This is a genomic window from Pseudomonas sp. NPDC087346 (genome assembly GCF_044744235.1).
GTDB lineage: Bacteria > Pseudomonadota > Gammaproteobacteria > Pseudomonadales > Pseudomonadaceae > Aquipseudomonas.
In genome coordinates, this window is record NZ_JBIUXX010000018.1 from 26,837 (window position 1) to 82,360 (window position 55,524).

At 59.1% G+C, this 55,524-nt stretch carries 55 protein-coding genes (1 of these 55 running past the window's edge); 28 read left to right on the top strand and 27 right to left on the bottom strand.

The features are described from left to right. Positions 1-509 precede the first annotated feature (509 nt). The 3 genes from ACIOZM_RS13300 to ACIOZM_RS13310 form a co-directional block, all read right to left on the bottom strand. Complete coding sequence (locus tag ACIOZM_RS13300) at positions 510-1,415, bottom strand: hypothetical protein (protein WP_401214304.1); 906 nt, start codon at positions 1,413-1,415, stop codon at positions 510-512. 78 nt (positions 1,416-1,493) lie between these two features. Continuing rightward, positions 1,494-2,573: an endonuclease/exonuclease/phosphatase family protein gene (locus tag ACIOZM_RS13305; RefSeq protein ID WP_401214305.1), complete on the bottom strand. Its 1,080-nt coding sequence runs from the start codon at positions 2,571-2,573 to the stop codon at positions 1,494-1,496. 75 nt (positions 2,574-2,648) lie between these two features. After that, positions 2,649-3,323 carry a YciC family protein gene (locus ACIOZM_RS13310; RefSeq protein ID WP_401214308.1) on the bottom strand — a complete coding sequence of 225 codons (675 nt, stop codon included), beginning with the start codon at positions 3,321-3,323 and terminating at the stop codon, positions 2,649-2,651. A 178-nt stretch (positions 3,324-3,501) separates the two neighbouring features. Between ACIOZM_RS13310 and ACIOZM_RS13315 the strand changes: the two genes are divergently transcribed. The 5 genes from ACIOZM_RS13315 to ACIOZM_RS13335 all read left to right on the top strand — a co-directional run bounded on the left by ACIOZM_RS13315 (position 3,502) and on the right by ACIOZM_RS13335 (position 8,217). Beyond that, positions 3,502-4,272, top strand: coding sequence for a DUF2076 domain-containing protein (locus ACIOZM_RS13315; RefSeq protein ID WP_401214311.1), 771 nt, complete (start codon positions 3,502-3,504; stop codon positions 4,270-4,272). Positions 4,273-4,531: 259 nt separating this feature from the next. Then, entirely contained in the window at positions 4,532-5,011 is a 480-nt protein-coding gene (locus ACIOZM_RS13320; protein ID WP_042561201.1) for an NYN domain-containing protein, read from the top strand. A gap of 41 nt (positions 5,012-5,052) precedes the next feature. Next, complete coding sequence (locus ACIOZM_RS13325; RefSeq protein WP_401214314.1) at positions 5,053-5,658, top strand: PolC-type DNA polymerase III; 606 nt, start codon at positions 5,053-5,055, stop codon at positions 5,656-5,658. A gap of 229 nt (positions 5,659-5,887) precedes the next feature. Then, complete coding sequence (gene yedA, locus ACIOZM_RS13330; protein WP_401214316.1) at positions 5,888-6,814, top strand: drug/metabolite exporter YedA; 927 nt, start codon at positions 5,888-5,890, stop codon at positions 6,812-6,814. A gap of 65 nt (positions 6,815-6,879) precedes the next feature. Further along, on the top strand, positions 6,880-8,217 hold the full coding sequence (locus ACIOZM_RS13335) for a DEAD/DEAH box helicase (protein ID WP_401214319.1): 1,338 nt from the start codon (positions 6,880-6,882) through the stop codon (positions 8,215-8,217). A 90-nt stretch (positions 8,218-8,307) separates the two neighbouring features. Here the strand turns inward: ACIOZM_RS13335 and ACIOZM_RS13340 are convergent, their stop codons facing one another. Then, positions 8,308-9,549 carry a TIGR03862 family flavoprotein gene (locus ACIOZM_RS13340; protein WP_401214321.1) on the bottom strand — a complete coding sequence of 414 codons (1,242 nt, stop codon included), beginning with the start codon at positions 9,547-9,549 and terminating at the stop codon, positions 8,308-8,310. A 283-nt stretch (positions 9,550-9,832) separates the two neighbouring features. Continuing rightward, entirely contained in the window at positions 9,833-10,753 is a 921-nt protein-coding gene (locus ACIOZM_RS13345; protein ID WP_401214324.1) for a histone deacetylase, read from the bottom strand. A 96-nt stretch (positions 10,754-10,849) separates the two neighbouring features. On the opposite strand from ACIOZM_RS13345, the gene ACIOZM_RS13350 reads away from it, so the two are divergent. From ACIOZM_RS13350 to ACIOZM_RS13360, 3 genes are all read left to right on the top strand, one after another. After that, the gene (locus ACIOZM_RS13350) at positions 10,850-11,419 is read left to right on the top strand and encodes a GNAT family N-acetyltransferase (RefSeq protein WP_401214326.1); all 570 of its coding nucleotides are present in this window, start codon (positions 10,850-10,852) and stop codon (positions 11,417-11,419) included. 105 nt (positions 11,420-11,524) lie between these two features. Then, positions 11,525-12,394 carry an acyl-CoA thioesterase II gene (gene tesB / locus ACIOZM_RS13355; protein ID WP_401214328.1) on the top strand — a complete coding sequence of 290 codons (870 nt, stop codon included), beginning with the start codon at positions 11,525-11,527 and terminating at the stop codon, positions 12,392-12,394. Next, complete coding sequence (locus tag ACIOZM_RS13360; RefSeq protein WP_401214331.1) at positions 12,391-12,984, top strand: HAD family hydrolase; 594 nt, start codon at positions 12,391-12,393, stop codon at positions 12,982-12,984. The genes tesB and ACIOZM_RS13360 overlap by 4 nt, the downstream gene beginning before the upstream one ends. Before the next feature lie 138 nt (positions 12,985-13,122). On the opposite strand, the gene ACIOZM_RS13365 is transcribed toward ACIOZM_RS13360, so the two are convergent. The 5 genes from ACIOZM_RS13365 to ACIOZM_RS13385 all read right to left on the bottom strand — a co-directional run bounded on the left by ACIOZM_RS13365 (position 13,123) and on the right by ACIOZM_RS13385 (position 18,599). Continuing rightward, positions 13,123-14,076, bottom strand: a complete 954-nt coding sequence (locus ACIOZM_RS13365) for an alpha/beta fold hydrolase (protein ID WP_401214333.1) — start codon at positions 14,074-14,076, stop codon at positions 13,123-13,125. Then, a complete protein-coding gene (locus tag ACIOZM_RS13370; protein ID WP_401214336.1) occupies positions 14,077-14,967 on the bottom strand; it encodes a neutral zinc metallopeptidase in 891 nt (296 codons plus the stop codon). 126 nt (positions 14,968-15,093) lie between these two features. Beyond that, entirely contained in the window at positions 15,094-15,936 is an 843-nt protein-coding gene (locus ACIOZM_RS13375) for a neutral zinc metallopeptidase (protein ID WP_401214339.1), read from the bottom strand. Between the two features lie 100 nt (positions 15,937-16,036). Then, positions 16,037-16,870: an aldo/keto reductase gene (locus ACIOZM_RS13380; protein WP_401214341.1), complete on the bottom strand. Its 834-nt coding sequence runs from the start codon at positions 16,868-16,870 to the stop codon at positions 16,037-16,039. Further along, the gene (locus ACIOZM_RS13385) at positions 16,854-18,599 is read right to left on the bottom strand and encodes an FAD-dependent oxidoreductase (protein WP_401214344.1); all 1,746 of its coding nucleotides are present in this window, start codon (positions 18,597-18,599) and stop codon (positions 16,854-16,856) included. The genes ACIOZM_RS13380 and ACIOZM_RS13385 overlap by 17 nt, the downstream gene beginning before the upstream one ends. 176 nt (positions 18,600-18,775) lie before the next feature. Between ACIOZM_RS13385 and ACIOZM_RS13390 the strand changes: the two genes are divergently transcribed. The 4 genes from ACIOZM_RS13390 to ACIOZM_RS13405 all read left to right on the top strand — a co-directional run bounded on the left by ACIOZM_RS13390 (position 18,776) and on the right by ACIOZM_RS13405 (position 22,679). Further along, complete coding sequence (locus tag ACIOZM_RS13390) at positions 18,776-19,552, top strand: IclR family transcriptional regulator (protein ID WP_401214347.1); 777 nt, start codon at positions 18,776-18,778, stop codon at positions 19,550-19,552. Between the two features lie 238 nt (positions 19,553-19,790). Continuing rightward, positions 19,791-20,852 (top strand): Gfo/Idh/MocA family protein, encoded by a 1,062-nt coding sequence (locus tag ACIOZM_RS13395; protein WP_401214350.1) that lies wholly within the window; start codon positions 19,791-19,793, stop codon positions 20,850-20,852. Positions 20,853-20,854: 2 nt separating this feature from the next. After that, entirely contained in the window at positions 20,855-21,670 is an 816-nt protein-coding gene (locus ACIOZM_RS13400) for a sugar phosphate isomerase/epimerase family protein (protein WP_401214353.1), read from the top strand. Between the two features lie 130 nt (positions 21,671-21,800). Continuing rightward, entirely contained in the window at positions 21,801-22,679 is an 879-nt protein-coding gene (locus tag ACIOZM_RS13405) for a DMT family transporter (RefSeq protein ID WP_401214356.1), read from the top strand. Positions 22,680-22,789: 110 nt separating this feature from the next. Here the strand turns inward: ACIOZM_RS13405 and ACIOZM_RS13410 are convergent, their stop codons facing one another. Next, positions 22,790-24,127: an MFS transporter gene (locus tag ACIOZM_RS13410; protein ID WP_401214358.1), complete on the bottom strand. Its 1,338-nt coding sequence runs from the start codon at positions 24,125-24,127 to the stop codon at positions 22,790-22,792. 270 nt (positions 24,128-24,397) lie between these two features. Here ACIOZM_RS13410 and quiC point away from each other — a divergent pair, with 270 nt between their 5' ends. Both quiC and ACIOZM_RS13420 read left to right on the top strand, forming a co-directional pair. Next, positions 24,398-26,299: a 3-dehydroshikimate dehydratase QuiC gene (gene quiC / locus ACIOZM_RS13415; protein WP_401214361.1), complete on the top strand. Its 1,902-nt coding sequence runs from the start codon at positions 24,398-24,400 to the stop codon at positions 26,297-26,299. Positions 26,300-26,401: 102 nt separating this feature from the next. After that, a complete protein-coding gene (locus ACIOZM_RS13420) occupies positions 26,402-27,079 on the top strand; it encodes a TetR family transcriptional regulator (RefSeq protein WP_401214364.1) in 678 nt (225 codons plus the stop codon). A 61-nt stretch (positions 27,080-27,140) separates the two neighbouring features. Here ACIOZM_RS13420 and ACIOZM_RS13425 read toward each other — a convergent pair whose 3' ends face one another. From ACIOZM_RS13425 to ACIOZM_RS13435, 3 genes are all read right to left on the bottom strand, one after another. Next, on the bottom strand, positions 27,141-27,995 hold the full coding sequence (locus ACIOZM_RS13425; protein ID WP_401214367.1) for a shikimate dehydrogenase: 855 nt from the start codon (positions 27,993-27,995) through the stop codon (positions 27,141-27,143). Further along, on the bottom strand, positions 27,992-28,441 hold the full coding sequence (aroQ, locus tag ACIOZM_RS13430) for a type II 3-dehydroquinate dehydratase (RefSeq protein WP_401214369.1): 450 nt from the start codon (positions 28,439-28,441) through the stop codon (positions 27,992-27,994). Before aroQ ends, ACIOZM_RS13425 begins: the two co-directional genes overlap by 4 nt. 131 nt (positions 28,442-28,572) lie before the next feature. Continuing rightward, positions 28,573-29,484, bottom strand: a complete 912-nt coding sequence (locus ACIOZM_RS13435) for a LysR substrate-binding domain-containing protein (RefSeq protein WP_401214371.1) — start codon at positions 29,482-29,484, stop codon at positions 28,573-28,575. A 284-nt stretch (positions 29,485-29,768) separates the two neighbouring features. Here ACIOZM_RS13435 and ACIOZM_RS13440 point away from each other — a divergent pair, with 284 nt between their 5' ends. Then, positions 29,769-30,215 (top strand): DUF2442 domain-containing protein, encoded by a 447-nt coding sequence (locus ACIOZM_RS13440; RefSeq protein ID WP_401214468.1) that lies wholly within the window; start codon positions 29,769-29,771, stop codon positions 30,213-30,215. A 55-nt stretch (positions 30,216-30,270) separates the two neighbouring features. Here the strand turns inward: ACIOZM_RS13440 and trmA are convergent, their stop codons facing one another. Continuing rightward, a complete protein-coding gene (gene trmA, locus ACIOZM_RS13445) occupies positions 30,271-31,350 on the bottom strand; it encodes a tRNA (uridine(54)-C5)-methyltransferase TrmA (RefSeq protein ID WP_401214374.1) in 1,080 nt (359 codons plus the stop codon). Continuing rightward, the gene (locus ACIOZM_RS13450) at positions 31,347-32,642 is read right to left on the bottom strand and encodes an NCS2 family permease (RefSeq protein ID WP_401214377.1); all 1,296 of its coding nucleotides are present in this window, start codon (positions 32,640-32,642) and stop codon (positions 31,347-31,349) included. Before ACIOZM_RS13450 ends, trmA begins: the two co-directional genes overlap by 4 nt. Before the next feature lie 224 nt (positions 32,643-32,866). Between ACIOZM_RS13450 and ACIOZM_RS13455 the strand changes: the two genes are divergently transcribed. Both ACIOZM_RS13455 and ACIOZM_RS13460 read left to right on the top strand, forming a co-directional pair. Beyond that, positions 32,867-33,316, top strand: coding sequence for a DUF4879 domain-containing protein (locus ACIOZM_RS13455; RefSeq protein WP_401214380.1), 450 nt, complete (start codon positions 32,867-32,869; stop codon positions 33,314-33,316). Positions 33,317-33,383: 67 nt separating this feature from the next. Further along, the gene (locus tag ACIOZM_RS13460) at positions 33,384-33,935 is read left to right on the top strand and encodes a DJ-1 family glyoxalase III (protein WP_401214382.1); all 552 of its coding nucleotides are present in this window, start codon (positions 33,384-33,386) and stop codon (positions 33,933-33,935) included. 6 nt (positions 33,936-33,941) lie between these two features. Here ACIOZM_RS13460 and ACIOZM_RS13465 read toward each other — a convergent pair whose 3' ends face one another. Beyond that, a complete protein-coding gene (locus ACIOZM_RS13465; RefSeq protein WP_401214383.1) occupies positions 33,942-35,180 on the bottom strand; it encodes an MFS transporter in 1,239 nt (412 codons plus the stop codon). A gap of 64 nt (positions 35,181-35,244) precedes the next feature. On the opposite strand from ACIOZM_RS13465, the gene ACIOZM_RS13470 reads away from it, so the two are divergent. The 4 genes from ACIOZM_RS13470 (at position 35,245) to ACIOZM_RS13485 (ending at position 38,409) form a co-directional block, all read left to right on the top strand. Further along, entirely contained in the window at positions 35,245-35,487 is a 243-nt protein-coding gene (locus ACIOZM_RS13470; RefSeq protein ID WP_401214386.1) for a hypothetical protein, read from the top strand. 245 nt (positions 35,488-35,732) lie between these two features. Beyond that, positions 35,733-37,166 (top strand): cytochrome ubiquinol oxidase subunit I, encoded by a 1,434-nt coding sequence (locus ACIOZM_RS13475; protein WP_401214387.1) that lies wholly within the window; start codon positions 35,733-35,735, stop codon positions 37,164-37,166. Positions 37,167-37,169: 3 nt separating this feature from the next. Then, entirely contained in the window at positions 37,170-38,177 is a 1,008-nt protein-coding gene (gene cydB, locus ACIOZM_RS13480) for a cytochrome d ubiquinol oxidase subunit II (protein WP_401214390.1), read from the top strand. A 64-nt stretch (positions 38,178-38,241) separates the two neighbouring features. Then, positions 38,242-38,409, top strand: a complete 168-nt coding sequence (locus ACIOZM_RS13485) for a DUF2474 domain-containing protein (RefSeq protein ID WP_401214393.1) — start codon at positions 38,242-38,244, stop codon at positions 38,407-38,409. Between the two features lie 71 nt (positions 38,410-38,480). On the opposite strand, the gene ACIOZM_RS13490 is transcribed toward ACIOZM_RS13485, so the two are convergent. Beyond that, positions 38,481-39,605 (bottom strand): methyltransferase, encoded by a 1,125-nt coding sequence (locus ACIOZM_RS13490; RefSeq protein ID WP_401214395.1) that lies wholly within the window; start codon positions 39,603-39,605, stop codon positions 38,481-38,483. Between the two features lie 174 nt (positions 39,606-39,779). Further along, a complete protein-coding gene (locus tag ACIOZM_RS13495) occupies positions 39,780-40,493 on the bottom strand; it encodes an autoinducer binding domain-containing protein (protein WP_401214398.1) in 714 nt (237 codons plus the stop codon). A 322-nt stretch (positions 40,494-40,815) separates the two neighbouring features. Here ACIOZM_RS13495 and ACIOZM_RS13500 point away from each other — a divergent pair, with 322 nt between their 5' ends. Next, positions 40,816-41,592, top strand: a complete 777-nt coding sequence (locus tag ACIOZM_RS13500) for a ferredoxin--NADP reductase (protein ID WP_401214400.1) — start codon at positions 40,816-40,818, stop codon at positions 41,590-41,592. Positions 41,593-41,633: 41 nt separating this feature from the next. Here ACIOZM_RS13500 and mscL read toward each other — a convergent pair whose 3' ends face one another. Further along, a complete protein-coding gene (mscL, locus tag ACIOZM_RS13505) occupies positions 41,634-42,047 on the bottom strand; it encodes a large-conductance mechanosensitive channel protein MscL (RefSeq protein WP_401214402.1) in 414 nt (137 codons plus the stop codon). Positions 42,048-42,333: 286 nt separating this feature from the next. Here mscL and ACIOZM_RS13510 point away from each other — a divergent pair, with 286 nt between their 5' ends. Genes ACIOZM_RS13510 through radA form a run of 3 tightly spaced genes read left to right on the top strand, consistent with a single transcriptional unit; the run spans position 42,334 to position 45,892 of the window. Then, the gene (locus tag ACIOZM_RS13510) at positions 42,334-43,875 is read left to right on the top strand and encodes a catalase (RefSeq protein WP_401214404.1); all 1,542 of its coding nucleotides are present in this window, start codon (positions 42,334-42,336) and stop codon (positions 43,873-43,875) included. Positions 43,876-43,935: 60 nt separating this feature from the next. Continuing rightward, positions 43,936-44,478 (top strand): ankyrin repeat domain-containing protein, encoded by a 543-nt coding sequence (locus ACIOZM_RS13515; protein ID WP_401214406.1) that lies wholly within the window; start codon positions 43,936-43,938, stop codon positions 44,476-44,478. A gap of 46 nt (positions 44,479-44,524) precedes the next feature. After that, complete coding sequence (radA, locus tag ACIOZM_RS13520) at positions 44,525-45,892, top strand: DNA repair protein RadA (protein WP_401214409.1); 1,368 nt, start codon at positions 44,525-44,527, stop codon at positions 45,890-45,892. Between the two features lie 97 nt (positions 45,893-45,989). Here radA and ACIOZM_RS13525 read toward each other — a convergent pair whose 3' ends face one another. Continuing rightward, the gene (locus tag ACIOZM_RS13525; RefSeq protein WP_401214412.1) at positions 45,990-46,358 is read right to left on the bottom strand and encodes a PilZ domain-containing protein; all 369 of its coding nucleotides are present in this window, start codon (positions 46,356-46,358) and stop codon (positions 45,990-45,992) included. Between the two features lie 159 nt (positions 46,359-46,517). On the opposite strand from ACIOZM_RS13525, the gene ACIOZM_RS13530 reads away from it, so the two are divergent. The 3 genes from ACIOZM_RS13530 (at position 46,518) to yjiA (ending at position 49,921) form a co-directional block, all read left to right on the top strand. Continuing rightward, positions 46,518-48,584: a carbon starvation CstA family protein gene (locus tag ACIOZM_RS13530; RefSeq protein ID WP_401214415.1), complete on the top strand. Its 2,067-nt coding sequence runs from the start codon at positions 46,518-46,520 to the stop codon at positions 48,582-48,584. Between the two features lie 15 nt (positions 48,585-48,599). Continuing rightward, a complete protein-coding gene (locus ACIOZM_RS13535; RefSeq protein ID WP_003228401.1) occupies positions 48,600-48,797 on the top strand; it encodes a YbdD/YjiX family protein in 198 nt (65 codons plus the stop codon). A 152-nt stretch (positions 48,798-48,949) separates the two neighbouring features. Continuing rightward, positions 48,950-49,921: a GTPase gene (yjiA, locus tag ACIOZM_RS13540; protein ID WP_401214418.1), complete on the top strand. Its 972-nt coding sequence runs from the start codon at positions 48,950-48,952 to the stop codon at positions 49,919-49,921. A gap of 65 nt (positions 49,922-49,986) precedes the next feature. Here yjiA and ACIOZM_RS13545 read toward each other — a convergent pair whose 3' ends face one another. From ACIOZM_RS13545 to glyA, 6 genes are all read right to left on the bottom strand, one after another. Continuing rightward, positions 49,987-50,541, bottom strand: a complete 555-nt coding sequence (locus ACIOZM_RS13545; protein WP_401214421.1) for a hypothetical protein — start codon at positions 50,539-50,541, stop codon at positions 49,987-49,989. A gap of 43 nt (positions 50,542-50,584) precedes the next feature. Beyond that, complete coding sequence (locus tag ACIOZM_RS13550; RefSeq protein WP_401214423.1) at positions 50,585-51,157, bottom strand: hypothetical protein; 573 nt, start codon at positions 51,155-51,157, stop codon at positions 50,585-50,587. A gap of 165 nt (positions 51,158-51,322) precedes the next feature. Further along, complete coding sequence (locus tag ACIOZM_RS13555) at positions 51,323-52,015, bottom strand: GntR family transcriptional regulator (protein ID WP_401214426.1); 693 nt, start codon at positions 52,013-52,015, stop codon at positions 51,323-51,325. Positions 52,016-52,039: 24 nt separating this feature from the next. Next, positions 52,040-52,744, bottom strand: a complete 705-nt coding sequence (locus ACIOZM_RS13560; protein WP_401214428.1) for a FadR/GntR family transcriptional regulator — start codon at positions 52,742-52,744, stop codon at positions 52,040-52,042. Positions 52,745-52,793: 49 nt separating this feature from the next. After that, positions 52,794-54,107: a C4-dicarboxylate transporter DctA gene (locus ACIOZM_RS13565; RefSeq protein WP_401214431.1), complete on the bottom strand. Its 1,314-nt coding sequence runs from the start codon at positions 54,105-54,107 to the stop codon at positions 52,794-52,796. A 275-nt stretch (positions 54,108-54,382) separates the two neighbouring features. Next, positions 54,383-55,524 carry the 3' portion of a serine hydroxymethyltransferase gene (glyA, locus tag ACIOZM_RS13570; protein ID WP_401214434.1) on the bottom strand. Its footprint extends 112 nt past the window's final position, so the window shows 1,142 of its 1,254 coding nt (coding positions 113-1,254); its start codon lies beyond the right edge, outside the window; the stop codon is at positions 54,383-54,385.

Sequence of the window (55,524 nt, forward strand, 5' to 3'; positions counted from 1 at the left end):
TGCTCGCTATAGCGTCGTGTCAGTCGATACATCCGGTGCTGACACACCGCTTTCGCTGGCAGGCCAGCTCCCACAGAGATTTGTGTTGTGCAGATGATTTGAGGCAACTCGCAAAACCTGTGGGAGCGAGCCTGCTCGCGATAGCGTCGTGTCAGTCAATACATCCGGGGCCTGACACACCGCTTTCGCTGGCAAGCCAGCTCCCACAGGGATTGCGCTGTGCAGATGATTTGAGGCTGCTCACAAAACCTGTGGGAGCGAGCCTGCTCGCGATAGCGTCGTGTCAGTCAACACATCTGGAACCTGACACACCGCTTTCGCTGGCAAGCCAGCTCCCACACGGATTTGTGTTGTGCAGATGATTTGAGGCAACTCGCAAAACCTGTGGGAGCGAGCCTGCTCGCGATAGCGTCGTGTCAGTCAACACATCTGGAGCCTGACACACCGCTTTCGCTGGCAGGCCAGCTCCCACAGGGATTGGTGTTGGGCAGGTGAAACTGGGGAGTGTTTCAGTGCAGTGAAAGGACAGTCCTGGTCCATCCCTGCAACGTGTATTTCTGATAGATCTGCTCAGGAACGTCCACATACGGTTCGGTTATGAACTGCTCGGGAATCAGCGGGCTGGCTTCATCGATGACCAGAATGTTCGCCGGGTTGTAGAAGTCATAGTCGACAACGCTTCTGTTGGTGGTGATGACTTTTTTGCGCGAGGCCATGGCCTCAAAAAAACGGAAGCTCAATCCGGCCTGGCCGGGCTTGGAAATGTCCAGAATGATCCGCGAGCGTTTTACCAGTTCGCCTACGGACTCCAGCGACATTCTTTGTGCGAAGAAGGTGATGCCCGGATGAGCGCCGGGGATCGGTTTGCACTGAACCATAAACTTGTAATCACTGATCCCGAGTCGATCAAACTCCTGCGCCAGTTTTTCCAGTGCTGGAACCCGATCCTTGCCGGCCATCACCACAAAAGCCGAGTACTCACCAGGTTTTGCGTCTGCGACATAATCTTCATAAATGAAGTTGTGCAGTTTTTTCAGGCCATGGCTTTTGGCATTCTCCGGATCGAAGGAAAACACCTCATCGTATTCGGCAAGTTGTTCACGGCTCATCGGCCATCGACTGAAGCTGTCGTAAAGATAGGCAATCTTGCGGTCGCTGGACTTGAAAGCTACCGCCAATTGCGTCGGATCAATTTGCGCCGGGTTGATCAACAGGGCGACATCAAATCTTCCGGATGCCTGAATGGCTGACTTGACCCGTCGCAACTGAGCCCAACGTTTAAGCGGGCGGCGAAGGATTTTCGGGGCTTTATCAAACTGCTCGGACATTGACGCGGTATCGATGAAGCACACGTCGTTATCGGTCATTAGATGGTCCGCCAATTTTCGGGCATAACCCCCGATGTCCTTGCACATCAGTAAAATTTTCATGCGTCTTCCGTGTCGTAAATTCGAATGCTGGAGCGTTGCTCGTGGCGCTTGTCAGTCTCGGCCCTATGGCGCCACCGGCAGCAGGAACCGCGCAATCACCGGCAAATGATCGGAGATGCGCAACGTATCGTCCTGCCGCACCATCGCTTCCACCCGTTTGATCTTCGGGCTGTAGAACAGATAGTCGACCGTACGATCCGGGCCGTTGAGGCCGGGGTCGTTGGGATAGTGGGTCAGCCATTGCGCGCGGTCGATGCCACTGGCTTCGTTGTTGGTGGGGATCATCGGGTACTTGTCCCACAACAGATGCAGTGCGCTGTCGGCGGAGTAGGGCGTGCGCTGCTCGGCGGCTAAACGTCGGTACTGGCCCAGCGGCAGCAGGTTGAAGTCGCCGCCGATCAACCACGGCATGCCTTGGCTTTCATATTTATCCAGCACTTTGGCCACGGCGGTCACCTGCGCCTGCAAGGTGTCGTCGGGTTGGCTGGCGCGATCCAGATGAGTGTTGAACACCGTCAGTTGCCCGCCGTCGCTGAGCGGCAATTTAACCGCGAGCAGAGCATCTTTCGGCTGGAACTGGCGTCTGATGAGGTTGGCTGGCGCCACCGGCAATTGCAGGCGCTCGGCGTGTTCGATGCGGTAGCGGCTCAACGTCGCCAGTTGTCGGCCCACGCTGCCGAAGACGTGCGGATCGGGGACGAAATCAGCCTTCCAGTCGAACGCATGCGCGCTGCACGGATAGAGGTCGGCGACGCGCTCCTGCAACAGCTTGAGCTGATCCTGATAGTCACTGGCCTTGGCGCCGTCATCCAGCTCCTGAATCAACACCAGATCGGGCTGCTCGTCGCGGATCACCCGCGCCACTTCATCGAGGCTGAAGGCCATGTCTTCCAGAGTCGGCGCTTCGTCGGTGCCCTGCGCCAGATCATTCCAGAACACGTAACGCTTGCCAGCCAGATACTGGACGTTCCAGGTCATGACTTTCAGCGCTTGCCCGGGCACCAGCGTCGGCGGCTGACCGGTGCAACTGACTGGCAGGGTTTCGCGGGCGTCGGGGCGCCAGGTGACGGTGAGAATCAGCCCGCCGATCAGGACGATGGCGAACAGTACGATCAGCAGGGTGTAGCGCAGTAGACGGGGCATGGCTCGACTTATAGCGTTACAAAAGTGGCCCTGAGCATACCGGACTGCGAGGCCGGCGCCCAAGGCCAATAGCAGTCAGGCCGTTCCTTCGCGGTTGTCGGGCGATTCACTGATCAGCATGAACAGGCGGAACAGCACCACACTGGTGAACAGTTGCAGGAAACTGTGCCCACTGTCGATCAGCACCGCGATCAACGGGTTCTGCGGCTCGGGATACACCGCCAGCGTTGCGCCCTTGAGTAGCCACAGCGGCCCCATCACGCAGAGGATGCACAACAGAATCTTCCAGAAATGCCCACGGGTCAGGCGCAGGCTTTGCTTCATCGCCTGCAACGGGCCGAGGCCGCGCAGCACCAGCAGGTATTCGCCGAACGCCAACGTGACCATCAGCCACAGCCCCGGCAGGAAATACAGCGACAGGCCGAGCAGGATCAGCAAAGTATTCAGCGCGGTGAGCACGGCGAAGCGCGGCCACAGTCTGACTGACAGCGCCAGCAGATCGCGGTTGCGCGGGGTTTCGCCGTTGGTGCGGGCGTCCAGCAACAGGATCAGCGCAGCGGTATACAGCGGATAAACCAGCAGGCCGACGACCACGCTGATCGCCGAGAAATTCTCCGGCCCGGTGGCGTGGTCGACCACCTGTTGCAGGAACGCTTCGAAAATCACCAGCGGCAGGCACAGCCGGACGATCTGGCCCAGATTGCGTTTGAAGAAATAGAGAGAGTCGCGCAGTACATCCAAGGCATTCATCGGTCGGTATCGCAGGTCGAAAACAGTGGCTCACTTTAACCGATGATGCGTGGCGGGGCGCAAACGTAAACGTTCGGTAAAGGTCATTGAAACATTCTGTCACTGCCTCCATTACAGACAGGTACCGTGTCCAGCGTGGACAAGGGCAACGTTATCCCCGGCAATCTACGAGGTCGCCATGAACAGCGAAGAGCAAACCCTGATCGATGGACTGTTTTCCCGCCTGCAACAGGCCGAAACGGAAGCAGCCCCGCGCGACGCCCTGGCGGAGGCGCGGATCAAGGAACACCTGACGCGCCAGCCGGCGGCAGGTTATTTCATGACCCAGGCGATTCTGGTGCAAGAGGCGGCCATCAAAAGCCTCGATGAACAGAACAAACAACTGACTCAGCAAGTCCAGCAATTGCAGGCCGACCTGCAAGCGGCCAAGGCTCAGGGCGCAGCATCTGCACCGAGCGGCGGTGGTTTCCTGTCCAGCATCTTTGGCAGCAATCCGCGTCCGGCGCCAACCCAGCCTGCACCGGCCCAGAGCGCACCGGCATCCACCGGAGGCTGGCGCGAACCGGCACCGCAGCAGAACTACGCGGCGCCCGCCCCACAACAGAACTTCGGCGCACCGCCGCCCAACTATGCACCGCAACAAGCAGCCCCGGCGGCCGGCAGCAGCTTCCTCGGTGGCGCGTTGAAAACCGCAGCCGGTGTGGCCGGTGGCGTGATGCTGGCGCAAGGCATCAGCAGTTTGTTCAGCCATAACCAGCAGCCGCAGGAAGTCGTTGAGGTAATCAAGGAAGAGCCGGCGCAAGTTGCAGATCAGGGCAACAACGGCTGGAATGATGATCAGCGCGTGGCGGGCAACGACACTTACAACAATGATCAGGGCGGGCTCAGCGACGCGGACTACAGCGATGACAACTCATCGTTCTTCGATGATGACGATTCCTTCGTCTGACCCACATCTCTGAAGTTCACGCTAACAACGTGGCGAGGGGATTTATCCCCGTTGGGCAGCGAAGCGGACCCGGGGTTTGGGACTGCTGCGCAGTCCAACGGGGATAAATCCCCTCGCCACATTCACCGCTTGTCAGGGATACCTTGGCGCCTGCCGGTGATTATTCGCGTCACCTTCCTCCTCACTGGCATACTGAGCGCCTTTTTCGGGCCTGGCGCCCGATCCCGCTACGTGCGCTTGCGCGCCCACAGGAACTCCGGTGAAAAAAATCGCAGTGTTCGCCGACGTGCAGAACCTCTACTACACCGTGCGTCAGGCTTATGGTTGCCATTTCAACTATGCGGCGCTGTGGGCGGACATCAGCAAGGACGGGCAGATCGTCGAGGCCTACGCCTACGCGATTGATCGTGGCGACAGCAAACAGCAGCAGTTTCAACAGATCCTGCGCAATCTCGGTTTCATCGTGAAGCTCAAGCCTTACATCCAGCGCAGCGATGGCTCGGCCAAAGGTGACTGGGACGTGGGCATCACCCTCGACATCATGGACGCCGCCGATCACGTCGACGAAGTGGTGCTGGCCTCCGGTGACGGTGATTTCGACATGCTGCTGGAACGCATCATCAGCAAACACGGGGTGCAAGCCGTGGCTTACGGCGTCCCCGGCCTGACCGCCAACTCACTGATCCGCGCCGCCAGTCGCTACGTGCCGATCGAAGGCGCACTGTTGCTGAAGAATTGAGCAGCTACTGAAAAATTGATTTGGACGGAGTACCACCCGGTTTGGAACGCATTGCAGTCATCGACTTTGAAACCACCGGCATCTCGCCGAGCAGCAGTTGCCGGGCCACGGAAATCGCCGTGGTCATGCTGGAAAACGGCCGCATCGTCGAGCGTTACCAGAGCCTGATGAACGCCGGCGTACGCGTCCCGGCCTTCATCGAGCAACTGACCGGCATCAGCAACGCCATGCTGCGCACCGCGCCATCGGCCGAACAAGTGATGAACGAGGTCAACGAATTCGTCGGCTGCACGCCATTACTGGCGCACAACGCCGCGTTCGACCAGAAGTTCTGGGATTTCGAGCTGGGCCGGATCAAGCGCACTCGTTTGCAGAACTTTGCCTGCTCACTGCTGCTGGCCCGCAGGCTAATGCCGGCAGCGCCGAACCACAAACTCGGCACCCTCACTACTTTTGCCCGTCTGCCGCACACCGGCCAGGCTCACCGGGCGATGGCCGATGCCGAGATGGCGGCCAACCTGATGGCGCATCTGGCTGAGCAACTTCGCCAGAAGCACGGGGTGCAAGAGCTGTCCCATGACCTGCTGTGCAAATTGCAGAAAGTCCCAGCCGCAAAAGTCGTCGAACACCTCCAGCGCTACCGTTGATCCCGATTAGTAACCCTTGTAGGAGCCAGCCTGCTGGCGATTGCGGCGTGTCATTCAACATCGTTGTTGGCTGAATCACCGAATCGCCAGCAGGCTGACTCCCACAATGGACATGAACTGGCTCGTTTATCAAAAGTGTACCGCCGCGATAAACCGGTTTTGTTCCTTATGTTCAGCCTGTGGCTTTTCTAGAATACCCAGTCCACTGCCTTGATTCCGAGTTGCTCCCATGTCTGGTCTGCGCCGTTTCCCCTTACCGTTGATCGCCGCGTTTTTTGCGCTGTATGTGATTTGGGGGTCGACCTATCTGGTGATCCGCATCGGCGTCGAATATTGGCCGCCATTGATGCTCGGCGGTGTGCGTTTCGTCATTGCCGGTACGTTGATGTACGCCTTCCTGCGCTGGCGCGGGGCTCCGGCGCCGACGTGGGCGCAGTGGAAAGCAGCGGGGATGATCGGGATTCTGTTGCTCAGTTTCGGTAATGGCGCGGTCAGCGTGGCTGAACACTCGGGCGTTGCCTCCGGGGTTGCGGCTTTGGCGGTGGCGACGGTGCCGCTGTTTACGTTGCTCTGTGGCTATTTCTGGGGCGCGCGTAATACCCGCCTCGAATGGGCCGGGGTGGTGCTGGGGATTATTGGTATCGCGATGCTCAACATGGGCTCGAATCTGCAATCCAGTCCTACCGGCGCAGCCTTGCTGATTTTTGCGGCGGCGGCGTGGGCCTTCGGTTCGGTGTGGAGCAAGCATCTGCCGTTGCCTGCGGGCGCAATGGCCAGTGCCGTTGAAATGTTGGTTGGCGGCGTGGTTTTGCTGATCGGCAGCGCGCTCAGTGGCGAACACCTGCAAGCCATGCCGCCGCTGGAAGGCTGGCTGGCGCTGGCGTACCTGATCGGTTTCGGCTCGATCATCGCTTTCAACGCTTATATGTACCTGCTCAAGCATGTGCGTCCGGCGGCGGCCACCAGTTATGCCTACGTCAATCCGGCGGTGGCGGTGTTGCTGGGGATCGTGTTTGTCGGCGAGACCATCGGTATCGAGGAAGCATTGGCGATGCTGGTGATCATCAGCGCCGTGGTGCTGATCGGTCTGCCACAGTGGCGTAGGGCGAAGCCGCCGGTTGTGACGGCCATGCCGACAGAATCCCGTGTGAATTAGGGTAAACTGCGCGGCATTGCACACTTGTTTTGCACAACCGCGCTGAATTTTCCTACGGTAATCCCATGACTTTCGCCACCCTTGGCCTGATCGAACCCTTGCTGCGCTCCCTCGAGAAGCTCGGCTACCAGACCCCGACGCCGGTTCAGGCGCAAGCCATTCCGGCGGTGCTGGCCGGTCGCGACCTGATGGCTGCGGCCCAGACCGGTACCGGCAAGACCGCCGGTTTCGCCTTGCCGCTGTTGCAGTTGCTGTCCATGGAAGGGCCGAAAGTCGCTGCCAACTCGGTGCGTGCACTGATTCTGGTACCGACCCGCGAACTGGCCGAGCAGGTTCACGAAGCCGTGCGCGAGTACGCGGAAAACCTGCCGTTACGCACTTACGCGGTTTACGGCGGCGTCAGCATCAATCCGCAGATGATGAAGCTGCGCGGCGGCGTCGATGTGCTGGTCGCCACGCCTGGGCGTTTGCTCGACCTGTTCCGGCAGAAGGCGTTGAAGTTCAACCAACTGCAAACGCTGGTGCTGGACGAAGCCGACCGCATGCTCGACCTGGGCTTCTCCGAAGAACTGTCGAATATCTACCGCGTACTGCCAAAGCAGCGTCAGACACTGCTGTTCTCCGCGACCTTCTCCGATGACATCCGCCTGCTGGCCGGACAGATGCTCAACGATCCGCTGAGCATCGAAGTCAGCCCGCGCAACGTCGCTGCCAGCACCGTCAAGCAGTGGATCGTGACGGTGGACAAGAAGCGCAAGGCTGAACTGTTCGTGCATCTGATGCGCAAGGGCAAGTGGAAGCAGGTACTGGTGTTCGCCAAGACCCGTAACGGCGTCGATGCTCTGGTGGAAAAACTTCAGGGGCTGGGCATCAACGCTGACGGTATTCACGGTGATAAACCGCAAGCCACGCGTCAGCGCGCACTGGATCGTTTCAAGCTCAGCGAAGTACAGATTCTGGTCGCCACCGACGTCGCCGCCCGTGGTCTGGATATCGAAGACCTGCCATTGGTGGTCAACTTCGATCTGCCGATCGTGGCCGAGGATTACATCCACCGCATCGGTCGGACTGGCCGTGCGGGCGCCACTGGCGAAGCGATTTCGCTGGTGTGTGCCGATGAAGTGAACATGCTGTCGGCCATCGAGATGCTCACGCGTCAGACCTTGAAGCGTGAGAACGAGCCGGACTTCGAGCCTGAGCACCGCGTGCCGGATACCGATGCCAGCGGTCAGGTCGTGAAGAAGCCGAAGAAACCGAAAAAGCCGAAAACTTCCGGTGGTGGCGGCAAACGCAATCTCGGCAAGTGGGTGGATACCGGCGAGACTCAGGCGCCAGAGCCTTCGGTCAAGCCTGTGCGCAAAGTGCCAGTGTTCAACACTGGGCCGCGCAAGCGTAAGCCTTAACAGTCGCGGCGCCTGCCAGACTGCTATCGCGAGCAGGCTCACTCCTACAAGGGCGCGATCCCTGTAGGAGTGAGCCTGCTCGCGATTGATTCAGCCGGAGTGTTTGAGCCACTCGACCATCCCCAGTCCCGCAGCACGCCCGCTGGCGAAACATCCGGTCAGCAGATACCCGCCCGTTGGCGCCTCCCAGTCGAGCATTTCCCCCGCGCAGAACACCCCCGGCAATGCCTTGAGCATCAGCCGCTCATCCATCGCCTCGAACGTCACGCCACCGGCACTGCTGATTGCCTCGTCCAATGGCCGGGTTTTCACCAAGGTCAGCGGCAAGGCCTTGATCGCCCGGGCCAGCAGTGCTGGTTCAGCAAAGGTTTCGGCGGATGTCAGTTCACGTAGCAGCGCAGCTTTTACTCCGTCGATGCCGATCTGGCTGTGCAGGTGTTTGGCCATCGAGCGCGATCCGCGCGGCTTGCTCAGCGCCGCCTGAATTTTATCCACAGGCCTGCCGGGCAGCAGATCGATATGAATCACCGCCGCGCCGTACTGGTTGATCGCCTCGCGAATCGGCGCCGACAGTGCATAAATCAAACTGCCTTCGATGCCGGTCGCGGTGATCACGCATTCGCCCAGTCGCGGGATGTCGTCGTTCAAGCCGATGGCGATATTTTTCAGCGGCGCGCCAGCGAATTTGCTGACCATCAAATTGCTCCAGGCCTGCACCTCGAAGCCGCAATTACTTGGCTGCAACGGCGCCAGTCCTACGCCGCGTTGCTCCAGTGCGAGCATCCACGCGCCATCGGAACCCAGCCGCGACCAGCTACCGCCGCCGAGGGCAAGCAGGGTAGCGTCGGGGCTGAGGGTCTTTTCGCCGTCCGGGCTGTCGATGCGCAGTGCGCCGCTGTCATTCCAGCCGAGCCAGCGATGGCGGGTGTGGATAACTACGCCGCTGTCACGCAGACGCTTGAGCCAGGCGCGCAGCAGCGGGGCGGCTTTCATGTCGGTAGGGAACACCCGGCCCGAGCTGCCGATAAAGGTTTCGATGCCCAGGTCGTGAATCCATCGGCACAAAGCATCGGCATCGAAGCCGCGCAGCAGCGGGGCGATGTGTGGCGCCCGTTCGGCGTAGCGCGAGAGGAAGGCCGGATACGCTTCGGAGTGGGTGATGTTCATGCCGCCGACTCCGGCCAGCAGGAACTTGCGGCCCACCGAGGGCATGCCGTCGTACAGGTCGACCCGGATTCCGGCCTGGCTCAACACTTCGGCGGCCATCAGGCCGGCGGGGCCACCGCCAATGATGGCGACGTGAGCGGGGAGGGTGGTGGAAGTCTGGGTCATGGCGTGCGCTGCGGTATGGCGGGATAAGGCGCGCATTCTAACAGCCGACCGCTAAACCTGTGGGAGCTGGCTTGCCAGCGATTGCGGTGGATCAGTGGCAATTATGCTGGCTGATACGCCGCCATCGCTGGCAAGCCAGCTCCCACAGGGAATGATGGTGGATTTAATCGTTGGTTAAAAAATGACCATCGCGCTGTACGCTACAGCCCACATGGCCTGTAGTCCCTTTCACTCAGGTTATCCACAGGCAGTTCCACAGGCATTGTGGGTAACGCGGCACAATTCAATGACAGCCGTATGAATCCCAGACCCGCTGCGCACTGTGATGCAGGATGCCGTGGCGGCGGGCGAGGGCGCGGCGATCCTTGCTGTAGCCGCCGCCGATTACCCCGACCACCGGGATGTCGCGGCCCAGGCAATGGCGCATCACGCTTTCATCGCGGGCGGCGACGCCTTCGTCGGTCAATTGCAGATAACCGAGCGCATCGTCCTTGTGTACATCGACCCCGGCGTCGTACAGCACCAGATCCGGCTGATACAGCGGCAGCAAATAGTTGAGCGCGTCATCCACGACGTTCAGGTAATCGGCATCGCCCATGCCTTTGGGCAGCGGAATGTCCCAGTCACTTTCGGCCTTGCGTGCAGGAAAGTTCTTCTCGCAGTGCAGGGAAACGGTAATCGCCTCCGGGGTGTCGTGCAGAATCCGTGCAGTGCCGTCGCCTTGATGCACGTCGCAATCGAAAATCAGCACCCGGTTGACCCGGCCGCTTTGCAGCATGAATTGGCTGATAATCGCCAGATCATTGAAGATGCAGAATCCGGCCGGATAGTCGTAATGGGCGTGATGAGTGCCACCGGCCAGGTGACAGGCCAAACCGTGTTCCAGAGCTTTTTCCGCCGCCAGCAACGAGCCGCCGACCGCCCGTACCGTACGTTGCGCCAGCGCCTGATTCCACGGCAGGCCAAGGCGCCGCTGGTCTTCGCGGGACAACTCGCCGCTCATGTAGCGTTCGATATAACTGCGGTCATGCGCGAGCGCGAGGATGTCGTTGGGGCAGATCTGCGGGCGCAGCAGGTCGGCGTCACGGGTCAGGCCGCTGTCGATCAGGTGATCGCGCAGCAAGCGGAACTTGTCCATGGGAAAGCGGTGATCCGCCGGAAACTCGGGGCTGTAGTCTTCGTGGTAGATCAGCGGTACGGGCATGGCGATTTCATCTGAGAACGTAGAAATGGGAATTCAGGACAGAGCGAACGATCCTACCAGCGATGTAGACTGGCGACATGGAAACGGAGGGACACGATGGAGCCGATACTCGAACTGGAAAGCGCACGACTGCTGATGCGCCAGTGGCAGGACGAGGATTTGCCGGAATTTGCGGCGATGTGTGCCGATCCGCAAGTCATGCGTTACTTTCCGGCACCGCTGAGTCGACTGGAAAGTGCCGCGCTCATTGGCCGGGTGCGCGGGCATTTTGCCGAGCACGGTTTCGGTTTGTGGGCACTTCAGCGCAAGGACAGCGGCGAGTTCATCGGTTTTACTGGCCTCGGTGTGGTCGGATTTGACGCCCCTTTCACTCCGGCAGTGGAAATCGGCTGGCGTCTGGCCAAGGAACACTGGGGCCTGGGTTACGCCAGCGAAGCGGCATGGACCGCTCTGCGCTGCGGTTTTGACCGGTTGTCGTTGAAACAGATCGTGGCTTTCACCGCACAATCCAATCTGCCGTCGGAAAAAGTCATGCAGGCCATCGGCATGCATCACGATCCGGCGAACGACTTCGACCACCCGAAAGTCGCCGTCGATCACCCGTTACGTCGACATGTGCTGTATCGCATCACCAGGGAGCAGTGGCTGCAAACCTTGCATGGCTAAGCCGACACGGACGTTTACAATGGCGCGAAAGTGGCTCGCGCCAGAACCTGAATTGCCTGCCGCAGCCAAGACTGCGCGGCACTGCTTTGTGTGAGGAGAGTCTGAATGAGCCAAGTGTTGGAAGATCTGGTCGACCTGCTGACCCTGGAACCGATCGAAGAAAACCTGTTCCGTGGCCGTAGCCAGGATCTGGGTTTCCGTCAGTTGTTCGGTGGTCAGGTACTCGGCCAGTCGCTGTCGGCGGCCAGTCAGACGGTCGAAGAAGATCGCCATGTGCACTCGATGCACGGTTATTTCCTGCGTCCGGGCGATGCCAAGTTGCCGGTGGTTTATTCGGTTGATCGCGTGCGTGACGGCGGTAGTTTCAGCACCCGTCGGGTGACCGCGATCCAGAAAGGTAATCCGATTTTCACCTGCAGCGCCTCGTTTCAATACGACGAAGAAGGTTTCCAACATCAGACCCCGATGCCGCAAGTGGTCGGCCCGGAAAATCTGCCGTCGGAACTGGAATTGACTCAGCAACGCGCGCACCTGATCCCCGAGCACATGCGTGAAAAACTGCTGTGCCCGAAACCGATCGAAGTGCGCCCGGTCACCGAAAAAGACCCGTACAACCCACAGCCGGCCGATCCGGTGAAATACGTGTGGTTCCGTGCCGACGGCGCACTGGCGGACATTCCGGCGCTGCATAAATACCTTTTGGCGTACGCATCGGACTTCGGTTTGCTGACCACCTCGATGCTGCCCCACGGCAAGTCGGTGTGGCAGAAAGACATGCAGGTCGCCAGCCTTGATCACGCGCTGTGGTTCCACAACGATCTGCGCGCCGATGACTGGTTGCTTTACGCGATGGACAGCCCATGGGCCGGCAATTCCCGTGGTTTCTCCCGTGGCAGCGTGTACAACCGCGCCGGGCAACTGGTGGCGTCGGTGACCCAGGAAGGTTTGATCCGTCATCGCAAGGACTGGGCATGAGTCTGGCGGACGTGCGGCACTGGGTGTTCGATATGGACGGCACCCTGACCGTGGCGGTGCATGACTTCGCAGCGATTCGCGTAGCGCTGGCGATCCCGCCCGAAGACGACATCCTTACGCACCTCGCTGCACTGCCGGCTGATGAAGCGGCAGCCAAGCATGCGTGGTTGCTGGAGCATGAACGCGATCTGGCGCTGGGTTCGAAACCGGCTGCTGGTGCGGTGGAACTGGTGCGGGATCTGCACGAGCGCGGTTATCGCCTCGGCATCCTCACGCGCAATGCCCGCGAGCTGGCGCATGTGACGCTGGAGGCCATCGGCTTGGCTGACTGCTTCGCGGTGGACGATGTGCTGGGCCGCGATGAAGCACCGCCGAAGCCACATCCCGGTGGGCTACTGAAATTGGCCGAGGCGTGGAATGTGCCGACCGGCGAGATGGTGATGGTCGGTGATTACCGCTTTGATCTGGATTGCGGTCGGGCGGCGGGGACGCGCACGGTGCTGGTGAATTTGCCGGATAACCCGTGGCCGGAGCTGACGGACTGGCATGCGCAGGATTGTGTCGAGTTGCGGCGGATGCTTTCTGCTTGAGAGTTTCGTCGCCTGAAAGTGCCTCATCGCGGGCAAGCCCGCTCCCACAGGTTTCGTGGCGTTCGCAGATGCTGTGTACGACACGCTCACTGTGGGAGCGGGCTTGCCCGCGATGACGTCAGATCCGTCACTGCATAATCATTGATCGAACAACGCTTTCTGCCCCTCCGGCGAGTTCAGCATCCCGTCGCCGTTATGCCCAACCCCGGGCACTTCGATCAGGCGCTGGTTCACCCCTTCCGGGTGACGGCGTAGCAAGTAACTGAAGAACATCTTCCCGCGCTCCAGTCGATACGCACCTTGCGCCTCCGCAGCACAGCTCTTGTCCAGCGCCGGATGCTGCGGATCAATATCCTGCTGGCCCAGCAGATAAATCACCTCGCGCTTGGTGTAACTGCCCTCAAGCTGCATCGGCGTTTGCCCACCGGAATACACCGGCATATCGGTCAGACCGTATTTCCAGCGATTGAAATTCAGGCATTGCGCATGATCGAACGCTACGGGTCGCTGTTCATTGAAATAGGCGTACGACGACGGATTGGCCACCACATAACGCAGACGGATTCCGTTGGTCTTGAGTGCCGGTTGCTCCTTGGCGAGCAGGGCATAACGCTGCACCACTTGTCCGCCACCGGAGTGACCGAAAATCACGATCTGCTTCACGTCCGGAAACTGTTTGCGGTCGCTGACCCGGGCAACGATTTCGTCCAGCGCCGCGTAGGAACTCAGCGGATTCGGTCCGGTGGACAATCCGCCGCCCATCCACTCGTTGCCTTTCCAGCGCAACAGCGTGTTCGGCAGCGAATACAGCGAGACATCGCTTTCGTTGAGGAATTGCGGCGCGATCACCAGCGTGTGCGCGGTCTGTCCTGCCTGCTCGGTCGCCCGTTCGGCGCTCTTGCGGTAGGTCTCGGCATTGCGCAAGCGGCCATGAATGACGATCAGCACGCGCTCGATTTTCTCGGGCGCCGGGCCGATGCCGACAGCCATCTCGCCCGCCTTGAACTGCAAGCGTCCGGCGCTGATCGCGTCGACGCCGGCCGCGTGGGCGCTGCCGCCGATGATCAGTAAAACCAACAGCCACTTATGCATTTACAGGTTTTTCGCGGCAAAGGTATCGCACTGGCCGACCTGGCCCTGGGCGAATCCGGTTTTGAACCAGCGCACCCTTTGCGCCGACGTACCGTGGGTAAACGAGTCCGGCACCACACGGCCCTGACCCTGTTGCTGCAAGCGATCATCACCGATGGCGTTGGCGGCGTTCAAGGCTTCTTCGATATCGCCCGGCTCCAGCCAGTTCAGGCGCTTCTGCGCGTGATAGGCCCAGACCCCGGCGAGGCAGTCAGCCTGCAACTCCTGACGCACCAGCAAACCGCCGTCGCCCTGCATCTGCCGACCTTGCTGGCGGGCAGCCTGAATTTTCGCGGAAACCCCGAGCAAGGTCTGCACGTGGTGTCCGACTTCGTGCGCGATCACGTAGGCCTGAGCGAAGTCGCCGGCAGCCTTGAAGCGCTGGCTCATCTCCTGAAAGAACGCCATGTCCAGATAGACTTTCTGATCCGCCGGGCAGTAGAACGGGCCCGTGGCCGAAGTCGCCAGACCGCAGGCCGAGTTGACCCGGTTGCTGAACAGCACCAGCGTCGGGTCTTTATATTGGCGGCCGGCCTGCTGGAAGATTGCGCCCCAGGTGTCTTCGGTATCGCCGAGAATCGAACGCACGAACTCGGCCTGTTCGTCATTGGCCGGTGGCGCCTGACGGGTTTGACTGCTCGGCGCGGGCTGGTTGGACACTTGGCCGGTGAGCTGGCCGAGGATCTGCAATGGATCTTGACCGGTGATCCAGCCGATGCCGACTATCAGCAGGATCGCTCCGAGACTCAGGCCTTTGCCGCCACCGAAACGCATCCCGCCACCACCACCGCCGGTATCGTCCCCACGTGCATCGACGACGTTGTCACTGCGTCGGCCTTTTTTCCATAGCATGTGGGAATCCTCTGTTTAAGCATGAGCGTGGTGATGAGTGTTGCTGGTGTGCGGTAGCGGCGCCAGTCCGGTCGTCAGACCATGACAAGCCGTTGCGGTTCTGCCAATCGTGCACTCTATTGAAGGTTAAAGCTGCGCAGGGCTAAAAGTATCGCAGGCACTGATGCGACCGCTATCGAAACCAGCAGAAAACCAGCGTGTGCGTTGTTCCGAGGTGCCGTGACTGAACGTCTCCGGGCGCACAGGCCCGTTTTGCGCAGCTTGCAGATAGTCATCACCGATGGAGTGGGTGGCGTTCAAGGCGTCTTCGAGATCACCCGGTTCCAGCCATGCCAGGCGTTGCTGGGCATGGTGTGCCCAGACACCGGCCAGACAGTCGGCCTGCAATTCGGCCCGCACTTCCAGACCCGAATCACCGATGACTGTCTGGCGTGCGGACAAGGCTTGTTCTAAGGGTGCCGAAAGCCCTAGCTCCAGCTGAACATGGTGCCCGACTTCATGGGCAATCATGAAAGCTTGGGCGAACTCTCCATTCACCGACAGCTGACGGGCGATCTGGGCAAAAAACGCCGGATCGAGATAGAGCTGGCTATTGGCCGGGCAGTAGAACGGGCCGCTGCCAGGGCTGGCGTATCCGCAGGGCGAGTCGACGCCGTCGCTGAACAGGGTGAGTACGGGCGGCGGGTAATGTTGTCCGGTCTCGGCGAAAAGCTGTTTCCAGGTGTCTTCGGTATCGCCCAGCACGGACTCGACGAACTTCAGTTGCGGATCTTCGCTGGCGCTGCTGGCGGAAAAGCTGATTGGCTGGTTTGTCGGCTCGACCGGGGAGCTCCCCGTTGCCGAGTACAGCCCGACACCGGCCATAGTAACGACCGCCAGTCCTGCGCCGAGAATCTTTGTTGTCCGGGCATCCTTGCCCGGTCGTATGTCGTTGACGTTGTCACTGGGTCTTGCCTTGTTCCATAACATGCTGCGATTTCTCATAGATGGTGGTGGCGTTGATCGCCATGCCTATGAATAACCGCGCGGGCAAAACCGTGCAGGACAGATGTGTAAGACCACGTAAGACTCAGCGGTCGAACGCATCCCACTCGGGAGCGAAGTCCGGGCTGACCTGACGCTCGCGTTTCGACAGGCCGGCAATCAGCGCCCGGTCTTCATCGTCCAGTTGCACCGTCAGCGCCGCCATATTCGCCAGTTGATTGGCCCGGCTGCTGGCCTTGGGAATCGCTGCCACATTGGCTTGATCCAGCAACCATTTCAGCGCGATCTGTGTGGGGAGCGCGCCATGTTTGGTAGCAATTTGCTGGATCTGCGGCACGTCCGAGACCTTGTTGCGCGCCAGCGGCGTGTAGGCCGTCAGTGCCAGATCGTGTTGACGAGCGTAATCGAGCAGGGCGTTTTGACCGAGCAGGACGTGGTACTCGACCTGAATCGCTGACAGCGCAATGCCATATTCCTCGATGACTTTACGCAGCAACGGCAGCGGAAAATTCGCCACGCCGATGTTGCGTGCCAGCCCTTGTTCCTTGAAATCGGCCAATGTTTCGAGGGTGCGTGGCAGGTCCCAGTCGGTGGTCGGCCAGTGGATCATGAACAGATCGACGTAATCGCTGCGCAAGGCTTTGAGGCTGCGTTGCAGGGAGTGGCGCATGGCGTCGGGCTGCAACTGATCCCACCAGACTTTGGTGGTCAGGTGAATCGCTTCGCGGGGCGTCGGACTGTTCACCAGCGCTTGTCCGACGGCGTCCTCGTTGTTGTAGGCCGCAGCCGTGTCGATGTGCCGATAGCCCAACTCCAGCGCTTGCTCAACGGCGCGGGTGCATTCGTCGTCGAGCATCGGCCAGGTGCCGAGGCCGAGTTTCGGCATGTGCAAACCTTGAGCGTTAACGATGTGCTGCATGGTCGATCTCCTGTTCGAAAGCTGTAACGCCGGCAATGTGGCGGGCGGCGATGTAGCCGAAAGTCAGCGCCGGGCCGATGTTGATGCCGCCCGCCGGATAGTGGCCGCCCATGATGCTGGCCATGTCACCGCCAGCAGCGTAGAGCCCGGCGATGGGTTGCTGGTCGGCGCCGAGTACTTGGGCGTGCGGGTTGACCTTGAGTCCGGCAAATGTGCCGAAGCAGCCCGGTTGCACTTTTACCGCGTAGAACGGGCCGTCTTCTATCGGCGCCACACAAGGGTTGGGCTGCTGCGCCGGGTCGCCCTGTTTGCGGTTGTACGGAGTTGCGCCACGACCGAATGCCGGGTCTTCGCCATGTCGAGCGTGGTGGTTGTAGTGATCGACGGTGGCACGCAAACCCTTTGGGTCGATGCCGCAAGCAACGGCCAATTCTTCCAGACTGTTACCGGTTTTCAGATAGCCGCTGCGGATAAAACCTGCCACCGGAACCGGAAACGGCCGAGACATGCCGAGACCATAACGCCGTTGAAAAGCACGGGTGCAGATCAGCCATGACGCCACTTCTTCTCCTTCTGGCGCGGCAGCAACCATGGCGCTGACGTAGTCGTAGTAACCGTTGGCCTCGTTGACGAAGCGCTGACCATTGCTTAACACGCCGATGATCCCGGGTTTGCCGCGCTCGATGATGTGTGGGAAATGGCCGGTGCTGCCGTCCGAATGTGGGACTTGCGACACCGGCGCCCAGGCCACCGGCGAGGCGCCATCGGTATTGACCTGACCGCCAGCACTTTCGCCCAGTCGCAAGCCATCGCCATTCACCGCCAGTGGTGGCAATGCCCAATGCTCATGACCGGTCGGAGTGCGCGGAAACAGCGCCTTGCGCCGCTCGATGTCATTGGCAAATCCGCCAGCGGCGAGCACCACGGCTTTGCGCGCCTGAATACGGATCGGGCCTTTGGCGGTGCTGATCTGTGCGCCGCAAACGCGTCCGTCTTCGCGCAGCAATTCAGTCACTGGCGCCGACTCCCATAGCAGTACGCCGAGGTCCTCGGCGGACTTGGCCAGCCGCGCCACCAATGCCACACCGTTGACCAGTTGCATCGCTCGACCATGGATGGCGAGGTCGAGCAGATGCCGAGTGAAGCGCCGGGTCACGTGCCACGCCGCCGGCAATGAACGGGTCAGATTGAGAAACGCCGAAAGATCTGCGCCGGCCATGATTGGCATGCCCATGAACGAAGTTTCGCGCAGGGTTGTACGAAGGCGCTTCAGCAGCTTGCCGACTTTTCGCCCGTCGTAAGGCGCGGCGATGACCGAGCGCCCGCCAGTGCCGGCCCCCGGCGTATCGCCATGGATGTCGGCAATCGCATTGCCGTCGGCAAATTGCAGGGCGGTGTGCTGTTCGAAGAACGCGACCATGGGTGGGCCGTTTTCAAGGAAGGCATCGATCATCGCCGGGTCGTAGTGTTCGCCCAACTCATGGCGCAGGTAGGTGCGCGGTTGTTCGATGTCTTCGACAATGCCGGCACGGGTGGCCAGTGGATTACGCGGCACCCAGGCCCAGCCGCCGGACCATGCGGTAGCGCCGCCGAACACCGGGTCCTTTTCTACGACGATGACTTTCAAGCCGTGCCACGCTGCGGTGACCGCCGCCGACAGACCGGCAGCGCCGGAGCCGACGATCAGCACATCGCAATCCACGTCGGGCAGTGCAGGTTTGGCAGGCATCGCAAGTGTCTCCAGCTTTAGCTGTTTTTGGAATTTGATTCCAGAAAATATCGAATGTGAATCGCGCTCGGCAAGTTGAGTTGGCGCAAAGTGGGCGGTTATCGGACGCTTGGTTCCAGATTTCGCATTCGTGCGGATGTCTTCTAGAATCGGCAAAATTTCACTTGGATGTCCCCATGGCCGGCAGTCAGATCGAACGGGTTTTCAGCGTGCTGGAAAGCCTCACCAGTGAGCCGCACGGGCTGCCGATGCAGACCCTCGCCGAGCAACTGCAAATCCCGAAAAGTGCGACTCACCGGTTGCTCGCCGAGCTGATTCGCCTGGGTTATGTGCGGCAGAATCCAGAAACGCTGCGCTATCACTTGTCGACCAAACTGGTGGCGATGGGTTTCCGTTATCTGTCGGGCAGCGGCGCCGATATTGTTCAGCCAGTGCTGGATCGACTGGCTCAGGAAACCGGTGAGCTAGTGCGTTTGGGCGTGATCGATGGCGAGCGTCAGACCTGGATCGCCAAGTCTCAGGGCGCACGGACTGGCCTGCGTTATGACCCCGACATGGGCCGCGATGCGCCGTTGTTCTACACCGCGTCGGGCCATGCGTGGCTGGCGTGCATGAGCGATGCCGAGGCGTTGTCGCTGGTTGAGCGGCAGGCGGCGGAGGTGCCGGTAGGCGTCGGGCCGAATGCGCCGCGCTCCAATATTGAACTGCTGGAACGCCTGCGACTGGCGCGCGAGCAGGGTTATGCGTGTGTAGAGGAGAGTTCGGCGGTGGGCACGTCTGCGATTGCGGCGGTGGTCAAACACCCTGTCGATGGCCGGGTGATTGGTGTGCTGAGCATTGCCGGGCCAAGTGCACGGATGCCCGGGGCGCGGTTGCATGAACTGGCGCCGCTGTTGCTGGAGTTTGCCGAGGAGTTGTCGGCGGCGAGTCAGGCTTCGGAGTTGTTCATTTAATCTGAATCCACCTGAGTCCACTGGAGGAGTGAGCCTGCTCGCGATGGCGATGTATCAGTTACTGATTGGGTGACTGGTACACCGCTATCGCGAGCAGGCTCACTCCTACAGGGTTTTGTGTTGGGTGAAGTTGTGCGGTGTTCGCACACTATCATTGGTGCTGGCTGTGAGAATCTGGAACTCGGTTCTAAATTGTTGATTAAGTGTTTCCCCACAACAATCACAAGAGGACCACGTCTTGAATTCTCCCCTGCGAATCGCCCTGATCGGCGTTGGCAACATGGGTCAGCAACATTACCGACACCTGCAATCTCTCACCGACGCGACCTTGTGTGCCGTCGCCGATCCAGGCCCGCAGGCGTCGGCGCTGGCGGCTGAATGGGCGGTCGCGCATTTCGCCGATCACCGGCAGATGCTGGAGCAGGCGCGGCCGGACGCGGTCATTGTCGCCAACCCGAACAATCAACATGTCAGCACCGCGCTCGATTGCCTCGCCGCTGGTGTTCCAGTGCTGCTGGAGAAACCGGTCGGGGTCAATCTGGATGAAGCGCGGACTCTGGTTGCAGCGGTGAAATCCACAGGGGTACCGGTGCTGGTCGGCCATCATCGACGGCATAACCCGCTGATCGTCCGTGCTCATGAGTTGGTAAAAGGTGGAGCGCTCGGACGTTTGACGTTGGTCACCGCGCTGTTTCAGCTACGCAAACCCGACAGTTATTTCGAGGTCCCGTGGCGTCGCGAGGTCGGTGCCGGAATGCTGCTGACCAACCTGATTCATGACCTCGATCTACTTCGGCATCTCTGCGGCGAAGTGCGCTCGGTGCAGGCCATCACTGACAGTTCGATACGCGGTTTCGCCAATGCCGACAGCGCGGCGGTGTTGTTGCAGTTCGAGGGTGGAACGCTGGGTACGCTGACCGGTTCTGACGCGGTGGCCGCGCCGTGGAGTTGGGAACTCGATTCCGGTGAGAACCCGGCGTACCCGCGTCAGGCCGATCAACCCTGTTATCTGCTGGCCGGCACTGCTGGTGCGTTGAGCATTCCGCAACTCAAGCGCTGGCATTACGCTGCTGATCAATTAGACGCCGGATGGCATGAGCCGTTGTTGGCAGTCGAAGAGCCCTACATCGCAGACGAAGCTTTACGCTTGCAGTTACAGCATTTTGTACGCGTGGCGCGGCGTGAGATCGAGCCGCTGGTCAGTGCCGCTGATGCAACCCGCACGCTGGCGCTGGTTGAAGCGATTCAACAGGCCGCCACCAGCGGTCGCGCCTGCACACCCGAGCTGATCGAGGAATGAACATGCCCCCACGAATCCTGTCTCTAGCCAGTCTGACGGTGCTTGAGTTGTCGCCACCGGAAATGGTCGAGGTCGCTGCCCGCGCCGGTTACAGCCATGTTGGTTTGCGCCTGGAACCAGCAACGCCTGAGGAATATCACTTTGCGCTGGTGGCCGATGCCGATCTTCGCCGGCAGACTTTGGCGCGTTTGCGCGATACGGGTATCCGGGTACTCGACGTGGAAATCCTTCGGCTAAAACCGCAGACCGTGGTCGCGGATTTCGAGAGGATTCTCAGCGTCGGCGCGGAGTTTTCTGCCAGTGAATTGCTGATCGCCGGAAACGATCCCGACGAGCAGCGGCTGACCGATAACTTCGCAGCGCTGTGTGATCTGGCGGCGCCTTATGGCTTGCATCCGCATCTGGAGTTCATGCCGTGGACCGATGCGCGCAACCTTGAGCAAGCAGTGCGTATCGTCGACAACGCCGGGCGAGAAAACGGTGCGGTGCTGGTGGATGCATTTCACTTCGACCGTTCGGCCTCGCGTCTGGATGATCTGGCGAAGGTGCCGGCTTCGCGACTGCGTTATGCGCAATTGTGCGATGTCGCCGGGCCAAGGCCTGCGGACATGGCCGAGATCTTGCGTCAGGCGCGTAACGAGCGACGGTTTCCCGGCGAGGGCGATTGTGATCTGGCCGGGTTGCTGCGGTGTCTACCGGCTAACATTCCCTTGAGTCTGGAAATCCCCACGGTAAAACTGCTGGAGCAAGGCGTGAGCGGATTGCAGCGGGCGCAGATGGCGTTGAATGCAACGCGGGAATTGTTGGCGCGGCTGTAAGCGGTGCTGCGCACCTATCGCGGGCAAGCCACGCTCCCACAGGTTTTGCGAAGTCCTGTGGATGCGTGGCTTGGTCTGGGCGGCATTGCGACGAAGCTTTTGACTTTTTTATGCAAGACAAGGAAACCCAATGACCGTCAGCACTCCGCTCTCCGGTGTCAACCAACCCTTCAAAGGGATCTTGCTGATTGTTGTCGCGACCTTCCTGTTCTCCAGCCATGACGCGCTGTCGAAGTACCTCTCGGGGTTTTATCCGATTGTGATGGTGGTCTGGGCCCGATACCTGGTGCACACGTTGCTCATGGCGGGGATTTTCCTGCCGCAGTCCGGGTTGCGCGTGCTGCGCACCAAGCGACCGTTATGGCAGTTGGCGCGCGCGTTGTGCCTGCTCGGCACCAGTCTGTTTTTCACCACGGCGCTGCTGTACATCCCGTTGGCGGAAGCCACAGCGGTTAACTTCCTGGCCCCGGTGCTGGTGACCGCGCTGTCGGTGCCGCTGCTCAAGGAACGAGTGACTCGCGGCCAGTGGATTGCGGTGATCTGTGGTTTTATCGGCGTGCTGATCATCGTCCACCCGGGCGGTGAACTGTTCACGCCGGCGGTGTTGCTGCCGTTCTGCTCGGCGCTGTTTTTCTGTTTCTATCAGTTGCTCACCCGCAAGCTCGCCGAGATCGACAGCCCGACCACCAGCAACTTTTTTGCCGGGCTGTGCAACACCTTGGTGATGAGCGCATTGGTGCCGTTCTTCTGGCAAGTGCCGACGTTGAACCATGCGGTGCTGATGCTGGCGCTGGGCAGTTGCGGGATGACCGCGCACTTGTTTCTGACCCAGGCATTTCGACACGCGGCGCCGGCCTTGCTGGCACCGTTCGGTTACTGCCAGATTGTGTTTGCCGGGTTGTTGGGGTGGCTGGTGTTTGCCCACACGCCGACGCTGCTGACGGTGATCGGCATCGCAGTCATCTGTTGCAGCGGACTGGCGGCGGCCTGGCAACAAAGCCGTAAATGACTGTGGGAGCCAGCCTGCTGGCGATAGCGGTGTGTCAGTCAACTACAGTGTTGAATGACGCGCCGTCATCGCCAGCAGGCTGGCTCCCACAATGGATCGGTGTCGATAGTTTATTCGGAGATGGTCGGGATCTTGCGCGGGGCCATGAAGTACATCCAGGTCAGGGCGATGAAGTACATCGCCGGAATCAGGGTGAACAGCACGGTGTAGTTGTTGTTGGTGACGGTCAGGATATGGCCGACGATCTGCGTCATGAACATCCCGCCAATCGCTGCGCACATGCCGCCGAAACCAAACACCGTGCTCATCATGTGCTTGGGCGTGTAGTCCATCACCAGGCTCCAGATGTTCGCGGTCCAGGCCTGATGCGCGCCGATGGCCAGCGAGATCGCGGCGACGGCGACCCACAGATTGGCGGAGCCGGCGGCCATGATCACGCCGATGATGCAGCAGGCGAACAGGAACATCGATAGCAACCGCGCCTTGATCGGGTTCATACCGCGACCGATCAGGAACGACGACAGAATGCCGCCACCCACACTGCCGAAGTCGGCGGTGACGTAGATGATGATCAGCGGGATACCCATCTGGGTCACGTTGATCCCCAGGTTGTATTGCTGATTAAGGAACGGCGGCAGCCAGTACAGGTAGAACCAGAACACCGGCGCGGTCATCGCATAGGCGAGGGCGAAAGCCCAGGTGCCGCGCATGCGCAGGATTTTCGAGAACGGTACGGCAGTCTGTTCCGGCTCGACTTCCTGCTGGATGTAGTCCAGTTCCGACTGTTTCACACTCGGATGGTCTTCCGGGTTGAAGTATTTCAGACCCCAGAACAGCAGCCAGATCCCGCCGAGTGCCGACATGCACAGAAACGCTGCCTGCCAGCCCCATACGTGGAGGATCAGCGGCAACAGCATCGGGGTGAACATCGCGCCGACGTTGGTGCCAGCGTTGAAGATGCCAGTGGCGACCGCACGTTCGCCGGCCGGGAACCACAGCCGCGTGGTTTTCACGCAGGCCGGGTAGTTCGCCGCTTCGGTCAGACCGAGGATGAACCTACAGACCATGAAGCCGACCGCTGAAGTCGCCAGACCGTGGGCGCCGGTGGCCAGGCTCCAGAGCAGGACCGCGCAGAAGAACACGCGCTTGACCCCGACCCGGTCGATCAACCGTCCTTGCAGCACGAAGCCGATGGCGTAGCCGACCTGAAACCAGAAGTTGATGTTGGCGTAGTCCATCGCCGTCCAGCTCATTTCCTTGGCGAGGATTGGCTGCATGACGCCGAGGGCGGCGCGGTCGATGTAATTCAGGTTGGTGGCAAAAAACACCAGACCCAGCATGCCCCAACGGGTTTTGCCGACGGCCATGGCGCCGCGGATCTTGTCGCCGATGCCACCCGTGGCAGTGCTCATGGCCGGAGCCATGCGGGAAGTCTGTGAAGGAATCATGTGTTCCACCCGTTTTTGGATTTGTTATTTGGTGTTCTTTTGTTTTCAACACCGCGACCGGTGGTTCATTTCCGGACTGCAATGTGCAGCCGATGGTGGGCAGTGGGTGAAAAATCGTCAATTCGCCAAACCGCCATTGTGTTCGATAATCGCACGCAAAACTAACCGGCTAGTACACTTTAAATTGCTGCTGAAGACGATGCAGCCAATAATTTCCCTCACTACAAAAACCATCCCAGCTAAAAAGCGGCGCAGTCCGGGAGTTGAAGCATGCAGCGTTCCATTGCCACCGTTTCCTTGAGCGGCACCCTGCCGGAAAAACTCGAAGCCATTGCCGCCGCCGGGTTCGACGGGGTGGAGATTTTTGAAAACGATCTGCTGTACTACGACGGCAGTCCCCGGGAAATTAAACAGATGTGCGCCGATCTCGGGATCGCCATCACCCTGTTTCAGCCGTTCCGCGACTTCGAAGGCTGCCGCCGTGATCGACTGGCGCGCAATCTGGATCGGGCCGAACGCAAGTTCGATCTGATGCAGGAACTGGGCACCGACCTGGTGCTGGTGTGCAGCAACGCATCACCGGACAGCGTCGGCGATCAGCCCATCCTCATCGATGACCTGCGTTTGCTGGCCGAGCGTGCCGGTGCTCGCGGACTGCGCATCGGTTACGAAGCATTGGCCTGGGGCCGTCACGTCAATACTTATCAACAGGTCTGGGACATCGTGCGCCAGGCCGATCACCCGAGCCTCGGCGTGCTGCTCGACAGTTTTCATACGCTGTCACTCAAGGGCGATCCTGCTGCGATAGCCGAGATTCCTGGCGACAAAATCTTCTTCGTACAAATGGCCGACGCGCCAATCCTCGCAATGGACGTGCTGGAGTGGAGCCGGCATTTCCGTTGTTTCCCGGGGCAGGGCGAATTCGACTTGCCAGGGTTCCTCGCTCCGATCATCCAGAGCGGCTACAACGGGCCGCTGTCGCTGGAAATTTTCAACGATGGTTTTCGCGCCGCGCCGCCACGGGCCAATGCTGCCGACGGTTTGCGCTCGCTGCTGTATCTGGAAGAGAAAACCCGCCAGCGTCTGGAGCAGCAAGCGCAGCCGGTGGCCAACCGCGAAATCCTCTTCGAAACGCCGAAGGCCAGCGAGTACAACGGCATCGAGTTTCTCGAGTTCGCGGTGGACGAGGCGCTTGGCGCCAAACTCACCCATTGGCTGGAGCGACTGGGTTTCGTCAAGGCCGGCCAGCATCGCTCGAAGAGCGTGAGCCTGCTACGTCAGGGCGACATCAACCTGATCCTCAACGCGGAACCGTATTCGTTCGGCCACAGTTTTTTCGAGGCGCATGGCCCGTCGCTGTGCGCCACCGCCGTGCGGGTCAAGGACAGTGCCAGTGCGCTGGCGCGTGCCGTTGCCTACAAAGGTCAGCCGTATCGTGGACTGGTCGGCCCCAATGAACTGGAACTCGCGGCGGTGCGTGCGCCGGATGGCAGTCTGATTTATCTGGTAGATGAACAGGCGGATGTCTACGGCACTGACTTCAATCTGCTGTCGGGCACTGCGGCGGGGGGCGGTCTCAAACGTATCGACCACATGGCCATGGCGCTGCCGGCGGACAGCCTCGACAGTTGGGTGCTGTTCTATAAAAGCCTGCTGGATTTCGAGGCTGACGACGAAGTGGTATTACCCGACCCATATGGGCTGGTGAAGAGCCGCGCGCTGCGTAGCCGTGACAGTTCGATCCGCTTGCCGCTGAACATTTCCGAGAACCGCAACACCGCGATCTCACACGCGTTGTCGAGTTATCGCGGTTCGGGTGTGCATCACATCGCCTTCGATTGTGACGACATCTTCGCCCAAGTCAGCCGCGCCAAAGAGGCGGGCGTGCCGCTGCTGGATATCCCGCTCAACTATTACGATGACCTCGCGGCGCGTTTTGATTTCGACGACGAGTTTCTCAGCGAGCTAGCGTATTACAACGTGCTCTACGACCGCGATGCTCAGGGCGGCGAGCTGTTTCATGTGTACACCGAGCCGTTCGAAGGACGGTTCTTCTTCGAGATCATCCAGCGCAAGAACGGCTATGCCGGTTACGGCGCGGCGAACGTTGCGGTGCGTCTGGCGGCGATGGCCAAATCACGCAGTGGCGCAGTTCGCCAGGCTAAGTTGTAGGAATTTCGTAAACGCGGGATTAAACACGGGCTGCGCGGCTTCCTTCACTGTGCTGCGCGGCCCATAATCGCCAGCCTGTGCAGTGATGGCCGTGAGCCCGCAATGACAATGACTTCAGAACTCCCCGCAGCCCCCGTTTTACCAGCGGTTGAGCCGCGCAAGAGTCGCAAGAACAACCCGGAAAAGACTCGCGAAAACATTCTGCAGGAGGCGATCGTCGAGTTCGTCCAGCAGGGCCTGTCCGGTGCTCGCGTTGATGCGATCGCCGAGCGAATCCACACCTCCAAACGCATGATCTATTACTACTTCGGCAGTAAGGAGCAGCTGTATGTCGAGGTGCTGGAGAAGCTCTACGGCGATATTCGCAGCACCGAAAACCGCCTGCATCTGGACGAGCTTTCGCCAGCGGTAGCGATTCGGCGTCTGGTGGAGTTCACCTTCGACCATCACGACCGCAACGTTGACTTCGTGCGCATCGTCAGCATCGAGAACATCCACAACGCCGAATACGTGAAGCGTTCCGATGCGATCAAGGCGATGAACAACACCATCCTCGATTCACTCGGCGAGATCCTCGAGCGTGGTGCCGCAGAAGGTGTGTTCCGCGCCGGGTTGAATGCGCTGGATGTGCATCTGTTGATCAGTTCGTTCTGTTTCTATCGAGTGTCGAACCGGCATACGTTTGGCGAGATCTTTCAGGTCGACCTGCCGGACGAAGGTATCAAGCAGCGTCATCGCGAGATGATTTGCGAGTCGGTGCTGCGGTATTTGCAGGCCTGAAAAAGATCGCAGCCTGCGGCAGATCCTGTAGGAGCTGCCGCAGGCTGCGATCTTTTGATCTTTAAGCATTCATGCTCTGAAAATGCGCGAGCATTCGCTGCGCATCCGGTACCACGCCGCTGAACAATTCAAACGCCTTCACCGCCTGAAACACCGCCATGGTACCGCCATCCAGCGTGCGGCAGCCCAGCGCCCGGGCGTTGCGCAGCAACTCGGTTTCCAGCGGGAAATATACGATCTCCGCCACCCACAAATCCTTGCGCAGCAGTTCGACCGGTACCGGCATTCCCGGCAGCTTGGCCATGCCCATCGGCGTGGTGTTCACCAGACCGTCAGCCTGAGCCAATGTGCCCGGCTGATCACGTCCGGCGACTGCGCGGCCGAAACCGAAATGCTGATTGAGGTTATTCGCCAGACTTTCGGCGCGATCATTGTCGACATCAAAGATGCTCAGTTGCTGTACGCCTTCGCTCAGCAGCGCGTGAGCCACTGCCGCACCAGCGCCACCAGCGCCCATCTGGACTACGCGCTCACGGGCAACATCCTTCAAACCGCGACGAAAACCTTCGGCAAAACCCAGGCAATCGGTGTTATGGCCGATGCGTTTGCCGTCCTTCAAAACCACGGTATTTACCGCGCCGATACCCCGAGCTTCCGGCGATAACTCATCGAGCAGCGGCAAGATCGCCTGCTTGCACGGGAAAGTGATATTCAGCCCGGTGTAGTTCATGCGCTCGGCGGCCAGCAGCAGGTCGGGCAGGGCATTGAGGTCGAGTTTCAAAGCGTCGAGGTCGATCAATCGATACAAGTAGCGCAAGTCCTGCGCATCGCCTTCGTGTTCATGCAGTGCCGGCGTGCGTGAGGCTTGAATGCCTGCGCCGATCAATCCGGCGAGTATCACGTCATGACGACTCATGCTGCTTGCCCCTTCAGCCGCTGGCTGAAATGTTCCAATGCCAGACGATAGCCGTGACTGCCGAAACCACACATCACTGCGGTGGCGATGGCCGAGACGAAAGAGTGGTGACGGAACGGTTCGCGGGCGTGGACGTTGGACAGGTGCACTTCGATGACCGGCAATTCACTGGCGATCAATGCGTCGCGGATCGCTACCGAAGTGTGGGTCCAGGCGGCCGGGTTGATCACGATCCCGGCGCAACGGTTGCGCGCGCCGTGAATCCAGTCGAGCAACTCGCCCTCGTGGTTGGTCTGGCGAAACTCCACCGCCAGGCCGAACTCTTCGGCGGTACGCCCGCACAGCGCGGAAATATCGGCCAGGGTATCGTGGCCGTAAGTTGCCGGTTCACGGGTGCCGAGCAGGTTAAGGTTCGGGCCGTTGAGCACCAGAACGATAGGAGGCATGGGGGAAACTCCACTTATTGTTTTTGGCTTTGGCCGAGGGTTTCGGCTTGTGGAGATAAATTGTACTGTATGGTTACTTTAAGCAATTGATCAGCGGTGAAGGCGGTTTTTTATGTGCGGTGATCGCACAATCAACGCGGCAACTGCTCAACCAGAAAGTCGATAAACGCCCGCACGCGCAGTGGCATATGCCGGTTCTGCGGATACAAAAGCGTGAATGGCCGCGAACGCCCGCCATATGGCTTGAGAACTTCCAGCAGTGAGCCGTCGGCCAGTTCCTTCTCGACAATAAAGCGATAAGTCTGGAACAGCCCCGCGCCATTTTTGGCCAAGGTCACGCCGCCGAGCACGTCATCCGAGCAGCAGTAATTGCCTTCAGCAAGAATCTCCCGTGGCGCGTCCTGGTCATAAAACAGCCAGGTTATTCGCCGCCCGCTGCTGGGCAGTTCGTACTGAATGCAGTCATGTTGCTCAAGATCGTCGAGGGTCTGTGGTGTGCCCGCACGCTCCAGGTAATCCGGGCTGGCAACCATCACCAATGCCGCATCCTCAAGATGCCGGGCAATCAGGCCAGAGTCGGGAATCGCCCGCACCCGAATCGCCAGGTCATAACCTTCGCCGACGAAATCGATATTGCGGTTACTGATGTGCACATCGACCTTCACCTGCGGGAAACGCGCACGGAACGCCGGCAACAGCGGCAGGATTCGATGGTGGGCGTAGGTCGTGGGAATGCTGATGCGCAGAGTGCCCGAAGGAGCCAGTTGCTGGCCCATGACTTCACGCTGTGCTTCGACCAGTTGCGCCAGTGCCTGACGGCATTCCTCGTAATAACGCCGGCCGCTATCGGTCAACTTCACGCTGCGGGTGGTGCGCGCAAACAGCCGCACACCAAGCCGCTCCTCCATCCGCGAAACCGAACGACTCACCGCCGCCGGCGTCACCGCTGCCGCCAGCGCCGCCCCGGTAAAACTCCCGGCCTCGGCGGCCAGACAGAACAACTCGATGCTGCCCAACTGAAGATCGTCGAAATGTCGCTGCATGATTGATTACACCGGGGATCAAATGGGCGGACTTACGGGGTATTTATCAAATATGGACGGCGAAATACACATACGCGAGGAAAGGATTGCTTACCATTTTTCAAGAAACTGACCGGGCGTTGGTATGAGGCTGACACTAGGCTGCAAGTCGTTACGCGATTTCGGTGGTTGAAGCCGATGGTCGGAATCAGCAAGGAAAGCTGAATCCTGAAACAAGTAAACCTAACGGATGGGTTAACATGAAGGACATTGATAGGCAAATTGGAAGGAGTCGAAATCGAGTTATGACAGTCATCAAGGCTAAGCCGTACGTACATCGTCCATTGACCGAAGAAATGCTTGAGGCATCCATTAAACGCGGCGAAGCACGACAAGCAAGTAGCTTGCAGGCCGTTTCTGTGACTTTTGAAAAAGCATCTCTGGTCATTCGTTTTGAAGACGGCAGCGGTGTGCTGTTACCGGTGGATCGATATCCGGAGTTCGACGGATTCGATACAGACGATTATGAGAACCTGAAAGTCGGTTTCGCGGGCACTGCGCTCTGTCACGAAGGCAAAGACCTCGATGTTTCCATAGCCGGATTGATTTCGGCGAGCCCGTCACTGATGACCATGGCGGCCTCGGTGGTTGCTTCGCGCAACGGACGCCAGAGCAGCGCGGCAAAGTCTGAAGCTGCCCGGGCCAACGGCAAGAAAGGTGGGCGACCGCGCAAGACCGATAGCGTTTTGTAAGCAGGCACAAAAAAGCCGTCAGTCACGACGGCTTTTTCGTATCCGGCATCTGCACTCAGCGCCGGGTCAACAGCACACCCGATTCCATGTGGTGGGTCCACGGGAACTGGTCGAACAACGCGCAGCGGCTGATGCGGTGCGTGTCGTGCAACTGGGCGATGTTGGCCGCCAGGGTTTCCGGGTTGCAGGAGATGTACAGGATGTTGTCGAAGCGCCGGGTCAGCTCGCAGGTGTCCGGGTCCATGCCGGCGCGCGGCGGATCGACGAATACGCTACCAAACTCGTAGCTCTTCAGGTCGATGCCTTGCAGGCGACGGAACGGGCGAACTTCGTTGAGGGCTTCGGTCAGTTCTTCAGCGGACAGACGTACCAGCGTAACGTTATCCACAGCGTTTTCGCTGAGGTTGCTCAGTGCGGCGTTGACCGAGGTCTTGCTGATCTCGGTGGCCAGCACTTTGCGTACGCGGGTCGCCAGCGGCAGAGTGAAGTTGCCGTTGCCGCAGTACAACTCCAGCAGATCGTCGGGACGATCACCCAGCGCTTCATATGCCCAGTTGAGCATCTTCTGGTTCACCGTGCCGTTGGGCTGGGTGAACGCGCCTTCCGGCTGGCGATAGCTGAAGGTGCGACCGCCGACGTCGAGTTTCTCGACCACGTAATCCAGGCCGATCACTTCGCGCTTGCCCTTGGAGCGACCGATCACACTGACGTTGAGATCCGCCGCCAGTTGGCTTGCGGCTGCATGCCAGTGCGCGTCCAGTGGACGGTGATAGCACAGAGTGATCATCGCGTCGCCGGCCAGCGTGGTCAGGAACTCCACCTGAAACAGCTTGTGGCTCAGCGCCGAACTGGCCTGCCATGCCGCCTTCAATTGCGGCATCAACTGGTTGATGCGCAGGCTGGCAATCGGGAACTCTTCGATCAGGATCGGCGTGCGTTTGTCGTCCTGGGAGAACATCGCGTAATGACGTTCACCGCCCTCACGCCACAGGCGGAATTCGGCGCGCAGGCGGAAGTTCTGCAGCGGCGAGTCGAACACGTTCGGCTCGGGTGCATCGAACGGGGCGAGCAGGTCACGCAGGCGCGTGACCTTTTCTTCGAGCTGTACGGCGTAGGCCTGGGAATCGAAAGTCATGCGTTGAACCAACCCAACTTGATCACAAACAGAATCGACAGAATCACCAGCGCCGGGTTCAGCTCACGAGCACGCCCCGACAGCAACTTGATCACGGTCCAGGAGATGAAACCGAAGGCGATGCCATTGGCAATCGAGTAGGTGAACGGCATGGCCAGCGCAGTAACTACGACCGGTGCGGCGACGGTGATGTCATCCCAATCGATTTCTGCCAGACCGGAAGTCATCAACACGGCGACGAACAGCAATGCTGGCGCAGTAGCGAAAGCCGGAACGCTGGCCGCCAGAGGCGAGAAGAACAGCGCCAGCAGGAACAGGATCGCCACGACAATGGCAGTCAGACCGGTACGGCCACCGGCACTCACGCCGGCTGCGGATTCGATGTAGCTGGTGGTGGTCGAAGTGCCCAGCAGCGAACCGGCCATGGCGGCGGTGCTGTCGGCGATCAGTGCGCGGCCCATTTTCGGCATGTGGCCGTCCTTGCCCATCAGGCCGGCGCGCTTGGCGACGCCGATCAGGGTGCCGGAGTTGTCGAACAGGTCAACGAACAGGAAGGCGAAGATCACGCTGACCAGACCGATGTCCAGTGCGCCCTTGATGTCCAGTTGCAGGAAGGTCGGGGCCAGCGACGGTGGCATCGAGGTCACGCCGCCGAACGGGGTGAAGCCCATGGCGATGGACACGATGGTCACTGCCAGAATGCCGATCAGCACGGCGCCGCGTACTTTCAGTGCTTCGAGCGCGACGATCAGGGCGAAGCCGAGGGTAGCGAGGATTGGTGCAGGTTGTTTCAGGTCACCGAGGCCGACCATGGTCGCCGGGTTGCTGACGACGATACCGGCGTTATGCAGGGCGATCAGCGCCAGGAACAGGCCGATACCGGCAGCAATTGCCGAACGCAGCGGCAGCGGGATGCTGTTGATGATCCATTCGCGGATGCGGAAGATCGATAGCAGGAAGAACAGCACCGCAGAAATGAACACCGCACCCAGCGCCACTTGCCAGGTGTGGCCCATGTGCAGGACGACGGTATACGTGAAGAAGGCGTTCAGGCCCATGCCAGGCGCGAGAGCAATCGGGTAGTTGGCGATCAGGCCCATGACCGTCGAGCCAATGGCGGCTGCCAGACAGGTGGCGACGAACACCGCACCCTTGTCCATGCCGGTCTCGCCGAGGATGCTCGGGTTGACGAACAGAATGTAGGCCATGGCCAGGAAGGTCGTGACGCCCGCAAGAATCTCGGTCCGCACGTTGGTGTTGTGTGCCTTGAGTTGAAACAGCCTTTCCAGCATGTCTGCTCCCCGTGGCGCGCGTGGCGCCGTGAATGTATCGACCTCAACAGCAAAGCACAGACCGAGGGATGCGCCTGAGAAATTGTGGTGGGTCGGAAAAAGCCGCGCATCATACCAGCAGCGTGAGGAATATGGCGGTTGTTGGTGTCGATCGTCGTCGAAGTTTTGCAGTCAGGCCAAGTGCGCCATACTGCGCGCTGATTTTTTCGACGAATAGGCATCACATGAGCGCGCGCGGGATCAAGGCTTTTGCATTAGTGGCGCTGCTGATGGCGGGCGCACCAGCGGTTTTCGCGGCATCGGCGCCGCCACTGACCGAAGTCAAAGTGATCAAGGTCCAGTCGCCGGCTTGTGGTCTTGAAGACATCGCCGACGGTCAGGCGCAGACCCAGTGCAATCACGGCGGGCCGAGCATCAAGGTGTATGTGCTGGAAATCGGCTACGGCCAGAATCAGCCACACTCCACGCTGGATGGCTTTGAAGTGAACGGCATTAAAAAACCGGTCTGCGCCTTCAATAACGGTAACCTGACCGAGTGCACGCCCGGCCACAAATCTGTTGGCGCTGTCTATATCTTCGATCTGGCAGGCAAGCAGGAGGGCACCTTTACCTTCAGCAATACCTCGATCAACGCCCCGCGCAACACCCTGTCGACCCAGCTTTACATCAAGTAACAGCCTGCGTCGAACCGGGCAGGTCAAACCTGACTACGCTTTAAAGGTCACCCAGCGGATTGAGCCCATGACCTCCAGAGTCCTGATTACCCTTGCCGAGGGCATCGATGACCTGCAAAGCGTGACCTTGATCGACGTGTTGCGCCGGGCCGGGATCGAAGTCGTCGCAGCCAGCATCGAAGGCCGACGCATGCTGACCTGCGCTCGTGGCACACGACTGACTGCCGATGGCATGTTGGTCGATGTGCTGGCGCAGACCTTCGACCTGATCGTCCTGCCCGGTGGTCCCACCGGCGCGCAGCATCTGGCCGCACATCAACCACTCCAGCAATTGCTCAAGGATCAGGCCAGCGCCGGACGCCTGTTCGCCGCCATCGCCGAAGCTCCGGCCGTCGCCCTGCAAGCCTTCGGCGTATTACGCCAGCGCCGCATGACCTGTTTGCCGAGTGCCAGTCATCAACTGTCAGGCTGTGCCTTTGTCGACCAGCCGGTAGTGGTCGATGGCAACTGCGTCACCGCCCAGGGCTCCGGCGCTGCACTGGCGTTTGCCCTGACGCTGGTCGAGCAGCTTGGGGGCAAGGCTTTAAGGGCGAAAGTGGCGGGGGAGTTGTTGATCTGAAGTATTTCAGACCTTCGCCTCTTCCACCGGCACATGCATCCGGTCACGCTTGGCCAATGTCGGGAACAGTTTGATCCACGTCCCTGTGACCACCAGCGTGCCGATCCCGCCCATGACCACCGCTGGCACGGTGCCAAACCAGTGGGCGGTGATGCCGGATTCGAATTCGCCTAACTGGTTCGAGGCGCCGATGAACAGGCCGTTCACCGCGCTGACCCGGCCGCGCATTTCGTCCGGGGTTTCCAGTTGGACGAAGGAGGCGCGGATCACCATGCTGATCATGTCCGCCGCGCCGAGCACCACCAGCACTGCCAGCGAGAACCAGAACGAGGTCGACAGGCCAAAGGCAATCGTCGCCACGCCAAAAATGCCGACAGCGGTGAACATTATCCGGCCGACGTTGCGCTCCACGGCAAATCGCGCGAGGTACAACGACATCAGCAATGCGCCGACCGCTGGCGCCGAGCGCAGCAGGCCCAGACCCCAAGGGCCGGTCAGCAGAATATCTTTGGCAAATACCGGCAGCAGCGCAGTGGCACCACCGAGCAAGACTGCGAACAGATCCAGCGAAATCGCCCCGAGGATGTCCGGTCGACTGCGGATAAAACGAATCCCGGCCAGCAATGAATCCAGCGTGGCTTTGCCTTTGTTCAGCGGCGTCTGCCGGGCCGGCAGGTTGAGCATCAGCGCGCAGGCGATCACGTAAAGCAGCACCGTCGGGCCGTACACCCAGACACTGCCGAACGCGTAGAGCAAACCGCCGAGGGCCGGAGCAACGATGGTCGCCGATTGCTGCGCCGATTGTGCGGCGGCCACTGCTCGCGGAAACAGCGCGCTGGGCACGATGCTCGGCAGCAGCGCTTGGGTGGTAGGCATTTCAAAGGAGCGTGCTGCGCCGAGCAGGAAGGCGAGGATGAAGATCATTTCCCGGGTGACGTGATCGGTGGCACTGCCAATCGCCAGTGCCAGAGCTATCAGCGCCTGCAACGACTGGCAGATTGCCGCGACTTTGCGGCGGTCGTAGCGGTCGGCGACATGCCCGGTGTGCAGCATGAACAGCACACGCGGGGCGAATTCCACCAGGCCGACCAATCCCAGATCCAGCACGTTGCCGGTCAGTTGATACAGATTCCAGCCGATGGCCACGGTGAGCATCTGAAATCCGCTGGCGGTGAAGATCCGCGCGAACCAGAAAGCTAGAAAGGGGCGATGGTGACGTAACAGCAAAGGCTCTTGGCTGGGCATTTGAGGGCAGGTCTGGTTCGAGGGGAACCGCGAGGTTATCACCAGTCTGTAACAGGAAGTTGCTATGGCGAAAAATTTAGTTAGCCAGACATCGATTATTCCGAGCGTACAAATCAGCCCCGTGGTGAGGGGATTTATCCCCGATGGGCCGCAAAGCGGCCCTGAAAACATTCACTTCGATTCTCTCCGAAGAATTGAGTTGCCAGTTTTTACGACTGCTGCGCAGCCGAACGGGGATAAATCCCCTCACCACAGGATGCTCGGTGATCCTCTGGAAATCTATTTCACAGCATTGCCGCGGCAATGAGGCAACTTGTCACGCGGCAAACGACCACGCAGTTCATCGGCAAAAATGGGACTACTCTTTCAACGTTGCTTGATCCAGATCAAGACCCCAAACGGAATTGATCCGGCGGCCAGTTGGCCAGACTCCCTGCGCTGCGATGGTTTTAAAAAGAACGAATCCGAATTCGCCGCACTCCATATCCGTGGGGGCAGTAGGTGCAGGGGCCACGAGCCCCGACGCCGGTATTACCTGACAGAGGAAGCCATATGTTCGGTTTAGAGGCACTAGATCTCGCCCGAATTCAATTCGCGTTCACCATCTCGTTCCACATCCTGTTCCCGGCCATCACCATTGGTCTGGCGAGCTACCTTGCGGTGCTCGAGGGCCTGTGGCTGAAAACCCATAACGACACCTACCGTGACCTCTACCATTTCTGGTCGAAGATCTTTGCCGTCAACTTCGGCATGGGCGTGGTCTCCGGACTGGTCATGGCTTACCAGTTCGGCACCAACTGGAGTCGTTTTTCGGACTTCGCCGGTTCCGTCACCGGGCCGTTGCTGACTTATGAAGTGCTTACTGCGTTCTTCCTTGAGGCCGGTTTCCTCGGGGTGATGCTGTTCGGCTGGAACAAGGTCGGACGCAAATTGCACTTCTTCGCCACGGTGATGGTGGCCATCGGCACGCTGATCTCGACGTTCTGGATTCTCGCGTCCAACAGCTGGATGCAGACGCCGCAGGGCTTCGAGATCGTCAACGGTCAGGTGATTCCTACTGACTGGCTGGCGATCATCTTCAACCCGTCGTTCCCCTATCGCCTGATGCACATGGCGACGGCAGCGTTCGTTGCCACGGCGTTCTTCGTCGGCTCGTCAGCGGCCTGGCACTTGTTGCGCGGCAAGGACAACCCGGCCATTCGCACCATGCTCTCGATGGCGATGTGGATGGCGCTGATCGTTGCGCCGATTCAGGCGGTCATCGGTGATTTCCATGGTCTGAACACCCTGGAACATCAGCCGGCGAAAATCGCCGCGATTGAAGGCCACTGGGAAAACAAAGGTGACGAGGCGACTCCACTGATCCTGTTCGGCTGGCCGGACATGAAAGAAGAACGGACCAAGTACGCCGTGGAGATCCCGTACCTCGGCAGCCTGATCCTGACTCACTCGCTGGATAAACAAGTGCCGGCGCTCAAGGAGTTCCCGCCAGAGGATCGGCCGAATTCGACCATCGTGTTCTGGTCGTTCCGGGTCATGGTCGGCCTTGGTTTCCTGATGATCTTCACCGGTCTGTGCAGTCTGTGGCTGCGCAAGCGCGACAGGTTGTACACCTCGCGGCCGTTCCTGTATCTGGCGTTGTGGATGGGCCCGTCCGGCCTGATCGCGATTCTCGCGGGTTGGTTCACTACGGAAATCGGTCGTCAGCCATGGGTGGTCTATGGGCTGATGCGCACGGCGGATGCCTCGTCCAATCACAGCTTCATGCAGATGAGCATCACGCTGATCATGTTTGTGGTGGTGTATTTCATGCTGTTCGGTGCGGGTCTGGGTTACATGATGCGTCTGGTGCGCAAAGGGCCGAAGACCGACGAAGGCAAGGAAACCAACGACGGTGGTCCTGGCCAGAAACGCACGCCGGCTCGGCCGTTGTCAGCTGCTGACGACGATGCGGATCACCGCTCCAGCCTGACCAAGGAGATTTGAATCATGGGTATTGATCTTCCGCTGATCTGGGCCGTGATCATCATCTTCGGCATCATGATGTACGTGGTCATGGACGGGTTTGATCTGGGTATCGGGATTCTCTTCCCGTTCATCCCCGGCAAAGTCGATCGTGACGTGATGATGAACACCGTCGCTCCCGTCTGGGACGGCAATGAAACCTGGCTGGTGCTGGGGGGCGCAGCGTTGTTTGGCGCGTTCCCGCTGGCCTACTCCGTGGTGTTATCGGCGCTGTACCTGCCGCTGATTTTCATGCTGATCGGTTTGATCTTCCGCGGCGTGGCGTTCGAGTTTCGTTTCAAGGCCCGCGATGAAAAGCGTCACCTGTGGGACAAGGCATTTATCGGTGGATCGGTGGCGGCGACGTTTTTTCAGGGGGTCGCGCTCGGCGCATTCATCGACGGTTTACCGGTGGTCAATCGGCAGTTTGCCGGTGGTTCACTCGACTGGCTGACACCGTTCACCCTGTTCTGCGGTGCCGCACTGGTGGTGGCGTATGCCTTGCTCGGTTGCACCTGGCTGATCATGAAGACCGAAGGCAAGCTCCAGGAACAAATGCATAACCTGGCGCGACCACTGGCCTTCGTGCTGCTGGCGGTGATCGGCATCGTCAGCCTCTGGACGCCGTTGGCCCATCCGGAAATAGCCACTCGCTGGTTCAGCAAGCCAAATCTGTTCTGGTTCATGCCAGTGCCGATTCTGGTGCTGGTGACTATGTACGGATTGATTCGCGCGGTGGCGCGGAACGCCAACTACATGCCGTTCCTGCTGACCCTGGTGCTGATCTTCCTCGGCTACAGCGGTCTGGGCATCAGCCTGTGGCCGAACATCGTGCCGCCGTCGATCTCGATCTGGGACGCCGCCGCACCGCCGCAAAGTCAGGGCTTCATGCTGGTTGGTACGCTGTTCATCATCCCGTTCATCCTGGGTTACACCTTCTGGAGCTACTACGTGTTCCGCGGCAAGGTTACCCACGAAGACGGTTATCACTAAAGGTTGTGGGCTTGCCCGCGATGGCGTCGGTAGCGGCGCCATCGATCTGACTGAGGATGAAGCAATGAACGGCAAACATTCCCTGCACGAGATTGAAGAAGCCGAAAAAAAACCGCTGTGGCAGCGGCTCGGCTGGTTGGCCATGATCTGGGTCGGTAGCGTCGGCGCACTGTTCATCGTCGCGAGCCTGATGCGCATGTTCATGAACGCAGCCGGCCTGACCACGCACTGACATTCCCGTCCTGCGGCCCTCGGTCGCGGTTTTGCAACCCTCCCTGTGGAGGGTTTTTTTTGACCTCGGTTTTACTTGCGCGCCTTGAGAATCACGAATTTCGGGGTGGCCGCGACTTGCTCGACACCGCGGAACAGCCGCGCCAGTTTGCTGTGATAACCCAAGTGGCGATTACCGACGATGTACAACGCGCCGCCGACCACCAATGCTTCTCGCGCCTGCTGGAACATGCGCCAGGCAAGGAAGTCGCCGACTACCTGCTGCTGATGGAATGGCGGGTTGCACAGCACCACATCCAGCGATTGTGGTTCCTGACCCGCCAGACCGTCATCGGCGCGCACGATCACCTCGCGGTCGCCCAGCGCCGCTCGCCAGTTCTCGGCGGCCGACTGCACCGCCATGAATGATTCATCAACCAGCGTGTACTGCGCTTCAGGGTTTTGCAGAGCGCTGGCGATGGCCAGGACGCCATTGCCACAGCCGAGATCGGCGACCCGGGCCGATCCCAGATTTTTCGGCAAATGCGGGAGGAACGCGCGAGTACCGATGTCCAGACCTTCGCGGCAGAACACGTTGGCGTGATTGAGCAGTTCGATGGCCGGCTCATCAAGCAGATAACGCGAAGGGTAGGGCGAGACCGCAGGCGCTTTTGCCTCGGGTGTGGCGATCAGCAGCCGGGCTTTTTTTACTGCCAGTGAAGCCTGAACCGGGCCGATGTAACGCTCCAGCAAATCACCGGCCGCACGCGGCAGGTGCTTGACCATCGCTGCCGCCACCACCTCTGCGCCTGGGGCCAGTTGCCCTTGCAGGCGAATCAATTGTTCTTCGAGCAATGCCAGCGTCTTCGGCACGCGAATCAGCACTCGATCAAAAGGCCCAGTGAACGGCGCGCTGGCGGGGATGCCGCTGATGGCATTAAATGCCTGGCCATTACGCACCAGATTCTTTTCCAGCCCCTGAAACGCCAGATACGAATCGCCGCTGCTGCTGACCTTGACCTTGCCCACCAGGCTTGCAGCCAATGCGCCAAAGCTGTCGTTGAGCACCAGTACCCGTGATTCTGCCGCCGGTTGCTGAGCCGCCAGATGGTTGAGCAGGTATTCATCAGCCGCATCGAAGGCTTGCAGCGGTTCATTCTGCTGTTCAGGCTGGCGGATCAGATCGAGCTGGGCGAAAGGCGTGTCGAGCAAAGGCATGGGGCGGGGACTCTGGGTGATCAACGGGTGTCCCGCGGCCCAAGGTGTCGTGCGGCGGAACCGACCGAGCGGAATGCGGCGTGAAAGGCACACGTCATCGCTCAGGAAGGTCGCAAATGGTACGTTTTTTTCTGTTGAAACACCCGCAGGTTTTGGTTCGTGCGAGACGTCCGGTCAGATAATCCCGATCCGGGTGGCTGCAATCACGGCTGAAATCTTGTTGCAGACGTTCAATTTTATAATCACGTTTTGCACGTGGTAATTCACAGTCCGTTCGCTCAGGCAGAGGATTCTGGAAATCTCATAAGCTGTCTTGCCGACGGCTGAAAACTTCAGCACTTCCAGCTCTCGCGGTGACAGTCTCGGTTGAGCGGGCTTGGCCGGCCGTTTGGGCAGAGTTCTGGCAAACAGATCGCTCAAATGGCTGGTGACGTAAAACATGTAGCCAAAATGCTCATACAGCTCAAGCGGGCTCAAAGGGCCATTTTTGCGTGCAAGACTGAGCGTCGTGCACAGGCCTGATTCCGCTTGATGGAACGATTGTGACCAGGCATGGCGCAGTCCATGTTGTTGCAGGTCTGACCATAGTTGTGGCGTTTGCGAAAAAATCTCTTTGCTCCACACAATCGGCAACATTGAGTGGGTGCAGTGTGCTATTACCGGGTCAATTTTGCTGTAGTTCTGTTTTTCATAAAGTTGATTCCATGTTTGCGGATAGTTATTGATTTGCAAGGCATTAAAGTCGTCGCTTCGATCGGTTGACGTCAGTGAGATTGCGCAGAAATTGAATCCTATGTTCTCGGCGAATCTCAACAAGATCGGGTAGGCGGTATCTATTTCCCTTGCGAAAGTCAGTTGCTTTAATTGCGACTCCTTCCACATTTCCATCTCAAACTCCGTGAGTCATTGCCAGTGGGTGCTCCTTGGATCCAAAGATCCTGCACCCAGCCGAGTGTAGGACGTTTCTTACAGTTCGTTCTAATCTTTTTGCTCTTGCGTGCAAGCGATATTAAATAAAGGGTTATTAGCTTGATTGTGAATTTATATTTAAGTCGCAATACTAAGGGCGTGGATGTGTCATCCACTTAACACAGTTTTCAAACGAGATTAAGTTTCGATGGGGTGCTTAGTATTGCAATGCCATCACAAAGTGTCGGTGTTTAAGCAACTGATTTTGCGCGACACTGGGTCATCGTTGAATGGAGGCCTCATGACTGCCAGTGCAGAGAAATTCACCTCTCAGACCTTGCTGGATGTGCAACCCCTGACGCCCAGCCTGTTTACGTTGCGTACCACTCGCGACGCAGGTTTCCGCTTCCGGGCAGGGCAATTTGCCCGCCTCGGTGTCACCAAAGCCGATGGCAGTACGGTGTGGCGGGCGTATTCCATGGTGTCGTCGCCCTACGATGAGTTCCTGGAGTTCTTCTCCATCGTGGTGCCTGGCGGTGAGTTCACCAGCGAGTTGAGCCGCCTTCAGATCGGCGACACATTGCTGGTGGAGCGCCAGGCGTTTGGTTACCTGACCCTCGACCGCTTTGTCGACGGCCGCGATCTCTGGCTGTTATCAACAGGCACCGGTGTGGCGCCGTTCCTGTCGATTCTGCAGGACTTCGAGGTCTGGGAAAAATTCGAACGGATCATTCTGGTCTACAGCGTGCGCGAAGCGCGGGAGCTGGCGTATCTGCAGTTGATCGCGCAACTGGCACAGCGTGATTACCTTGCGGAACATGCGCATAAGCTGCAGTTCATCCCTACTGTCACCCGCGAACAGCATCCCGCAGCCTTGAAGGGGCGCATCACTACGTTGATCGAAAATGGTGACCTGGAGCGGGCAGCGGGCCTGGAGCTGTCGCCTGAGCATTCGCGGGTCATGCTGTGCGGCAATCCACAGATGATCGATGACACCCGGGCCCTGCTCAAACAGCGGGGTATGAGCCTGAGCCTGAGCCGGCGACCGGGACAGGTGGCAGTGGAAAACTACTGGTAAAAAAACGGCGCCCGCAGGCGCCGTTTTTACTCATGAAGCGGTCAAGGCCGGGTGTTCTGGGCTTTGAGCAAGTCACGGATTTCGCCAAGCAATTCTTCTTCTTTGGTCGGTACCGGTGGCAGGGTAGGGGCCACGGCTTCTTCACGCTTCAGGCGGTTGATGGCTTTGACGCCCATGAAGATCGCGAAGGCGACGATGATGAAGTCGAGTATGGTTTGCAGGAATTTGCCGTAAGCCATCACCACGGCCGGGGCAGTTCCATCCGCCGCCTTGAGTGTTACGGCCAGATCACTGAAATCCACCCCACCGATCAACAAGCCGATCGGCGGCATGATCACGTCACCGACAAACGATGAAACGATTTTGCCGAAGGCGGCACCGATGATGATACCGACGGCCATGTCGACCACATTGCCTTTGACCGCGAAGGCCTTGAACTCACTTAGCACGCCCATAGGTTATTTCCTTGTTACAGATGAGGTTGGTGTACGCAGTGTAAATCAGCAAAACGCGTCCTGCGCGAAACACCTTCTTACAATGCCCGTTTTTATCGACACATGAATCGACGATAAGTTTGCAAAGTGCCACTAATCGCGCGCGAAATACGCCGTAACTCGCTGATCAGGAAGCCAAATATTTCAATCGTCGAGTTACGAACTTTCTATTTATGTTCGCGGGATTAGCCCTCTAGCCTCTGGTTGGCGCACCTGGATGCGCCCAAAACAACCAGAGGAACCTGATATGAATTCCATACTTGGCTTAGGGGCTTTTCCCCATCGCCGCACGCTTGGCGTATTGACCGCCAGTCTGTTGACCTTCTCGGTGAACGCGGCGCCACTGACCCGTGATAACGGTGCTGCGGTCGGTGACAATCAGAACTCGCAAACTGCCGGACCCAGCGGCCCGGTGCTGTTGCAGGACATGCAACTGATCCAGAAACTGCAGCGTTTCGACCGTGAACGCATTCCCGAGCGTGTAGTGCATGCCCGGGGTACCGGTGCCCATGGCACATTCACGGTGACCAACGACCTCAGCGACCTGAGCAAGGCCAAAGTCTTCGCCAGCGGCCAAAGCACGCCGGTGTTCGTGCGCTTCTCGGCCGTGGTGCACGGCAACCACTCGCCGGAAACCCTGCGCGACCCACGCGGTTTTGCCACCAAGTTCTACACCGCTGATGGCAATTGGGATCTGGTGGGCAACAATTTCCCGACATTTTTCATCCGCGATGCGATCAAGTTCCCGGACATGGTGCACGCCTTCAAACCCGACCCACGAACTAACCTCGACGATGATTCGCGTCGTTTCGACTTCTTCTCCCATGTACCGGAAGCTACTCGCACACTGACCGAGCTCTACTCGAATTCAGGAACTCCGGCCAGTTATCGGGAGATGGATGGCAATGGTGTCCACGCTTACAAGTTGGTCAATGCCAAGGGTGAAGTGCACTACGTAAAGTTTCACTGGAAGAGCCAGCAGGGGATAAAAAACCTGACTCCGGAAGAAGTGACAAAAGTTCAGGGTCAGAACTACAGTCACATGACTGATGATTTGGTAACCCATATCAATAAGGGTAACTTTCCGAAGTGGGACTTGTACGTCCAGGTGCTGAATCCGCAAGATTTGTCCAAGTTTGATTTCGATCCATTGGACGCGACCAAGATTTGGCCGAATGTTCCTGAACGAAAAGTTGGACAAATGGTGTTGAACCGTAATCCGGCAAACGTGTTCCAGGAAACCGAACAAGTTGCCATGGCACCGTCCAATGTTGTCCCGGGCATCGAACCTTCGGAAGATCGTTTGTTGCAGGGGCGAGTGTTCTCTTATGCCGACACGCAGTTGTATCGGTTAGGCGCCAATGCTTTGCAACTGCCAATCAATGCGCCAAAAGTGCCGGTGAACAATGGCAATCAGGATGGCGCAATGAACATCGGTGCCAGCGCTTCCGGGGTGAATTATCAGCCGAGCCGTTTGCAGCAGCGTGACGAACCGCAGAGTGCGCGTTACAGCCAGTTGGCGCTGTCCGGCAGCACGCAGCAGGCGAAAATCCGGCGTGAGCAGAATTTCAAGCAGGCCGGCGACCTGTATCGCTCGTTCAGCAAGAGCGAGCGTCAGGACCTGATCGCCAGTTTTGGCGGCTCACTGGCCACAACCGACGATGAGAGCAAACACATCATCCTGTCCTTCCTTTATAAGGCCGATCCCGAGTACGGCACCGGCGTGACCAAAGTGGCCAAGGGCGACCTGAGTCGGGTCAAGGCACTGGCGGCGAAACTGGTCGACTGATTCGACGCTACGCAACGCGGGGTGTGAGTCAGCCCCGCGTTGCGCTTGAGGAGGCTACTGATGCGTATTTTTCTTTTATTGCTCGGGTGTCTGTCCTTCGGGGCACTGGCGGCACCGGCGCAACAGAATCCCGAAGCCATCCGGGTCGAATTGCAAAACTACTATTTCGATGCCGCCCGGCGTGGTGACGTGCCGATGCTCGAGACCTTCATCGAGTCCGGTTACTCGCTCGATACCCGTGACGACAAGGGCTACACCGCGCTGATTCTGGCGGCTTATCACGGCCAAGGGACGGCGGTGGACAGGTTGCTCGATGCAGGAGCAGACGCTTGCGCTCAGGATCAGCGGGGGAATACCGCACTGATGGGCGCGATTTTCAAAGGCGAGTTACAGATCGCTCGACGATTGATGGCCAGCGAATGCAGTCCCGATCAGCGTAATGGCGCCGGACAAACCGCAGCGATGTACGCAGGATTGTTCAAACGCCAGGAATTGCTCGATGCGCTCAAGGCCAAGGGCGCCGACCTGAATGCCGAAGATCCGTTGGGCAACAGCGCCGCGCGTCTGGCCAGCGGAGAAATCCGTACCGCCGCGCCGCGCTGATCGGCCACGCCTGCGTTATCATCGCGGTTTTGCCCCGGGAGTTCAGATGGCCAAGGCCAAGCGCATGTATGGCTGCACCGAGTGCGGCGCAACCTTTCCCAAGTGGGCCGGGCAGTGCGGCGAATGCGGTGCCTGGAACACCCTGACCGAAACCATGATCGAGAGCGGCGGTGCTGCGGCGCCGGCAGGTCGTACCGGCTGGACCGGGCAGCAGGCACAGATCAAGACCCTGGCTGAGGTCAGCGTCGAAGAAATTCCACGTTTTTCCACCGCGTCCAGTGAGCTGGATCGGGTGTTGGGTGGCGGTCTGGTCGATGGTTCGGTGGTGCTGATCGGCGGTGATCCCGGGATCGGTAAATCGACTATTTTGCTGCAGACCCTGTGCAATCTCGCCAAGAGCATGTCGGCGCTGTACGTCACCGGCGAGGAATCCCAGCAGCAAGTGGCGATGCGCGCTCGTCGCCTTGGTCTGCCGCAGGATCAACTGCGGGTGATGACTGAAACCTGCATCGAAACCATCATCGCCACTGCTCGGGTCGAAAAACCGAAAGTGATGGTGATCGACTCGATCCAGACGATTTTCACCGAACAGTTGCAATCGGCGCCGGGTGGCGTGTCTCAGGTTCGCGAAAGTGCGGCGCTGCTGGTGCGTTATGCCAAGCAAAGCGGCACGGCGATTTTCCTCGTCGGCCACGTCACCAAGGAAGGCGCGCTGGCAGGTCCACGCGTTCTCGAGCACATGGTCGACACCGTGCTGTATTTCGAAGGCGAGTCCGATGGGCGGTTGCGCCTGCTGCGGGCGGTGAAAAACCGTTTCGGCGCAGTGAACGAACTGGGCGTGTTCGGCATGACCGACAAGGGCCTGAAAGAAGTCTCCAACCCTTCGGCGATTTTTCTTACACGGGCTCAGGAAGAAGTCCCGGGCAGTGTGGTGATGGCGACGTGGGAAGGCACCCGGCCAATGTTGGTGGAAGTGCAGGCACTGGTCGATGACAGTCACTTGGCCAACCCGCGCCGGGTGACGTTGGGTCTGGATCAGAACCGCTTGGCGATGTTGCTTGCGGTCCTGCACCGTCACGGCGGTATTCCGACCCACGATCAGGATGTATTTCTCAACGTGGTCGGCGGGGTCAAGGTGCTGGAAACTGCATCGGATCTGGCGCTGATGGCGGCGGTGATGTCGAGTTTGCGCAACCGGCCGCTGCCGCATGATCTGCTGGTGTTCGGTGAGGTTGGCCTGTCCGGTGAAGTTCGTCCGGTGCCGAGCGGTCAGGAGCGACTGAAGGAAGCGGCCAAACATGGCTTCAAGCGCGCAATCGTTCCCAAGGGCAATGCGCCGAAAGAATCGCCGCCAGGCTTGCAGATCATCGCCGTGACCCGACTAGAACAAGCCCTCGACGCGCTCTTCGAATAACCCCGAATCCCGTGTAGGAGCTGCCGAAGGCTGCGATCTTTTGATTTTTTTAAGATCAAGATCAAAAGATCGCAGCCTTCGGCAGCTCCTACAGGGATCAAAGTTCGATCAGGGCACCCAGTTCGCGCTCAAGCTCTGCTTCGTCCGCCAGGTTCAGTTCGATCAACCGCCGCAAACGCTGGATCGATTCCAGATTGATGTGTCGGCAGACAAAGCCAAGCTGCCCGTGGTCATCGTGCTTCAACTGCACATCCATCTGAATTTCGGCGTCCTCACTCAGATGGATGTCGACATAGAAAATCTGCTCTGCATTCCCTAGCCACGGTTCCGGCCGCTCGATCAGCAGTCCCTTGAGTGACAAGTCGATCAGCTTCACTGGCCAGATGAATTCACCTTGGCGCAATTCGGTTCTGGCATCGAACGCGATACGTTTGAAACGGCGACGATTGGCAGGCTGTTCACTCATGGCGCAATCCTCCTGATGTTCGCTGACTATAGACCCGCATTGTTCAAGCGTGCCAGCCAGGACGGGGGCCCAGACCAACGTCGGGGTATGGTCTTTACCGCCAGTAGCGCTAAACTCGAGGTGGCTGTCTTTCTTGTCCACCCTGGCTGGAATAATAAAATGAAAAATAATAATAGCCTGCTACGCCACTTACCCTGGCTGCTGCTGGCAATCGTAGGAGCGTGCGCCCTGGGCGTAGTGGCATTGCGCCGAGGCGAGGCGATCAACGCCTTGTGGATTGTGGTCGCTGCCGTGGCCATTTATCTGGTTGCGTACCGTTACTACAGTCTGTTCATCGCAAACAATGTGATGCAACTCGATCCACGCCGGGCCACCCCCGCCGTGCTCAACAATGACGGTCTGGATTACGTTCCGACCAACAAACACATTCTCTTCGGTCACCACTTCGCGGCCATCGCCGGCGCGGGGCCTTTGGTCGGCCCGGTATTGGCGGCGCAGATGGGCTACTTGCCCGGCACGTTGTGGCTGATTGCCGGCGTGGTGCTGGCGGGCGCGGTGCAGGACTTCATGGTTCTGTTCATGTCGACCCGGCGCAACGGCCGTTCCCTGGGCGACATGGTGCGTGAAGAAATGGGCCGCGTTCCCGGCACCATTGCACTGTTCGGTTGCTTCCTGATCATGATCATCATCCTCGCGGTGCTGGCGCTGATCGTGGTCAAAGCACTGGCCGAGAGCCCGTGGGGCATCTTTACCGTGATGGCGACCATCCCGATCGCGATGTTCATGGGCATTTATATGCGCTACATCCGTCCGGGTCGCATCGGCGAGATCTCCGTGGTCGGCGTATTGCTGCTGCTGGGTTCGATCTGGCTGGGTGGGCAGATTGCTGCCGATCCGGTATGGGCCAAGGCCTTCACCTTCACTGGCGTGCAAATCACCTGGATGCTGGTGGGTTACGGTTTCGTGGCGGCATCGCTGCCGGTGTGGCTGATTCTGGCACCGCGTGACTACCTCTCCACATTCCTCAAGATCGGCACCATCATTGCTCTGGCAATCGGCATTCTGGTGACCATGCCCGAGCTGAAAATGCCCGCGCTGACCCAGTTCGTCGACGGCACTGGCCCGGTATGGAAGGGCGGTCTGTTCCCGTTCCTGTTCATCACCATTGCCTGCGGTGCGGTTTCCGGTTTCCACGCGCTGATTTCTTCGGGCACCACGCCGAAGTTGCTGGATAACGAAACCAACGCCCGTTACATCGGTTACGGCGGCATGCTGATGGAGTCGTTCGTCGCCATCATGGCCATGGTCGCCGCTTCGGTGATCGAGCCTGGCGTGTACTTCGCCATGAACAGCCCGGCTGCCGTGGTCGGCAGCGATGTGGCATCGGTTGCGCAAGTGGTCTCCAGTTGGGGCTTCGCGATTACCCCTGAGGCGCTGCAAGCCGTGGCGCACGACATCGGCGAAACCACCATCCTGGCCCGTGCCGGTGGTGCGCCGACCCTGGCGGTCGGTATCGCGCAGATCCTGCACAGTGTCCTGCCGGGTGAAAACACCATGGCGTTCTGGTACCACTTTGCGATCCTGTTCGAAGCGCTGTTCATTCTGACCGCTGTCGACGCCGGTACCCGTGCCGGGCGTTTCATGCTGCAGGATCTGCTCGGCTCCTTCGTTCCGGCACTGCGACGTACTGAATCGTGGACTGCCAACCTGATCGCCACCGCCGGTTGTGTGGCGATGTGGGGCTGGTTGCTGTACCAGGGCGTGATCGATCCACTGGGCGGCATCAACACCTTGTGGCCGCTGTTCGGTATCTCCAACCAGATGCTGGCCGGTATCGCGCTGATGCTTGGCACCGTTGTGCTGATCAAAATGAAGCGTCAACGCTACATCTGGGTCACCTTGCTGCCGGCAGCCTGGCTGCTGATCTGCACCACGACCGCAGGCTTCATCAAACTGTTCGACGCCAACCCGGCAATCGGTTTCCTGTCGCTGGCCAAGAAGTACAGCGATGCGTTGGCCAACGGTCAGATTCTTGCCCCGGCCAAGAGCATCGATCAGATGCAGCACGTGATCTTCAACGCCTACACCAACGCAACGCTCACCGCGCTGTTCCTGTTCGTGGTATTCAGCATCCTGTTCTATGCGCTCAAGGTCGGCATCGCCGCCTGGGGTCAAAAAGAACGTACGGACAAAGAATCGCCATTCCAGGCTCTGCCGGACGCGTAACCAGAGGATTGCACCATGTTCAATGACCTGAGTCGCCTCGGTAAATACCTCGGTCAGGCTGCGCGCCTGATGGTCGGCATGCCCGACTACGACACCTACGTCGAGCATATGCAAACCAAACACCCGGACAAACCGGTGATGAGCTACGAGATGTTCTTCCGCGAACGTCAGGAAGCCCGTTACGGTGGCAAGGGTGGGCCGAAGTGCTGTTGAGCTGACAGCCGAGGTTGCTGCAATCCCCCTGTGGGAGCTGGCCTGCCAGCGATGGCGCAGTGTCATTCGATAGCAATGTCGAATGACACCCCCTCATCGCCAGCAGGCTGGCTCCCACATTTGTTTTGTGTTTCTTATCAGGAGATCGAGTTTTGTCCTCTCCCATCCCGGTAACAGTCCTCAGCGGTTTTCTCGGCGCCGGCAAGACCACCTTGCTGCGCCACCTGCTGAAAGCCGAGCACGGTCTTAAAATCGCCGTGATCGAAAACGAATTCAGTGACGCCGGTATCGACACCCAATTGCTGGGCGACGAGCCGGTGCAAGTCATGACGCTGGCCAACGGCTGCGTCTGCTGCACCATCCACACCGATCTGACCAAAGCCCTGTACCTGCTGCTCGAACGGCTGGACAGCGGCGAAATTGCCTTCGACCGTCTGGTGATCGAATGTACTGGCCTGGCCGATCCGGCACCGGTGGCCCAGACCTTTTTTATCGATGAAGAACTGCGCGAGCGCTACATCCTCGACGGCATCATCACCCTGGTGGACGCGGCTCACGCCGAGCAACACCTGACCCAGACCATTGCCCAGGCGCAGATCGGTTTTGCCGACCGCTTGCTGGTGAGCAAGACCGATCTGGTGGATGCAGCGGCATTCACCGCACTCAGCGAGCGTCTGACGCGGATCAACCGCCGTGCGCCGATCCGCGTGGTCGAACACGGCAACATTGATCTGGCCGAATTGCTCGATGTGCGCGGTTTCAATCTCAATGCCGATCTTGGCGGCGGGATGAGCCTGCGACCGGTGAGCAAGGCGCCATCGATCGATCGCATTTCCAGTCTGGTACTGCGTACGGAGCAGCCGCTGGATATCGATCAGCTCAGCGAGTTCATGAATGAGTTGCTGGAGGAACACGGCAAGCAATTGCTGCGTTACAAAGGCGTGCTGAGCATTGCCGGCGAAGATCGGCGGCTGGTGTTCCAAGGGGTCTTGAAGCTTTACGGTTTCGACTGGGACACCGAATGGGCCGAGGGTGAGGCGCGGGAGAGTGTGATCGTGTTTATTGCCGATGAACTGCCTGAGGAAAAAATCCGCGACGGATTTGCCCGCGTAGCAGCCAAGTGAGCGCGGCTTGCACTCTCGCTCAAACCGGTGGGCGAGGGTGCAAGTCGTAGAGTGCAGGGGTTCAATCAGTAAGGTGCATTGCGCTGCAGAATGTTCAGTTTGAAATCGAGGACGGCCGCGTTGCTTGGCGAATCGAGGCGTACGGCGGTGCCAACTACCGGATCATAGGGTCTGCGCGAACGTCCTTCTTGCAGGACTTTGCCGCCGCGAGTTCGTATTCTGATGGTTGGCGTATCAGTGGCAAGATCGTCAAGAGTAATAACCTTGCCATTCTTGCTCAGTAGATTAAACGTTGTCTGGTCGCCCTCATGAGGGACGTGGGGGTTGAGAAAATCATCTTCTTCGTTACTCAGCGTCTGATAATAGTAAGTGCCTTTGGTGAAAATGTAGATCGTGTAGTAGTCATCCAGGCACCGAAAGTAAAAGGTTAGCGAGTTGGCGGGTACTTCGGGCTTCAGAAACAAATAGTTGGAAACATCCATGTGCGATTCGAAGCGAAACGGAGCGTAGTCCATATTGGGTGTTTTGATTGTTCGGCCATATGTCAGTCCGGGGAAGTGTGGTTTTCCAAACTGTGTGCTGAAGGTGGCGATGAAGGATTTTTCTTGATCAGTGCTCATGGTTCTTCCTTGAAAGTGTTTTCAAATAAATTGGCTTTGAATCTCAGATATCGTTCGGATCATCGGGATAGGGGACGTTTCGTTCACTGATGCGCAGTTTGAACTCCAGCCCTTGACTCTTGATGTCCGCCAGATAGATATACGGAGCCCCTCGACGCAAAGAAGCGCTGATCTGGCCTGCGTTACGTGCTTTGAGCCTGATTCGCTGGCTCTCGCCATGCAGTTGATCCAGCGTGATGATGTTGTTGTTCATGTCCAGCAGATTGAAGGATGTGGTTTCGCTCCCAGCAGCCGGGAATGCACCGAGCACACCGAAGTCGTCCTTGCTTAGATACTTGTCGGTGTGAGCCCCGGGGGATAATATTTTTAGCGTGTAATAGTCTTCTGCGCAGCGGAAGTAGAGTTTAAGTGGCGTGATGTCTACGGAGTGCTCTCGCGGTCGCAGGCCCAATAAGTATGAGTCGTCTACTGTTGACGAGGCGCCTGTATAAAAACCGCCGGAAAAAATAGTCACGGTTCTTTTGATGGGTTCTTTGTGGAGGTTGTCCAGAAGGTGCAGGTGTTCATTGTAAAGTTGCAGGGTGGCTACAAATGATTTTTGTCTATTGCTGCTCATGATCTCATCCGTGAGTTGGGCGGGGAACTCGGATGGTAATCAGTTTTTAGTTGGCGGGCAGAAGTGGAGTGTATCGTTATGTTGGCGGGAAGGGGGCATTGAATTTTCGGTGACAGGCAGCAGGCCTGCATGTAGGAGTGCTGGCCACTTAATAAACATAAGCCTTCAAAGTGTTGTAGTGGTAAGTATAAGTTCAAGTTTGTGGAGGTATTGCTGCATTAGTTTAGTGGTCAGCTGCTGATCGGATCGCTCCAAAGCATCGATGATCGTCGCGTGCCAATCGGCCGCGAGGTGTGGATCAGCGTGGCGTACGTCCTGTGCGATCAACAATGAGGTCAGCGGTACCAGGCTGCCGAGAAAGTGTGTCAGCGGTCGATTACCGGCAAGTTCGGCGAGCATCAGATGAAACTCGCCGGACAAACGAATAGCCGGGCCCTGTTGCCCTTGTGTGAGGCACAGTCGCTGTTGTCGAACCTTTTCACGCAGTCGACTGATCGCGTGCGGGCGATGGCGCTCGCAAAAAATCTGAACCACAGTTGATTCGGCCAGCCTGCGAGCATGAAGCACTTGTCGGGCTTGCTCCTGATCGGTAGCGGTAATCGTCGGGCGATGATTGGGCCGCAGAATAACCACTTGCTGGTGCGCCAAACGGGTCAGAACCCGTTGTATGACACTGCGCGGAGCATCGAACATCTGGGCCAGGCTTTGTGGCGTAAAGTGACTGGAGGAGGTAATGCGTTGTTCGAGAATGGCGTCAAATACCCGAGCGTACAGATCATCTTCCACCGTGTGTGAATCGAGATGGTGCAGGGCAGTTGTGATCTGCCGAGTGCGCGCAGGTGTGGCAAAACTGTTCATGACCGGTCTCCAGTGCGAAACGGTTTAACGACTCAGATTGTCTTCCGGAATATTCAGCTCGATGCCCATGCGCTGACCTTCGCGCAGAATGTGCCGGCGCATTTCGGCGCTGGCCTGGGCGCTGTTCTTGCTGCGGATCGCGCGAACCACGGCTTCGTTTTCCTCCAGACGCTCAGCGAGGTGTTCCGGGGAATTGCGCAGCACCTCGGCGCTCTGCTTGAGGGCGTTGCTGGTTTGCTGCACGACGCTCTGGAAGATCGGGTTCGAGGTCAGGGTGAACAGTTCTTCGTGGAAGGCGATGTAGGCGCTGACCCCGGCTTCACTGTCGCCGGCCTCAAGGGCTTCGCGCATGTCCATCAGGGTCAGGCGCAGTTGCCCGACTTCCTTGCTGCTGATCGATTGCGCCACCAGACCAACGATGAACGGTTCGAGGGTGTAGCGCAGTTGCAGCACGTCTTCGAGGCTGGCACCGGCCACTGCACTGTCGTGGCTTTGGCTGTCGCTCAGTTGTGCGTCGAGCACCACCACGCCTTTGCCCGGCATCGAACGTACGAGGCCAAGGGTTTCCAGGACGATCACCGCTTCGCGCAGGCTTGGGCGGCTGATGCCCAGTTGTTCCGCCAGTTCACGCTGGCCGGGGAGCATGTCGCCGGAGCGCCATTGACCACGGGCCAGTGCGGCGCGCAGTTTTTCTACGACTGAGTTGACGACGGTTGAGGTGCTGATCACTGGTTCGCTCCATGAGCCGTGCCTGCGGTCGGGCAGGCACGGTGGTCATTCAAAATTCTTTGGCAGCCGCTTGAGGGGCCGGTTTTCTTGCCTGAAAGTTATAGCCTTGCTCGCCGTTGAGCACCTTGTTCGCCCGTTGCACATCGATGTCTTTTTCCCAGCGAGCGATGGCCACGGTGGCGACGCAGTTGCCGATCAGATTGGTCAATGCGCGGCCAATGCCCATGAACCAGTCCACCGCCAAAACCAACACCAGTCCCACCACCGGAATCGCCGGAATTGCCGTCAGTGTTGCCGCAAGAATCACCAGCGCCGAACCCGGAATGCCGTGCGCACCTTTGGACGTGATCAGCGACACCAGCAGAATCGTCAGCAAATCAGTCATCGCCAGCGGCGTGCCGGTGGCGTTGGCGATGAACACGATGGCCAGTGTCAGGTAGATCGAAAAGCCGTCGAGGTTGAACGAGTAACCAGTAGGGATCACCAATCCGACCGTCGAGCTGCCGATGCCCAAGTGTTCGAGTTTGCGCATGATCTGCGGCAACACAGCGTCGGACGAAGCGGTGCCCATGACGATCAGCAATTCTTCACGCAGGTACTTGAGCAGCGGCCACAAACGCAGGCCGGAGGCGCGCATCACCAGACCCAGAATCACACTGACGAACGCCATGCAGGTCAGGTAGAACAGGCCCACCAGACTGCCCAGATGTTGCAGCGAATCGAGGCCATATTTGCTGGTGGTGAACGCGATGGCGCCGAACACGCCAATCGGCGCCAGACGCACGATCATGCCCATGATCCGGAAGATCACATGGCTCAGTTCGTTGATCAGCCGCGAGATCCCGGAAGCGGCCTCGCCCACCAGATTCAACGCGCTGCCGAACAGCACCGAGAACAGCAGCACTTGCAGAATGTTGTTGTCGGCAAAGGCGCCGATCACCGAGGTCGGGATCAGATCCATCAGGAACTGCGTGGTGGTGTGCATGTGCTGGCCGCGCTGGGCGATGTCGCCCATGTCTGCGGCGGACAGTTGCTCCAGATGGATATTGGCGCCGCTGCCGATCCCGGTACTGAAGGCGAACACCAGACCGATCACCAGGGCGATGGTGGTCAGCACTTCGAAGTAGATCACTGACTTGAGGCCGATACGCCCGACCTTCTTCAGATCGCCCGCGCCGCTGATGCCGCTGACGACCACGCAGAACACGATCAGGCCGATGAGCATCTTGATCAGTTTGATGAAGCCGTCGCCGAGCGGTTTGAGCTGGGCCGAGTATTCAGGCAGGGTCAGCCCGCAGACGATGCCGAGCACCAGTCCGAGAACCACTTGAAGGAAGATTGAACGCGAGCACCATCTGAGCATGGGAGGAATCCTGGTCGGTGTCCTGGCTGCCGTGCGCTTGGCGCATCAGATTCAGGACTTAATTATTGTGGTCTTACCGGTATGTCCAGTGCAGGCGCAGTCTAGGCCGTGGTTTCTGAGGTTCGCAAGTGAAAACTGACGAATTGGCATGACCGGTCTTACCAGTTGCGCGCAACGCCCCGACCTTGAGCGTCTCGCGGTTCGAAACTTTTTTGCGGGCAATAAAAAACCGGCCATCTCTGGCCGGTTTTTTTACTGCGAGTCAGCGGGGCTGATTAAGCGCCGTATACCGGCAGCTTCTTGCAGATGGCTTTGACTTTCTCACGAACGGCGTCGATCACCGCTTCGTTGTTCAGGTCAGCCAGGATGTCGCAGATCCAGCCAGCCAGCTCTTTGCACTCTGCTTGCTTGAAGCCGCGAGTGGTCACAGCCGGAGTACCGAAGCGCAGACCGGAAGTGACGAACGGCGAACGTGGATCGTTAGGCACCGAGTTCTTGTTCACGGTGATGAACGCTTTGCCCAGAGCGGCGTCGGCGTCTTTACCGGAGATGTCCTGCTTGATCAGCGACAGCAGGAACAGGTGGTTCTTGGTACCGCCGGAAACCACGTCGAAACCACGCTCGATGAACACTTCGGCCATGGCCTGGGCGTTCAGCACGACTTGTTCCTGATAAGCCTTGAACTCAGGCTGCAGCGCTTCCTTGAAGCAGATTGCCTTGGCGGCGATCACGTGCTCCAGCGGGCCACCCTGGGCGCCCGGGAATACTGCGGAGTTCAGCTTCTTCTCGATCTCGGCGTTGGCGCGAGCCAGGATCAGACCGCCACGTGGACCGCGCAGGGTCTTGTGCGTGGTGGTGGTCACGACGTCAGCGAATGGCACCGGGTTCGGGTAGACGCCAGCGGCGACCAGACCAGCCACGTGAGCCATGTCGACGAACAGGTAAGCGCCAACCTTGTCAGCGATTTCGCGGAAGCGCGGGAAGTCGAGGATCTGCGAGTAGGCAGAGAAACCGGCCACGATCATTTTTGGCTTGTGCTCTACAGCCAGACGCTCGACTTCGTCGTAGTCGATCAGGCCGTTGGCATCGATACCGTACTGAACGGCGTTGTACAGCTTGCCGGAGGACGAAACGCTGGCACCGTGGGTCAGGTGACCACCGTGGGCCAGGCTCATGCCCAGAATGGTATCGCCACCTTGCAGCAACGCCAGGTAAACGGCAGCGTTGGCTTGCGAACCGGCGTGCGGCTGAACGTTGGCGTAATCGGCGCCGAACAGCTCTTTGGCTCGATCAATTGCAAGCTGCTCGACGATGTCAACGAACTCGCAACCACCGTAGTAACGCTTGCCCGGGTAGCCTTCGGCGTACTTGTTGGTCAGAACCGAGCCTTGAGCTTCCATCACCGCTGGGCTGGTGT

What these genes read in the sequence shown, in the direction of transcription:
- ACIOZM_RS13300 (WP_401214304.1), bottom strand. Translation starts at nt 1,415, where the DNA reads ATGTGCAAGGACATCGGGGGTTATGCCCGAAAATTGGCGGACCATCTA.
- ACIOZM_RS13305 (WP_401214305.1), bottom strand. Translation starts at nt 2,573, where the DNA reads ATGCCCCGTCTACTGCGCTACACCCTGCTGATCGTACTGTTCGCCATC.
- ACIOZM_RS13310 (WP_401214308.1), bottom strand. Translation starts at nt 3,323, where the DNA reads ATGAATGCCTTGGATGTACTGCGCGACTCTCTCTATTTCTTCAAACGC.
- ACIOZM_RS13315 (WP_401214311.1), top strand. Translation starts at nt 3,502, where the DNA reads ATGAACAGCGAAGAGCAAACCCTGATCGATGGACTGTTTTCCCGCCTG.
- yedA (WP_401214316.1), top strand. Translation starts at nt 5,888, where the DNA reads ATGTCTGGTCTGCGCCGTTTCCCCTTACCGTTGATCGCCGCGTTTTTT.
- ACIOZM_RS13335 (WP_401214319.1), top strand. Translation starts at nt 6,880, where the DNA reads ATGACTTTCGCCACCCTTGGCCTGATCGAACCCTTGCTGCGCTCCCTC.
- ACIOZM_RS13340 (WP_401214321.1), bottom strand. Translation starts at nt 9,549, where the DNA reads ATGACCCAGACTTCCACCACCCTCCCCGCTCACGTCGCCATCATTGGC.
- ACIOZM_RS13345 (WP_401214324.1), bottom strand. Translation starts at nt 10,753, where the DNA reads ATGCCCGTACCGCTGATCTACCACGAAGACTACAGCCCCGAGTTTCCG.
- ACIOZM_RS13350 (WP_401214326.1), top strand. Translation starts at nt 10,850, where the DNA reads ATGGAGCCGATACTCGAACTGGAAAGCGCACGACTGCTGATGCGCCAG.
- tesB (WP_401214328.1), top strand. Translation starts at nt 11,525, where the DNA reads ATGAGCCAAGTGTTGGAAGATCTGGTCGACCTGCTGACCCTGGAACCG.
- ACIOZM_RS13360 (WP_401214331.1), top strand. Translation starts at nt 12,391, where the DNA reads ATGAGTCTGGCGGACGTGCGGCACTGGGTGTTCGATATGGACGGCACC.
- ACIOZM_RS13365 (WP_401214333.1), bottom strand. Translation starts at nt 14,076, where the DNA reads ATGCATAAGTGGCTGTTGGTTTTACTGATCATCGGCGGCAGCGCCCAC.
- ACIOZM_RS13370 (WP_401214336.1), bottom strand. Translation starts at nt 14,967, where the DNA reads ATGCTATGGAAAAAAGGCCGACGCAGTGACAACGTCGTCGATGCACGT.
- ACIOZM_RS13375 (WP_401214339.1), bottom strand. Translation starts at nt 15,936, where the DNA reads ATGTTATGGAACAAGGCAAGACCCAGTGACAACGTCAACGACATACGA.
- ACIOZM_RS13380 (WP_401214341.1), bottom strand. Translation starts at nt 16,870, where the DNA reads ATGCAGCACATCGTTAACGCTCAAGGTTTGCACATGCCGAAACTCGGC.
- ACIOZM_RS13385 (WP_401214344.1), bottom strand. Translation starts at nt 18,599, where the DNA reads ATGCCTGCCAAACCTGCACTGCCCGACGTGGATTGCGATGTGCTGATC.
- ACIOZM_RS13390 (WP_401214347.1), top strand. Translation starts at nt 18,776, where the DNA reads ATGGCCGGCAGTCAGATCGAACGGGTTTTCAGCGTGCTGGAAAGCCTC.
- ACIOZM_RS13400 (WP_401214353.1), top strand. Translation starts at nt 20,855, where the DNA reads ATGCCCCCACGAATCCTGTCTCTAGCCAGTCTGACGGTGCTTGAGTTG.
- ACIOZM_RS13405 (WP_401214356.1), top strand. Translation starts at nt 21,801, where the DNA reads ATGACCGTCAGCACTCCGCTCTCCGGTGTCAACCAACCCTTCAAAGGG.
- ACIOZM_RS13410 (WP_401214358.1), bottom strand. Translation starts at nt 24,127, where the DNA reads ATGATTCCTTCACAGACTTCCCGCATGGCTCCGGCCATGAGCACTGCC.
- quiC (WP_401214361.1), top strand. Translation starts at nt 24,398, where the DNA reads ATGCAGCGTTCCATTGCCACCGTTTCCTTGAGCGGCACCCTGCCGGAA.
- ACIOZM_RS13420 (WP_401214364.1), top strand. Translation starts at nt 26,402, where the DNA reads ATGACAATGACTTCAGAACTCCCCGCAGCCCCCGTTTTACCAGCGGTT.
- ACIOZM_RS13425 (WP_401214367.1), bottom strand. Translation starts at nt 27,995, where the DNA reads ATGAGTCGTCATGACGTGATACTCGCCGGATTGATCGGCGCAGGCATT.
- aroQ (WP_401214369.1), bottom strand. Translation starts at nt 28,441, where the DNA reads ATGCCTCCTATCGTTCTGGTGCTCAACGGCCCGAACCTTAACCTGCTC.
- ACIOZM_RS13435 (WP_401214371.1), bottom strand. Translation starts at nt 29,484, where the DNA reads ATGCAGCGACATTTCGACGATCTTCAGTTGGGCAGCATCGAGTTGTTC.
- ACIOZM_RS13440 (WP_401214468.1), top strand. Translation starts at nt 29,769, where the DNA reads ATGACAGTCATCAAGGCTAAGCCGTACGTACATCGTCCATTGACCGAA.
- trmA (WP_401214374.1), bottom strand. Translation starts at nt 31,350, where the DNA reads ATGACTTTCGATTCCCAGGCCTACGCCGTACAGCTCGAAGAAAAGGTC.
- ACIOZM_RS13450 (WP_401214377.1), bottom strand. Translation starts at nt 32,642, where the DNA reads ATGCTGGAAAGGCTGTTTCAACTCAAGGCACACAACACCAACGTGCGG.
- ACIOZM_RS13455 (WP_401214380.1), top strand. Translation starts at nt 32,867, where the DNA reads ATGAGCGCGCGCGGGATCAAGGCTTTTGCATTAGTGGCGCTGCTGATG.
- ACIOZM_RS13460 (WP_401214382.1), top strand. Translation starts at nt 33,384, where the DNA reads ATGACCTCCAGAGTCCTGATTACCCTTGCCGAGGGCATCGATGACCTG.
- ACIOZM_RS13465 (WP_401214383.1), bottom strand. Translation starts at nt 35,180, where the DNA reads ATGCCCAGCCAAGAGCCTTTGCTGTTACGTCACCATCGCCCCTTTCTA.
- ACIOZM_RS13470 (WP_401214386.1), top strand. Translation starts at nt 35,245, where the DNA reads ATGGCGAAAAATTTAGTTAGCCAGACATCGATTATTCCGAGCGTACAA.
- ACIOZM_RS13475 (WP_401214387.1), top strand. Translation starts at nt 35,733, where the DNA reads ATGTTCGGTTTAGAGGCACTAGATCTCGCCCGAATTCAATTCGCGTTC.
- cydB (WP_401214390.1), top strand. Translation starts at nt 37,170, where the DNA reads ATGGGTATTGATCTTCCGCTGATCTGGGCCGTGATCATCATCTTCGGC.
- ACIOZM_RS13485 (WP_401214393.1), top strand. Translation starts at nt 38,242, where the DNA reads ATGAACGGCAAACATTCCCTGCACGAGATTGAAGAAGCCGAAAAAAAA.
- ACIOZM_RS13490 (WP_401214395.1), bottom strand. Translation starts at nt 39,605, where the DNA reads ATGCCTTTGCTCGACACGCCTTTCGCCCAGCTCGATCTGATCCGCCAG.
- ACIOZM_RS13495 (WP_401214398.1), bottom strand. Translation starts at nt 40,493, where the DNA reads ATGGAAATGTGGAAGGAGTCGCAATTAAAGCAACTGACTTTCGCAAGG.
- ACIOZM_RS13500 (WP_401214400.1), top strand. Translation starts at nt 40,816, where the DNA reads ATGACTGCCAGTGCAGAGAAATTCACCTCTCAGACCTTGCTGGATGTG.
- mscL (WP_401214402.1), bottom strand. Translation starts at nt 42,047, where the DNA reads ATGGGCGTGCTAAGTGAGTTCAAGGCCTTCGCGGTCAAAGGCAATGTG.
- ACIOZM_RS13510 (WP_401214404.1), top strand. Translation starts at nt 42,334, where the DNA reads ATGAATTCCATACTTGGCTTAGGGGCTTTTCCCCATCGCCGCACGCTT.
- ACIOZM_RS13515 (WP_401214406.1), top strand. Translation starts at nt 43,936, where the DNA reads ATGCGTATTTTTCTTTTATTGCTCGGGTGTCTGTCCTTCGGGGCACTG.
- radA (WP_401214409.1), top strand. Translation starts at nt 44,525, where the DNA reads ATGGCCAAGGCCAAGCGCATGTATGGCTGCACCGAGTGCGGCGCAACC.
- ACIOZM_RS13525 (WP_401214412.1), bottom strand. Translation starts at nt 46,358, where the DNA reads ATGAGTGAACAGCCTGCCAATCGTCGCCGTTTCAAACGTATCGCGTTC.
- ACIOZM_RS13530 (WP_401214415.1), top strand. Translation starts at nt 46,518, where the DNA reads ATGAAAAATAATAATAGCCTGCTACGCCACTTACCCTGGCTGCTGCTG.
- ACIOZM_RS13535 (WP_003228401.1), top strand. Translation starts at nt 48,600, where the DNA reads ATGTTCAATGACCTGAGTCGCCTCGGTAAATACCTCGGTCAGGCTGCG.
- ACIOZM_RS13545 (WP_401214421.1), bottom strand. Translation starts at nt 50,541, where the DNA reads ATGAGCACTGATCAAGAAAAATCCTTCATCGCCACCTTCAGCACACAG.
- ACIOZM_RS13550 (WP_401214423.1), bottom strand. Translation starts at nt 51,157, where the DNA reads ATGAGCAGCAATAGACAAAAATCATTTGTAGCCACCCTGCAACTTTAC.
- ACIOZM_RS13555 (WP_401214426.1), bottom strand. Translation starts at nt 52,015, where the DNA reads ATGAACAGTTTTGCCACACCTGCGCGCACTCGGCAGATCACAACTGCC.
- ACIOZM_RS13565 (WP_401214431.1), bottom strand. Translation starts at nt 54,107, where the DNA reads ATGCTCAGATGGTGCTCGCGTTCAATCTTCCTTCAAGTGGTTCTCGGA.